Here is a 55,607-nt window from a genome sequence, read left to right as displayed (position 1 = left end):
GGGCCCACGGCAACGCGCCGAGGTGTTTCGCAAGGCGGCGGAGGTGGCACAGCGCTCGTTCGCCGAGCTGGCGCTGTATGTCGCCCGTGAAACCGGCGGCGCGCTGTACAAGGGCGAACACGAAGTGCGCGAGGCGATTGTGCTGTTGCATCAGGCGGCGGGCCTGTTGTCCCAGCCCCACGGGCTGGTGCTGCCCAGCGAGGCCGGGCGGTTGTCCTATGCGCGGCGCCAGCCCCATGGCGTGGTGGGGGTGATTTCACCGTTCAATTTCCCCCTGGTGCTGTCGATGCGTTCGGTGGCGCCGGCCCTGGCCGCCGGCAATGCGGTGGTGCTCAAGCCCGACCCGCAAACCCCGGTCAGTGGCGGTTTTCTTATCGCGCGGCTGTTCGAAGAGGCGGGCCTGCCCAAAGGGTTGCTGCACGTGCTGCCAGGGGCGGCGCCGGCGGGTGAAGCGCTGTGCCGCGACGCCAATGTGCGGATGATCGCCTTCACCGGTTCCACGGCGGCGGGGCGCAAGGTCGCCGAGGTGGCCGGACGGCACCTGAAAAAAGTCGCGGTGGAACTGGGCGGCAAGAACGCGCTGATCATTCTCGAAGACGCCGACCTGGACCTGGCCGCGAGCAACGCGGCCTGGGGCGCGTGGCTGCACCAGGGGCAGATCTGCATGGCGACCGGCTTGATTCTGGCTCACGAGTCCATTGCCGCCAGCCTCACGCGCAAACTGGTGGAAAAGGCCCGCGCGCTGAGCGTGGGCAATGCCGCGCGGGGCGAGGCGGCGCTGGGGCCGTTGATCAATGAGCGGCAATTGCAGCGCGTGCACGCCATCGTCAGCGACAGCCTGCAGGCCGGCGCGCGGCTGGAGGCGGGGGGTGAATACGACCGGTTGTTCTACCAACCCACCGTGCTCAGTGGCGTGCGCCCCGGCATGCGCGCCTTCGAGGAAGAGGTGTTCGGGCCGGTGGCCACGGTGGTCAGTTTTGCCACAGACGAGCAAGCCATCGACTTGGCCAACCGCAGCGAGTACGGCCTCAGCGCCGCCATCATCTCGCCGTCGGTCGGCCGCGCCATGGCCATCGGCGAGCGGCTTGACTGTGGCCTGCTGCACATCAACGACCAGACCGTGGCCGACGAATGCATCAACCCGTTCGGCGGGCGCGGCGCTTCCGGCAATGGTGGCAACGTCGGCGGGCCGGCCGACTGGGACGAGTACACCCAGTGGCAGTGGGTCACGGTAAAAAACACACCACCGACCTATCCCTTCTGAGCCCTGGCTCGGGGTTTGAAACACGCACGCCTATACAAAAACAAGAGGGCTGAACATGAACCTGCATAACAAAACCTTGATTGTCACCGGCGTCGCCTCCGGCATTGGCGCCGAAGTGGCGCGGCTGGCGCGGTTCCAGGGCGCGACGGTGATCGGTGTCGATCGTGCTGAACCGCACCTGACCCTGGATGGCTTCCTGCATGCCGACCTCGGCGATGCGGCGAGCATCGACGCGCTGGTGGCGCGCTTGCCGGCGCGGGTCGACGCGCTGTGCAACATTGCCGGCGTGCCCGGCACGGCGCCGGCGCACACGGTGGCGCAGGTCAACTATCTGGGGGTGCGTCACCTCACCCAGGCGCTGCTGCCGCGCATGCCGGCGGGCGCCAGTGTGGTCAATGTCGCCTCGATCCTCGGCGCGCAATGGCCGCAGCGCCTGGAGCAGCACAAGTGGCTGGCGGCCACCGACAGCTTCGCCGCCGGGCAGCAGTGGCTGGCGGCCAATCCGGTGGAACAGGGCACCTGTTATCAGTATTTCAAGGAAGCGCTGATTGTCTGGAGTTACCAGCAGGCCCAGGGCTGGTTTCGCGATCATGGGGTGCGCATCAACTGCGTGGCGCCGGGGCCGGTGTTTACGCCGATCCTTGGCGATTTCGTCAGCATGCTCGGCCCGGAGCGCGTGGCCCGCGACAGCCAGCGCATGACCCGTCCAGCCCTGGCCGATGAGGTGGCGGCGGTGATCGCCTTCCTCTGTTCGGATGCTTCGCGCTGGGTCAATGGGGTCAATCTGCCGGTGGATGGCGGGCTGGCAGCCACCTACGTGTAAGCGCAGCCAACCCCGGTGTGGAACCCTGCACCGGGGGTCTTGAACAACAACAAAAATACAGGACATACAAGATGCTCAAGCCTATCTTGCGGGCGGCTGCGGCCGTGACGTTCATTGCTGTGTCGTCGACGGCCCATGCCTATGACTTGCCCGGGCTCAACCTGGGCAGCACCAGTTTCTACGACGGCTCACCGGCCCCGGCGGGCCCGGGCTGGTACCTGGAGGAATACCTGACTTACAGCCGTGCCAGTCGCTTCAATGACGCCAACGGCAACAAACTGGCGCTGCCGCGACAGGACGTGGAGGTGGTGGCGCCGACCACGCAGATCATCTACGTCGGTAAGCCCCTGGCCAACGGCGCGATGCCCGGGTTCACCCTGATCAACACCTCCCTGGCCCACGCCGATGTTGACGATGGCTTGAACAACGCGGCGCTGAGTTCGCGCGCAGGCTTTGGCGACCTGACGCTCGGCGCGTTTGTGCAACTGCCGACCCTGAGCCGGGCCGACGGCAGCCCCTTGCTCACTCAGCGCGTGGAGGCCGATGTGTCGATACCGGTGGGCGCCTATGACCGCACGCGCTCGATCAACCCGGGCAGCAACTTCTGGTCATTCAACCCGTACTACGCGGCGACCTACTGGTTCAACCCCAAGTGGTCGGCCAGCGGGCGTTTCATGTACCTGTGGAACGGCAAAAACGACGAGCCGCAGGCAGGCTTCGGCGACGTCTCCAACACCCAGGCCGGCCAGGCGCTGCATGCCAACCTGACCCTGCAATATGCCGTGAGCGAGCAACTGAGCGTGGGCCTCAACGGCTACTGGCTCAAACAGATCACCGACACCGAGGTGGACGGTCATGCCGTCAGCGGGCGGCGGGAAAAGGTCTGGGCCATCGGGCCGGGGCTGGTCTATGGGTTCAACAAGGAGAATGTGCTGTCGGTGAACGCCTACTTCGAGCAGCAGGCCGAGAACCGCACCCAGGGCAACAAGCTGGTGCTCAACTGGCTGCACAAGTTCTAGGGGCACTCAGTCCTGATACACCTTCTTCAACAGGCGCAGCAGGGTGGCGCGTTCCTCGCTGTCCAGCGCGGCGGTGGCGTCCAGGTCGCTCTGGGCGGCGATGTCCTTGAGCGTCTTGAGCAGGGTTTCGCCGCTCTTGCTGAGGAAGATGCCGTAGGAGCGCTTGTCCGGCTTGCAGCGCAGGCGCACGGCGAGGGCGCGGCTTTCGAGCTTGTTCAGCAGCGGCACCACTTGCGGCGGTTCGATGGCCAGGGCGCGGGCGAGGTCAGTCTGCATCAGGCCGGGGTTCTGTTCGATGATCGCCAGGGCCGAAAACTGCGCGGGACGCAGGTCGTGTTCGGCCAGCCGGCCGATCAGGTTCTGGAACAGCTTGAGCTGGGCGCGGCGGATGGCGTAGCCGATCAGGTCGTCCAGCGCCGAATCCAGCGGCGGCGGCATGTCGGCGAGGGGGGAGGGCTTGGCCATTGCGATGCAATCCTCGGAAGGGGTGGTTATGAAGGCTATGCAGTTTGCCGGGGTTGACGCGCCGTGGCTATGCCTGCGTTATGCAAAGCCGGAAAATCAGGCAATATTCGGATTAATAGTTAATTGACATAACTATATTTGCGGTTTAGTTTCGAAGCATCTTCACTCCCAGAACAAGAGCGTACCGCCATGAGCAATTACGAAGGTCGTTGGAGCACTGTCAAGGTTGAGATCGAGCAAGGCATCGCCTGGGTCATCCTCAATCGTCCGGAAAAACGCAACGCGATGAGCCCCACCCTCAACCGTGAAATGATCGATGTGCTGGAAACCCTGGAACAGGATCCGGACGCCGGTGTGCTGGTGCTGACCGGTGCCGGCGAGGCATGGACCGCCGGCATGGACCTCAAGGAGTATTTTCGCGAAGTGGATGCCGGCCCGGAAATCCTCCAGGAAAAAATCCGCCGCGAAGCCTCGCAATGGCAGTGGAAACTGCTGCGCATGTACGCCAAGCCCACCATTGCCATGGTCAACGGCTGGTGCTTCGGCGGTGGCTTCAGCCCGCTGGTGGCTTGCGACCTGGCGATCTGCGCCGACGAAGCCACCTTCGGTCTCTCGGAAATCAACTGGGGCATCCCGCCGGGCAACCTGGTAAGCAAGGCCATGGCCGACACCGTGGGCCATCGCCAATCGCTGTACTACATCATGACCGGCAAGACCTTCGGCGGGCAGAAAGCCGCCGAAATGGGCCTGGTCAACGAGAGCGTGCCGCTGGCCCGGCTGCGCGAGGTGACCGTCGAACTGGCGCGCAACCTGCTGGAGAAAAACCCGGTGGTGCTGCGTGCGGCCAAGCATGGCTTCAAGCGGTGCCGCGAACTGACCTGGGAGCAGAACGAGGATTACCTCTATGCCAAGCTCGATCAGTCGCGTTTGCTCGACACCGAAGGCGGCCGCGAGCAGGGCATGAAACAGTTCCTCGACGACAAGAGCATCAAGCCTGGCCTGCAGACCTATAAACGCTGAGCGCAGCGGCCACAGGCCGCCCCTCGCAAACCTGCTTGAACGTATTCCCGATAAAGACAAAAAGAGGAATCACCATGCTGGATGTGCCCCTGTTGATCGGCGGCCAGTCGCGTCCCGCCAGCGACGGCCGAACCTTCGAACGCTGTAACCCGGTGACCGGCGACGTCGTGTCGCGGGTCGCCGCCGCCACCCTGGAAGATGCCGACGCTGCCGTTGCCGCCGCCCAGGCCGCGTTCCCCGTGTGGGCGGCGCTGGCGCCCAACGAGCGCCGCACCCGCCTGCTCAACGCCGCCGAACTCCTGCAGGCGCGCAGCGCCGAATTCATCGCCGCCGCTGGCGAAACCGGCGCCATGGCCAACTGGTACGCGTTCAACGTGCGCCTGGCCGCCAACATGCTGCGCGAAGCGGCGTCGATGACCACCCAGATCACCGGCGACGTAATCCCCTCCGATGTGCCCGGCAGTTTCGCCATGGCCTTGCGTCAGCCCTGCGGCGTGGTGCTGGGCATCGCACCGTGGAACGCGCCGGTGATCCTCGCCACGCGGGCCATCGCCATGCCGCTGGCCTGCGGCAATACCGTGGTGCTCAAGGCCTCCGAGTTGAGCCCGGCGGTGCACCGCCTGATCGGTCAGGTGCTGCAGGACGCCGGGCTGGGCGATGGCGTGGTCAATGTGATCAGCAACGCCCCGGCCGATGCCGCCGCGATTGTCGAGCGGTTGATCGCCAACCCCGCCGTGCGCCGGGTCAATTTCACCGGCTCCACCCATGTGGGGCGAATCGTCGGCGAGCTTTCGGCGCGGCACCTCAAGCCGGCGCTGCTGGAACTGGGCGGCAAGGCGCCGCTGCTGGTGCTTGATGACGCCGACCTCGACGCGGCCGTGGCGGCGGCGGCCTTTGGCGCGTATTTCAATCAGGGGCAGATCTGCATGTCGACCGAGCGCCTGATTGTCGACGCCCGCGTCGCCGACCGCTTCGTGACCCAGCTGGCCGCCAAGCTCGCGACCTTGCCGGCCGGCGACCCCGCCGCGGCGGATTCGGTGCTCGGCTCGCTGGTGGATGCCAGCGCCGGCACGCGCATCAAGGCGCTGATCGACGATGCCCTGGCCAAGGGCGCGCGGCTGGTGGCAGGTGGGCAACTGCAGGGCAGCATTTTGCAGCCGACCCTGATCGATGGGGTGACCGACGCGATGCGCCTGTACCGCGAAGAGTCGTTCGGCCCGGTGGCAGTGCTGCTGCGCGGTGACGGTGACGAGGCGCTGCTGCGCCTGGCCAACGACTCCGAGTTCGGGCTGTCGGCGGCGATCTTCAGCCGTGACACCGGGCGTGCGCTGGCGCTCGCGCAGCGGGTGGAATCGGGCATCTGCCATATCAACGGCCCCACCGTGCACGACGAGGCGCAGATGCCTTTCGGTGGCGTCAAGTCCAGTGGGTACGGCAGTTTTGGCGGCAAGGCCGCCATCGAGCACTTCACCCAGTTGCGCTGGGTGACGTTGCAGAACGGCCCACGGCATTACCCGATCTGAGCCGGCGCCGCCGCGTTGCGGTGGCCCTGTACATCCCCAAAAAAGGCAGAGGACATCCCCCGTGAGTTCCGAATTCAGATCGCAATCCCAGCCCGCACCACGCTACCGCGACGTGTCCATTGGCCAAGCGCCGGTGGCGATCACTGAAGAACACGGCGTGCTGCACATGCGCTCCCTGGAACCGCTGGCGCCGCTGCCGCCGCGCCTGCTTGACCGGCTGGTGCACTGGGCGCAGGTGCGCCCCGCGCAGACGTTTATCGCAGCGCGCCAGGCCGGCGGTGACTGGCGCCACGTCAGCTACAAGGACATGCTCGACAGCGTGCGCGCGATTGCCCAGAGCCTGCTCGGTTACGGGCTGTCGGCGCAGAAGCCGCTGGCGTTGCTTTCGGGCAACGACATCGAGCACCTGCAGATGGCGCTTGGCGCGATGTATGCCGGCATTCCCTACAGCCCGGTGTCGCCGGCGTACGCGTTGTTGTCCCAGGATTTCGCCAAGCTGCGGCACGTGTGCGACCTGCTGCAACCGGGGCTGGTGTTCGTCAGCGATGCCGCCGCCTACCGGCGCGCGATCGAGGCGGTATTGCCGGCCACGACGCCGCTGATCACGGTGCGCGGCGAGGTGCCGGGGCGTCCCTGCACGGCGTTCGCCAGCCTGCTGCAAACCCCGGGCGGGCAGGCGGCCGAGGCGGCGTTCGAGGCCACGGGGCCGGACAGCATCGCCAAGTTCCTGTTCACCTCCGGTTCCACCAAGCTGCCCAAGGCGGTGGTCACCACCCAGCGCATGCTCTGCGCCAACCAGCAAATGCTGTTGCAGACCTTTCCGGTGTTCGGCGAGGAGCCGCCGGTGCTGGTGGACTGGCTGCCGTGGAACCACACCTTTGGCGGCAGCCACAACGTCGGCATCGTGCTCTACAACGGCGGCACCTTTTACCTCGATGACGGCAAGCCCACGGCCCAGGGTTTCGCCCAGACCCTGCGCAACCTCAAGGAGGTGTCGCCCACGGCCTACCTCACCGTGCCCAAGGGCTGGGAAGAACTGGTCAATGCCCTGGAGCAGGACGGCGAATTGCGCGAGCGGTTTTTTGCGCGCATGAAACTGTTCTTCTTTGCCGCCGCCGGCCTGTCGCAAAGTATCTGGGATCGCCTCGACCGCGTGGCCGAACAACACTGCGGTGAGCGCATTCGCATGATGGCCGGCCTGGGCATGACCGAAGCCGCGCCGTCCTGCACCTTCACCACCGGGCCGTTGTCCATGGCCGGCTACATCGGTTTGCCCGCGCCGGGCTGCGAAGTGTGCCTGGTGCCGGTGGACTGCAAGCTGGAAGGGCGCTTTCGCGGGCCGCACATCATGCCGGGCTACTGGCGCGCGCCAGAGCAGACCGCCGAGGTGTTCGACGAGCGAGGTTTCTACTGTTCGGGGGACGCGATCAAGCTCGCCGATGCGCAGCAGCCGCAGTTGGGGTTGATGTTCGACGGGCGCATCGCCGAGGACTTCAAGCTGTCTTCCGGGGTGTTCGTCAGCGTCGGGCCGTTGCGCAATCGCGCGGTGCTCGAAGGCTCGCCCTATGTGCAGGACCTGGTGATCACCGCGCCGGACCGCGAGTGCCTGGGTGCGCTGGTCTTCCCCAGGCTCTACGAGTGCCGGCGGCTGGCAGGCTTGCACGCCGACGCCAGCGACGCCCAAGTGCTGGCCAGCGCGCCGGTGCGCCAGTGGTTTGGCGACTGGCTGCAGCGGCTCAATCGCGAGGCGACCGGCAACGCCAGCCGCGTGGAGTGGATCGCCTTGCTCGACGAGCCGGCGTCCATCGACCGAGGGGAGATCACCGACAAGGGCTCGATCAACCAGCGTGCGGTGTTGCAATGGCGCGCGGCGCGGGTCGAGGCGCTGTATCGCGGCGAAGACCCCACCGTCCTGCGCGCCTGACGCGCGCTGCGGTACTGCGCTGCGGTACTATGGCAGCCCGTGTTTTTCTGGAAGCTGCCTGGATGAGCAAGCCCGGTCAATTGGTGCTGGTTGCACTGCGCAAGATGATTGCCAGCGGAGAGCTGGCGGCGGGCGAACGGCTGCTGGAAGTGCCCACCGCGCAGCGCTTCGGCGTGTCGCGCATGCCGGTGCGCATGGCCTTTCGCACCCTCGAACAGGAAGGGCTGCTGGTGCCGTTTGGCGGGCGCGGGTATCAGGTGCGTTCGGTCAGCCCCAGCGATATCGCCGGCGCCGTCGAAGTGCGTGGCGTGCTTGAAGGGCTGGCGGCGCGTCAGGCCGCCGAGCATGGGTTGTCCGATGAGGCGCGGCGCGCGCTGGAGCGCTGCCTGGTGGAGGGCGATCAACTGTTCGAGAAGGGCTATGTCACCGAGGACGACCTGGAGGTCTATCACGACCTGAACATGCGTTTTCACCAGGTCATCGTCGCCGGCAGCCACAACCCGGCAATCACCGACGCGCTGGCACGCAACGATCACCTGCCGTTCGCTTCCGTCACCGCGCTGGCCATCGACCGCGAGGACATGGCGCGCGAGTACCGCCGTTTCAACTACGCCCACCTGCAGCATCACTCGGTGTTCGATGCGCTGGTCAATCGCCAGGGCGCGCGGGCCGAGGCGATCATGCGCGAGCATGCCAACGCGACCTTGCGCTATGCCGAGATCTTCAGCGCCGCCACCGCCCGCGAGCGGATCAAGGTCATTGTGCCGTCGGCCTGAGGCGGCTCAGATATCCAGCACCAGCAACGCGGTTTTCGCGCGCGAGCAGCACGGCGTGAACTGATCGTTCAACGCCTGCTCCTGCTCGGTGAGAAACAGGTCGCGGTGCTCGGGAATGCCGTCGAGCACACGGGTCAGGCAGGTGCCACAGATCCCTTGTTCGCAGGACACGGCAATCTCGATGCCGTGGCTTTGCAGGACCTGCACCACGCTCTTGTCGGCGGGTATGTCGAACACCTCACCACTGCTGGCGACCTGCACCGCAAACGCCCCGTCAAGACCCCCGTCCACAGCCGGCGCCGAGAAATACTCGCGGTGCAGGCAGTCCTCCTGCCAGCCCTGGGCGCGTGCGCTGTCGAGCACATGCTGCATGAAGCCGCCGGGCCCGCACACGTACAAATGCACATCATCGGCCGGGGTGGCGAGCACCTCGGCAGCGTTGAGGGCGGTGTGCGGTTGCGCGTCAAAGTGCAGGAACACCCGCTCGGCAAACGCCGACGCCTCGAGCCGCTGCACAAACGCTGCGCGCTCACTGGCGCGGGCGCAGTAATGCAGTTCGAAGTCGGCGCCGGCCTCGGCCAGGTGCTCGGCCATGCACAGAATCGGGGTGATGCCGATGCCGCCGGCAAACAGCAGGCTGCGTCGCGCCTGCGTGGCGAGGGGGAACAGGTTGCGCGGTTCGCTGATGGTCAGGTGCGTGCCGACCTGCACCTGCTCGTGCAGGCCGCGCGAGCCGCCGCGCGTGGCGGGGTCCTTGAGCACGCCGATCTGGTAGCGGTGGCGCTCCCGAGGGGGATTGCACAGCGAATACTGACGCACCAGGCCGCCTGGCACGTGCACGTCGATGTGTGAGCCGGCGCTGAACGCCGGCAGCGGCGTGCCGTCGACGCGGGTCAGCTCATAGCTGCAAATATCCAGCGCCTCGTCGTTGCGGGACGTCACCACGACCTCGATCATGTCGGTTCTCCGGCGCGTTCCCTGGCGATCAGGCGTTCGAGAATCTTGCGCGACTGCACGCCTCCGGCATCGATATTCAGCTTGAGCAGGTTACGCGTGGGGTGTGCCAGCAGGTTCTGTTGCTGGCGTTCGAGCATCTCCAGGTCTTCGCTGAAAATCTTGCCCTGGCCTTCGCGGATACTGGCGGTCAGCGCCTCGTCGTGGGGCTGGAAATTGCGCGCCATGCCCCAGAAATACCAGATCGAGGTGTCGGTCTGCGGGGTGATGAAATCCACCACGATGCTCGCCGCCTTGTGTTCCGGCGCGGCGTGGTAGCCACCCTTGCCGGCGTGGGCCACGCCGACTTCGATCATCACGTGGCTGGGCGGGCTGAAGCGGCAGATCTGCCAGCGGTCCACCGGCACATCGTCGGCCAGCTGGTTGCCGCGCAGCGCCATGCGCCAGAACGGCGGCGCCATAATGTTCTGCATGTGCCGGGCGGTCACCACCTCATCGCCTTCCACGGTGGTCACGGGCGGCGCTTCGTCGATCTCCTTCTGGCCGATGCTGGAGGCGTGCACGTAGGTTTCGTGGGTCAGGTCCATCAGGTTGTCGATCATCAGGCGGTAGTCGCACTGGATGTCGAACAGCCCGCCGCCGTAAGCCCATTGTTCGCTGTCGGCCCATTCCAGGCGCGGAATCAGCGCGGGGTCGGCCTGTTCCTGATCGCCGGGCCACACCCAGATAAAGCCGTGACGCTCGACGGCGGCGAACGCCTTGTTGCAGGGAAACCCGCGCACGCGCTGGCCGGGCATTTCCACGGTTTTGCCATCGCCGCCCATCACCAGGCCGTGATAGCCGCACACCAGGTTTCCGTTTTCGACATAACCCAGGGACAGCGGCGCACCGCGGTGGGGACAGAAGTCTTCAAGGGCTCTGACCTGATTCGTCTGGTCGCGATAAAACACCAGCTTCTCTCCGCAGATCTGCCGGCCGAGGGGTTTGTGTGCCAGTTCATCGGGGGTGCAGGCGACATACCACGTGTTTTTTGGGTACATGACGGTTCTCCAGGCTGGACGTTGTTTTTATTTAATGGATCCATTAGAGGCGCGAGAGGTTGTGTGGTCAATTCGTATATTTAAGGTTTCATGGAAAATAAGGGCGATTATCGGCCAATGTTTCATGCTTTATTGGATCCATAAAAAGCCAGCTTTTATGAAATATCTGTTAAATATTTTATTGACTAAAATAATTAATAAGCGTAATTATTTTCCTGCATCTGCTCTCACGCAGAGTCATTTCCAGGATCACAGAGATGAGCCAGAACGCCGTTCCCTTACTCGTCAGACTGTATGTCGAGGCCAATGAATCTTCACCGGTCGAGCCACCCGCACCGCGTTTGATGCAGGGGTTTCCCGCCGCGCCGGAGCAGCGCGTGACCTGGGATAACTGGATGCGCCCGCCGTTCAACCGCTGGGGGTTTCGTCACCTGGCGCGCTTGCGTCCGTCCATCGATGTGCAGGCCGGGCGTGGCCCGTGCGCGCCGCTGATCGAAGCGCCCCAGGCGCTGGACACGCTGCACTTTGACAGCGTCTGCGGCCTGAGCATCAGCGTGCTCGACCACCTCAAGGCCAGCCACACCGACGGTCTGTTGGTACTGCAGGGCGATCAGGTGCTGTTCGAGCGTTACTTCAACGGCCAGCGGCCGGACGATCGGCACATCATGTTTTCGGTGACCAAGTCGCTGATCGGCGTGCTCGGCGAACAACTGGTCAGCGAGACCGTGCTCGACCCGACGCGGCTGGTCGGCAGCTACGTGCCGGAGCTCGCGAGCAGCGCCTTCGGCGATGCGACGGTGCGCCAGCTGTTCGACATGGCGGTGGGTATCGACTACCGCGAGGTGTACGACGACCCGACCTCCGAGAGTTCGCAATACGGCTACGCCTGCGGCTTCAACCCGGCGCCGAGCCCGTTTCGCGAGTTTGAATCCCTCTACCAATACCTGCCGTCGCTGCGCAAACGCGGCGAGCACGGCGGGTTCTTCCACTACGTGACCGCCGCCACCGAGGCGCTGGCCTGGGTCATGGAACGTGCCTCGGGCGTGCCCTGCGCGCAGCTGTTGGAAAGGGTCTGGAGCCAGTTGGGTTGCGAGCGCGACGGCTACTTCATGGCCGATCCCTGGGGCCGCAGCGTGGCCGGCGCCGGCTTCAGCGCGACCCTGCGCGACATGGCGCGTTTCGGCCGATTGCTGGCCAATGACGGCCGCCACAACGGCGACCAGCTGCTGCCAAGCGAGGCCATCGCGCGCATCGCCCGGGGCGCGGACCCGGCAATCTACGCGGCCAACCCGGAGTTCGCCGAGTGGGCCCCCGGCGCGTCCTACCGCAGCCAGTGGTACGTGTTCAATGACCACAGTCAGGCGCTGATGGCGGGCGGCATCCATGGCCAATACCTGTTCATCGACAAACCGTCCCGTGTGGTGATCGTCAAACAGTCATCGCTGCCCGAGGCGGTCGGCCCGTTCGATGCCGACAGCGTGCGCATGCTGCGCGCCATCGCGGCGCACCTGACGCGCTGAGACCCTTTCAACCATAACGATCCAGCGTCTGGATTCCACCTGGCTTGCCCAGGTGTTGGCGGCGTACTGCGCCGCCTGCAACTGCCCTGTACAACAATAACGACACAGGAGCTTCACGATGTCTTTCACGACGCGTTTTACCCGCGCGCTGGTGGCGGTGAGTCTGCCTCTGAGCGCCCAGGTCGCCCTTGCGGGCTACACCTTCGAGGACGGCGACCTCAAGGGCGAGGTCAACCTCACCGCCGGCGGCGCCAGCATCACCACGCGCAACGTCAACTTCGGCAGCGGCCGGGTCGACCAGCGCAGCGGACGCAATGGCGGCCGCTCGATTGACTGGCAGGAGTTCTACGTCAAGCCCGGTATCACCTTCAGCTACGCGCTGAACCCCGACGTCAGCCTGCTCGGTGGCGCGTCGGTGGTGGCCGCCACCACCTTCGGCGATGGCGACGCCGGCGGCTTTAGCCGCAGCTCCGATGGCCGGGTGGCGACCGAAGAGCTGTTCGCCGGGGTACGGGTCGGCGAGTGGACATTCACCGCCGGGCGCCAGAACTACAAGGTCGGCACCGGTTTCATCGTGATGGATGGCAACCTCGACCAGTTCAAGGACGGCGCCTATTGGCTCAGCCCGCGCACCGCGTTCAAGGACTCGGCGATCCTCGCCTGGGACCATGGCGCGCTGAAGAGCCAGGTGTTCAGCCTGCGCACCGACGATGACCTGGGCGACTTTCGCATGACCGGGGTCAACCTCGACTACAACCTCGACGACCAGGTGACCCTCGGCGCGATGGCGCTCAAGGTCAACGCCCTCGGTCCACGGGGCAGCACCTTGCCACGGCGCCGCGACGGCATGCAGGTGTACAACCTGCGCGCACTCGATGCCAGGGTGCCGGGCATCGCGCCGCTGACCCTGAACGCCGAATACGCGGTGGAACGCGGCAGCGGCGAGGGCGTCGACTACGCAGCCAACGCCTGGTACGCCCAGGCCGACTACGCCTTTGGCGAGCTGCCGCTGACGCCGATCCTCGGCTACCGCTACGCAAGCTTTTCCGGTGACGACAACCTGGGCGACAACCGGCAGAAGGCCTGGGACCCTTTGAGCAAGGGCTTCATCGACTGGAGCACCTGGCTGGTGGGCGATGTGGTCGGCAACTACCTGTTGTTCAACAGCAATGAAAACGTCCAGCAGTTCTCGCTCAAGGCGCACCTGAGCCAGACCTTCACCCTGGGCGCGATCCACTATCAGTTCTGGCTCGACGAGAAAAACTACATGGGCGCGGCGGTCAACGACCGGCGCTTTGCGGACGAAAGCGTGGTGTTTCTCGACTGGACCCCCACGCCGTCCTTCTACACCTCGCTCTCCTACAACTGGGTCAAGCCCCTCGCGGCGGCCAGGCAAGTGTTCGGCGATGACCAGAAATTCAGTGCCCTGGAACTCTACTTCACCTACCGTTATTGAGCGCCGCGAGCCATTGCGGCCGCGCAGGAGTGTGTGCATGAACAAGTCTTTGCGTAATACCTTGGTGGGCGTCGCCATCGCCTGGCTGTGCAGCGGCTGGTGCCTGGCCGAGGAGCGCACGGTGCGCATCTATAACTGGATCGAGTACCTGCCGCCCGAAATCCTCAAGAACTTCGAACAGGAGACCGGCATTCACCCGATCTACGATGTGTTCGACAGTGTCGAGACGCTGCAAGCCAAATTGCTGACCGGCAACTCCGGCTATGACGTGGTATTTCCCGGCAGCTCCTACATCAGCAATCTGATCACCGCCGGCGCCATCCAGCCGCTGGACCGCAGCCAGTTGCCCAACTGGAAACACCTCGACCCGCAATTCATGACCTCTCTGGAGGCGGTGGGTGATCCCGGCAATCGTTACGCCGTGCCTTACCTGTGGGGCACCACGCTGATTGGTTACAACGTCGACAAGATTCAGAAAATCTTCGGCGCGGATGTGCAGATGAACACCTGGGACATGATCTTCAAGGAAGAGAACCTGAAAAAAATGACCGGCTGCGGCGTCGGCTTCCTCGACGCCGGCAATGAGATCCTGCCCATCGCCTTGCACTATCTGGGTCTGGATCCCAACAGCCAGAAGCGTGAGGACTACACCCAGGCGCAGCAGTTGATGCTCAAGATCCGCCCCTATGTCACCTACTTCAACTCCTCGCGATACGGCATGGACCTGGCCAACGATGATGTCTGTGTGGCGGTGGGCTGGTCCGGCGGTGTGGCCCTGGCCAAGCGACTGGCGGACGCGGCAGGCAAGGGCGTCAAGGTGGCGATGGCGTTGCCCGTGGAGGGCGCGCCGATGTGGTCGGACGTGATGACGGTGCCGAAAAATGCGCCGCATGCGGCAGAGGCCTACGCGTTTATCAACTATATCCTGCGTCCGGAAGTGATCGCTCTGATCAGCAACCGAATCGGTTACCCGAACCCCAACAAGGATTCGACGGAAATGGTCAACGCCGAGATTCGCAACGACCCGAGCATGTACATTCCCGACGCGGCGCGCAAAACCCTGTTCCCCCTGCAACCGATGCCGGCGGCGATTGAGCGTGTCCGTACCCGCGTATGGACCGCCATCAAGACCAACCGCTGAAGCGCGCAATGGTCGGCTGTTAACGGCTGGCGCGAGTTCAGTTACGCATGCCCTGGAACAGCAGGGCAGTGATGCGGCGCACCTGACTGGAGTGGGATTCGATGTCCGGCGGGGTCTGGCTGACCAGGCGCAACAGCTGCAGGTGCGCGTAGTCGTTGAGCAGGAACGCCGCGAGGTCGACGTCCAAATCATCGCGCAGCTTGCCGGCCTGTTGCAGCTCGCGCAGCAGGCCACTGATTTGCCCGCGCAGTGCGTCGTTCATCGCGCGGTAGCCGGCGGGCAGTTCGCTTTCGCCGCCGAACAGGATCAACGGCAGCAGCTCGCGCCACAGGTTGGGGTGCATGACCTCGAGCGCATAGTTGGTGAGCAGTTTTTCCAGGTAGCAGAGCGCGTCCACCGGGTCGTCCATGGCCGGCATCAGGCGGCGCGTGTCATGCAGGGCGCGGCGGTCGGCCTCGTGCAGGATTTCCAGGATGATTTCCTGCTTGTTGCCGAAGTACTTGAACACCGTGGGCGCCGAGACGCCCGCCTGGTTGGCGATCTGTTCGATGGTGGTGTTCTGGTAACCCTGGCGTTCGAACAGTTCGATCGCCGCTGTACTGATGGCCTGGCGGCGTTCGAGCCGTTGCCGTTCACGCAGTCCGCTCACGCAAGATCCTTGTCGGGAAAAGAGCAGGGCAGTCGGCCCCGGCAGTGCTGTGAAAATACTTTACGGGGTAAAAACTTTAAAGCGCTCATTTTTTTGCGGATGCACTAGCCGATTTCGGCACAGCTTGTTCAAGGGCGTGCCAGGGGGAATGGAAATTGCCTGCGCTTGACCAAGCTTGCAGGCTCAACAGGAAACAATCGATGAACAATAATAATTCACGGGTAGCGCCGACGTGCCCTGCACCGAGCGACCCTTGCGCGCTGCAGCGCTATCGCACCCACGACATCGACCAGCACGCGCGCAACATGCACGGCTGGCAGGTGCGTTATGACCAGTTGACCCCGGGGCGCTTTGACGGCGAGCTGATCACGTTGCGAGCCGGCTGGATGCAACTGGTGCGCGACCGCGCCAACCAGTCGATGCTCAAAAGCGGCCGCGCGTGGAAAGGCGCGATCACCTTCAGCGTGCCGCTCAGCCCGAGCGGGCCGCTGTTTTGTGCCGGGCATCCGTTCCAGGAGCAGCACCTTCTGGTGGCCCACGGCGAGCATTTGCCGGATTTGCGCGTGCCCGCACAGCTCGACCTGCTGAGTGTCGCCGTCGACGCCCAGGCCCTGGAGAGCGTGTTGCAACGCCAGGGCGTGGGTATTCGAATTACCGATCTTCCCACCTGTTACCGTTTGGCCGCGACGTCGATGCAGGCGCAACTGGCGAGGCTGTTCGATGACCTGACCACGGCCGATCAAGGGCAGGGTAACCTGTTGCGCCACGAGGCCGTTCGCCACGGGATCCGCGACGCGGTGATGGTGCAGTTGCTTGAGCTGATCGCGCCGGATCAGGCTGCAGCGCTAAGCCCGACCGCGCGCAAACGCATGGTGGACCGCGCCAGGGAATACGCCTTGGGGCATCTGGATGAGCCGCTGTCGATCCTTGACCTGTGCAATCACATCGGCGCCAGTCGCCGCAAGCTTCAGTACTGTTTTCAGGAAACCCTGGGCATCAACCCGGTGGCCTATCTGCGCGCGCTGCGCCTCAATGCGGTGCGTCGCGAGCTGTGCGCGCACGCTGCCATCCATGGCGTTCAGCAGGTGGCGGCGCGCTGGGGGTTCTGGCACTTGAGCCGGTTTGCCAGCGATTACCGCACCCTGTTCGGCGAGTCGCCCTCGCAGACTCTGCACCGCCGCCAACTGTGCTGAAAACGGCTAACCCGCTGCGGCGCACGGTGACTAGGATGCCCCCACACCATGGGTCGGGAGGGGCATTCGATGAACAACAACAAGATAAGCATGCGCCGCATCAGAGGTTTCACCCTGGGGCTGCTGGCGCTGTGCGCCGGCGCCCAGGCCACGGAAAACGGCGCGCCGACCACGGCGGTCGGGGTCTACGACTTTGGCGCCGGGATGATGCCGCCCGCCACGGCGAACGGCACCCTGGGCCTGCGCACGGGGTTCTATAGCGCCAACGTGCAAAGGAACAGTCAGGGCCGGGCGGTGGACAATCATTTATCGCTCGACGTGCTGTCCATCGGTCTGGCTTACCTGCGCATGACGGACTACCAGCTGCTGGGCGCACAATACGGCTTCGGTGCGGTTGTCCCCTTCTTCAGGATGGATGCCTCGCTGCAGGTGCCTACGCCCGGCGGTCCGTTGCGGCTGTCGGCCGACCCGTTCCGGCTGGCCGATGCGCAGATCATTCCGCTGATTTTGCAGTGGAGCCTGTCGCCCAACCTGTTCGTCAATACCCAGTTGCAGATCCAGGCGCCGACCGGTGACTACGAGCGCAGCCGCCTGGTGTCGCCGGGGCTGAACCACTGGACATTTTCCCCGGCCGTCAACGCCACCTACATCAGCGACACAGGCTTTGAAGTGTCCTCGAGCTTTCAACTGGACATCAACACACGCAACCCCGACACCCATTACCGCAACGGCGTGGAGTACCGCCATGAATTCGCCGTGGGTCAGCACTTCGGGCCCTGGACGGCGGGCATCGGCGGTTATTACTACCGCCAGCTCAGCGATGACGATGCGCCTGACCTGACCCGTGGCAACCGCGCGCGGGTGATGGCCCTCGGTCCGGCGCTCAGCTACATCGCGCCGGGACTGCCGCCGCTGTGGCTGCACCTCTACAAGGAATTCGATGCACGCAACCGCGCCGAGGGCTACACCGTCGCCCTGCGTGTTTCCCACCGTTTCTGAGGGTCGGATCATGAGCGCTGTCAGTCCCGTTTCAACCGTTTTATCTGGCGACGTGCGCCAGGCCACTGGCCGCCGCGAAGGGCGGGTGCTGATCCTCGGCAGCAGCCTGACCATCATGGGCGCCGTGATGATCGCGCCCGTGCTGCCCAAGCTCGGCGCCGAGTTCGGCCCGGTCACCGCCCACGCCGATCTGCTGGTGCCGCTGGCCGTGACCGGGCCTGCGCTGGCCATTGCGGTATGCGCGCCGCTGGCCGGCTGGCTGGCCGACCGGGTCGGGCGCAAGGCCTTGCTGGTGGTCGCCACCGTGCTCTATGCGTTGCTGGGCGTGATGCCGGCCCTGCTCGGCGACCTGCACGCCATCGTCATCGTGCGCCTGCTGTTCGGTGCGGCGGAAGCGGCGGTGATGACCTGCTGTTCGGCCCTGATCGCCGATTACTGGCATGGCAGCGAACGGCTGCGCTACATCAATCGGCAGATGGTCATCATCGGCCTGGTGGGCGCGCTGTTCTTCATGCTCGGCGGTGCGCTGGGCGAATACTCCTGGCGCTTGCCGTTCCTGTTGTACCTGCTGCCGTTGCTGCTGGTGCCGGCGATGCTGAGCGTGCTGTGGGAACCGACCCGCGAGCGGCCGGGAGCGCAGGCGCCAGGCCCTGAACGGGTGGCGCTGGTGCCGGTGGTGCTGGGTTACCTGCTGATTTTCGGCGGCATGGTGCTGACCTTTATCGCGCCGGTGCAGGTGCCGGTTCTGTTGGTGCAAGTGGGTGTCACGTCCAGCACGCTGATCGGGCTTTGCGCCGGCCTGAGCCTGCTCGCCACCCTGGGCGGTTCCCTGGCCTGGCCGTTGATGCGGCGCACCTTGAAGGGCGCCGGGACCAACGCGGTGTTGCTGCTGCTGTTCGCGGCCGGGCTGTGGTTGCTCAACCATGCGCAGAGCTACCGCGAGGTGGCACTGGCCATGCTGATTCACGGCTTGGGCGCGGGCTTGCTGGTGCCGAACGTGATGGCGCCGGTGATGCAAGCCCTTACGCCGCGAACCCGTGGGCGCGGCCTCGGCGGGCTGACCGCGTGCATGTACCTGGGGCAGTTTGTCAGCCCTCTGGTGGTGGCGGCACTGGTGGCCTGGGTGGGCGATTTGCGCCACGCGCTGCAGTGGCTGGCGGTTGCCAGTGTGGTCGCGGCGATGCTGTGGGGCATGGCCGCCGTGGCGCGTCGGCGTTCAACGGTTTGAACGGCGTGCGGTTTTTTTCACTGAAATGATCGGGAGAGTGGCTATGCGTGATATTCAGCAGTTGATCGACGACGAAGACGCCATCGGCCTGGCCGCTTGGGTGCGGCGCGGCGAAGTGCAGCCGGTGGAGTTGGTGGAGGCGGTGATCGCGCGTCTGGAGCAGGTCGAGCCACAGCTCAACGCCGTCGCCGAGCGCCTGTACGAGCAGGCGCGGGAGGCCGCCCTGGGCGCCCATGCCGGGCAAGGGGTGTTTGCCGGTGTGCCGACGTTGATCAAGGATCTGTTCGCCCCGCTGACGGGTGCGGCCATGACCAATGGTTCATTCGCCCTGGGCGATGCCCGCGCGGACATGGATGCCGAGGTGGTGGCGCGCCTGCGTCGCGCCGGCTGCGTGTTCGTCGGCACCAGCACGGCGCCGGAGTTCGGCACCTCGTACTCCACCGAGTCGAACCGCTTTGGCGCCACCCGCAACCCCTGGAGTACTGGGCACAGCGCCGGCGGCTCGAGCGGCGGGGCGGCGGCGCTGGTAGCCGCGCGGGTAGTGCCGTTTGCCCATGGCAATGATGGCGGCGGTTCCCTGCGCGTGCCGGCTTCCTGTTGCGGCGTGTTCGGACTCAAGCCCAGCCGTGGCTTGCTGCCCTCGGGACCGATGGTGGGGGAAGGGTGGGCGGGCATGTCGACCCACCATTGCATCACCCTGTCGGTGCGCGACAGCGCGGGATTGCTCGATGCCACCGCCGGCATCGAGCTGGGCGCACCCTACGCCGCGCCGATGGCGGCGCAACCCTATGCGCTGGCCCTGCAACAGGCGCCACGACCGCTGCGCATTGCGCTGATCGAGCAGGTGGGGCCGTGGTCGACGTCCGCGCAAAGCCTGGAAGCGGTGCGCCAGGCCGCGCGCTTGTGCGAATCCCTGGGGCATCGGGTAACGCCTGCGCAGTTGCCGGTGGTGCTGCCGGAATTTCTCGACCAGGTGTTCACCATCATCGGCGCCAGCACCCGCAACTACGTGGACCTGCTCGGCCAACTGCGCGGCACGCCGGTGCAGCCTGGGGAACTCGAGGCGCGCACCCGCATCATTCTGCGTGACAAGGGTGCCGTCAGCGGCGCGCAGTACGCTGCGGCCGTGGAGTGGATCCATGCCTTCGGCCGGCAAATGGCATGGTTCATGCGCGACCATGACGTGATCCTCAGCCCGACCCTGGCCCGCGAGCCGGCGCCCATCGGCGAGCTGCACCTGCAGGACGACAGCCTGCGCCTCGACGAGCTGATCGAGCGCTTCCACAGCTACTCGCCGTTTACCGCCTTGTTCAATGCCAGCGGCCAACCGGCGATGTCGGTGCCGTTGCACTGGAGCGCGAACGGCCTGCCCATGGGCGCGCACTTTGCCGCGCGGTTTGGCGAGGACGCGACCTTGCTGGCGCTGGCAGCGCAACTGGAGCAGGCGCAGCCCTGGCGCCACAGGATTGCCCCGGTCAATGCCTGCGTCAGTGGGGGCTTTGCACCGGCGCGCTGACCCTGGCAGGCGGCCTGAGCCAGTACATTGGCGGCGACACCACGCCGTTGCGCCTGGCGATCATCATCGCGATTATCGTGATCACCTTGTCGCCTCGACGGCCAGCGGCTTGCAGCGTGGGATTGTGATGCTGTCGTCGTTCAACACCTGGATCATGCTGGCCCTGGGGCTGTTCGTGCTGGTGTGCGGGCCGACCCTCTACCTGTTCAGCCTTGGCGTCGAATCGCTGGGCGTCTACCTCGACACGTACTTCAGTCGTAGCCTGTTCTCCGGGGCCGCCAGCGGTGACAGCTGGCCGCAGAGCTGGACGGTGTTCTACTGGTCGGTCTGGTTTGCCTGGGCGCCGGTGAGCGCGCTGTTTCTGGGCTAGATCGAGCGCGGCTACACCGTGCGCGAATTCATCCATATCAACATGCTTTACGCGGCGCTGTTCACGGCGCTGTGGATCTGTATTTTTTCCGGCACCAGCCTCTACTTCGATGTGCTGTGTGGGGATCGACGTATCGAATGGAGGGAGCCGCTGTTGAGTCCTCGTTATTCGTGCCAACCTACAACTTTGCCAACGCCCCACAGCAGAAACGCGAACCCTAAAAGCCCTATGACACTCCATTGCATGACTGCCAGTTTTCGCTTGAGTGGTGCCGGGAAGGTTCTCAAGTCTTCCGCGCTTAGCAGGCCTCTTTTAAGTAGACCGTTTGGGAAGGTCACGATTCCAGAAAGCCCACCCACCAGCAACAGCTTGCCCCAAGGGCCGCCATGTCGGAGCGGCGCCCTGGCCCTTACTGCAGGGCAGTTATGCAGGTGATCCAACATCAAATCTATTTGGGTATAGGCGGTGTGAAGTGCAAATCCAATCCAGGCAACTGTACCCAGCACGATGCCACCGGACAGATAACCAAAAAGTATTTCAGTAAAGGTCATTTGGTGTTCTCGTAGATAACTTCACCGAACTTCTCGCCTGCGGCGCCTATAGCGACCCCTCCAGCAACAGATCCCGCGCCAACCACAACAATGCCGCATGCCAACGTTGCACCCCCTAAAGTCGGCACGCCAAGCGCGAGACACAAGGCGCTGACCAGGGAGCCTGTTAGAAGCGCACCTGCCGCTGCGCCGCCGGCAACTGAGCCGATATAACTGCCGGCTTCGGTGTATTTGACCTTTTCACACGCTTCCTCATCGCCTGCTGAACAGACATTTTTGACCTTCATGGTGGATGCCCCTGCGCCTAACGCCATGCCGACCCAGCCGCCGTATTTGATCGCTTTGGCGGCTCTCGATATCCCTTTGATGTGGGTTGCATACCCGGGTATCTGCCCAGGCGCCCCTGCTTGTGTCCAACGGTGCACAAGGCTTCGGCTTGAAATCCCGAGTGCGGATTTCAGGGTGGGATGATCGTGCAGGCCGATCCCTTTGCGCACAAGGGAGGTCAGGTGGGTATCGAGTTGAGCAAGGAGGCGTTTGCGTTCACTGAAGAACTCGGGTGATCGTAAGTGTCCATCTTTGAGAAACGCTCTGTGGTGTAGCGCCTCAATTTCTCGGAGAGTATTTTTAAGGTCATCTAGATTCCTGGCAAAAATGGCCTCGCCCACACCAATGGCAGTTGAACCCAAGGCCAAGAAGCTTTGGATTTCCTCGCGATGGCGTTGCATGGAGTCTGCTTCATCGGCAGTGAGAGGCTCCAGAGCGTCATTGGTCTGAGCTGCCGCTTGCATCAAAATGCTTTCTTCACGAGAGCATGAAAGTTGTGCGGATCGCTGAGCACGACTATTGAACCGGCCTTCACTTCGCCTCGATCAGGATTGAGCGCCTTAAACTTGCTCATCACCGCCGGGTCACGCACAGGACTTCGGCTTTCGTAGGTGGCCTGATAAATCGAAGGAATCAACTGAGCCCGACAGGGGCAACCGCTGATACTGTCCAGTGTTCCAGCAACGAGTCTGCCATGGCTGTTGATATACGGAATGCCGCCAATAATGTTGTAGATGTTTCCGTCTTTTCCGCAACTTACTCGATCACCTTCACGCGCATGAAGGACGCCAAATATATTGACTCTGTTATCACCCTCCAGTACCTCCCCGCCGCAGGTAGTCTTATCACCCTGGCCAATGAAATGTCTTTCCCTCATTGTTTGTTCTCTCTTCTATGTTGGTCGAGATAAATAGCACCTCAACCTTCAAATGATCGGATACTAACGCGCGTTCGTTGCGGGTCTGGCTGCCTTGCGTTGCTAAGCGGTAAATGGCGACAGAAGGGTGGGCGTCTATGTAATCCTGCTGTTGCTTAACTGTTGCAAGTGCCTGTTCGTTGAACGTGGAAAGTTGCTGCTCTGTAAAGGATGAGTTGTCGTGAATGCGGAGATATTCCGGGAAACGTCGTTGGTATACAACGGGGATGCTGCTGTATTCATGTTTAATATCCTGATCCATGGTTTTTGTGTGTGGTTTTCCTCTTATTTGCTTGATCGAAAAGATATGTCTTGTGCCTATCAACCAGCGACAACAAATAAGCGAGTGGTTACCACCTCGCTACCCTGAATATGTGGATATTGAAAGTAAAGTCGGACGTTTCCGATAAGCTCGGTGTAAACGTCTGAGGAGCTAGTAGTGTCAGTAGATGAAAAGCAAGAGTTATCTCGTACTACGATTCGGCATGCGCGATGCCCCCCACGCACAGTGAACTTATCGGGGATTAAGCGCTGCGGCTGCAGTGCTCGGTTGCCCCAGGCATAGATAGACAATCACCGCCGTCAGCAACGTGAACAGCGCCAACACCTGCAACAACGTATTGAACCCTGCGCTGTAGGCCGAACGCAGCACCGCCAGCGCACTCAACACGGCGCCGAGAAAGCGCGGGTAGCGAAACAGCCGCAGCCCCAGCTGGGCTGTTGCGTGAGCTCGACCGCGAGTCCGCCGAGCTACGCCGTCGCGGCGCTGGCTCCCTCTGGCTGGCGGGTTTGCTGCCGGCCGCCTGCAAATGGCCTTGCCCCACGCCTTGCCCTGCCAGGGGCGCTTGCACCTGATGCAACCCCTGCATCGCAACCCCCCGGCGGCGCGCAGTTTTTAGCAGTGGCTGCGCACGGCGCGACAGGCGCCAGTGTCAGGTTTGCGATAACAGCCAGATTGATGCTGCTGAGCGCCGGTCTCTGTGATGTGTATGTAAGGTTATTCTCGCTTTCATATATAAAAGTTTGTTTTTGGTGTGTGAATATAAGTTGTGTTTTCGTATGAAATATTTGCTTAACGTGCGCCTCTTTTATGTGGATTTAAATCAAGTGTAGTCTGTGCTCGCATTAAGGTTTTTAGCGTTATTAACTGCAAAGGTGATTGCCATGAGTATCAGCTCTTCTACATCGGGGTCTATTTCTTCCTCGACGGTTTTCAGTTCGCAAGTTTCGCAAACTGGAAGCAACACGGCCTCTCAAACTACCACAGCAGCTCCTGTAAAGGCACAGGACCGGGATGGCAATGGTTATATAGATATAGAGGTGGATTACGACGGAGGCCCTGGAAGGCATTTTTCCAGTCTTGGCAATCAGGGTTATAAGCCGCTGAACAATGCGCAGCGGGGAGAGTTAGAGGCCCAGATGAGCGACATGAGCGCCGACTTTAAAGTCAGATTTCATAAGAAAGGCACTTATGCAACGCCTGATGCGGAGGTGAAATATGGAACATTCAAGAAAAATGACAAGCGAAACAATCTGATCGTAGGCTACCCGTCAATCCTGCCGAATACAGCGACCGAAGTCTACATTCGAAGCAATCCCGGTAATCCCAAGGATGAACCCCTTTTAGCGCCTAACGGGGTTAACAGGGGAGGGAATTTGTTGGCTCGCGCATTGCTGTATTCTCTTGGCGTCCCCGCGCGTACACCTGAGGCCGGTGAGCCTCACTCCAAAGGGTACAGTGTTCACAGTAATCGTTCAGAAACGCTTACAGGTCAGGATTATAAAAATCACTCTATATCTCGCCCGCAGATTGATGATTTCGACAGGCTGTCTGCTAAATACACCTCCAATACAGAAGGGGATCAAATTTATCGTCTCGCAAGCCTGGGACGAGGATTAAATCCGGCCACTATGACAATAGGTGACACGGGCGGGCATGATACGCTTGATGCCGCAGGGGACACCCATGATCAAATGATCGACCTGCATCCTGGCGCGCGCTCCAGCGTAGGCGGATTCAAGGGGAATGTGACACTTTCGTCACAGACGCTCATTGAGGATGTCAATACGGGCTTGGGAACCAATACGGTAATGCCCAACGCCTCTATTAATACGGTTACGTTAGGGCCAGGCAGTAATACGGTGGCCTATAATCATGATTGGGATTCCACGCCGCATGCGCTCGATACAATCGTCGGATTTAAGTCGGGGATAGATAAGTTGGACCTCTCTGATCTTCCTAGACCGACAGGGATGGACATGTACCTCGAAGGCCGTTTCCCCCTTGCGGATATTATTACGGTGGATGGCGCGAGCTACGTTAGACGATGGAACACTCGTGGATCAGCGACGCATCGAGGCAATCCAGACTTCATGGTGCGTGTTGACGGGATTCAGGACCGTGATGTGTTAGTTACGAAAAGTCACACCCTTGGTTAATCCATTATGTTGCTGGATTAATGGGCTTTAAGTAGCGGGATGCCCCTTTTGTCCACAAAGGGGGCTATCTGTTACGGGCTCAAGCATCAATTAAGATGCAGCATTCGAACTCGCGTCACTTCACAGGTTGCGGCTATGTCGGTAATCGCTGACCGCTTCGTACACGGCTTTGCGCAGCCGATTGATGCCGCCGATGGGGCGGTGTGCTTCCACGCCGAACCACGGGTTGAACGACTGGTTGTCGCACGCCAGATTCAACGCCGGGGTGTCGAAATCCTGCGCGGGAATCCGCACGTTGGCCACGGTCTCGTAGGGCGCGTCGCTTTCCTTCCACTCGATGCTGGTGTCCTCGATCGGCATGAATTTTTGCGGGTTCTGCCGCTGGATTTGCAGCACGAAGCAGGCCGCCACGCGGTCGGTGGACAACTGCTGGTTGAGGGCGCTGCGCAGGAAGTTCGGCAGGTCCTCGTTCTGCTTGGGCAGCGTGTATTGCGGGCAACTGTGCGGGTCGGGCGCCACACGGAATTTGGCATTGGCCGCGCCGAATTTATACGGTGAAACGGAGAAGTAAGTGGTCTGCGTGGGGCTGGCCGGCGCGGGAGCCAGGGTCGCCAAGGCGATGAACAGGTGGCGCACCTGCCAACTGCGCGGGTCGAGGCTGGGGAAGAACGCCTGGACTTTTTTACCGTCGGCCTGGGCGCCGATGTTCTGCGCGTATTCGGCCACGTCACTGACGAAGAAGTTCGGATGGCTGAACATCACGAAGTCCTGCTCCGTGCGCGCCTGCTGATCGGCCATCAACTGCTTGCCCGGAACGTCCAACAACTTGAGTGCCATGCCCCGGGCATCGCGGATGCTGTCGAACTGCGGGTAGGCGTTGCCGTTGGACAGGCGCATCGTCGCTTGCCAGGTTTTGCCGGGTTCGGCAAATACGCCCTGGCGCAAGGCCGGGTCAAGGTCGGCCAGCACGCTGACTTCGGCCTTCACGCAGCCGTGGGCCTTGGCATGGGCGTCGCGCAGGTAGCGCGTGCCTTCGCGGTGCTGGTCGACGATGCGCACGGCGGTCTGGATGATGCCCTGGGTCATCGCCGCCTCGCCGGGCGGGATCTGCTCGTTCGGTGACACCGGGCCGCTGTGCTGCCAGGCGTACCAGGCGGTCGCCGCCAGCCAGCCCAGCAGTCCCAGTCCCACCAGGCACAGCAGGCTTTTGCCGAGCAAGGCGCCCAGGCGCAGCCAGAGGCGGGCGAGCAGTGAACGTTCATTGTGTTGCGATCGGATAATCATGGCAGTTGTTGCTCCAGCGGGCCGCCCAGCACTTTCAGGTATTCCAGCAGCGCCCAGCGTTCCTGCGGCAGCAGGCCACGGCCGATAACGCCGTCGCCACGCTTGCCGTCACGAAATTCGTGGCCGCTGTTGTGGTTGCCGGTGATGTTGGTATCGAACAGGAAGGCATTTTTGAATGCGCCGGTTTCAAACCCGAGATGGCGCGGGTCGTAGGCGAAGGTGCCTTTATAGAAGGTGACGCTGCGCTCGTCCTGGGGCGAGAGCAGTTGGTAGAGCGTGGGCACCGAGCCGTTGTGCAGGAACGGCGGGGTGGCCCACACACCGGCCAGTGGCCGCGCCTTGTAGGCACGCAGTTCGCGCACGCCGATGGGTTGATCGAAACCGTCCAGGTTCGGGCGCTCGGCCGGGGTGACGCCGGCGGCACGGTAGGCGTGATCCTCGACGTAGGCGGTGACGTAGGCCAGGCCCTTGGCCACCGACAGGCTTTTCAGGTCCAGCGGTTCGCTTTGCTTGGGGTGCAGTTGCACATTGAGTGCGGCCAGTTCTGCGGTGTCCCATTTCAGCGCGCTGAGGTCGTAGCGCTGATCGGCGATGTTAGTGGCGGCGGTGGGGTCGGTGCCGATGTAATCGACGGTGAGCATTGGCAGGTGCTGCACCGCCCGGCCCGGTTCCTGGGTGACGGTGGGCACGTGGCAGGCGGCGCAGTTTTCGGCAAAGAGCGCGCGGCCGTGGGCGGCGAGCGGCTTGTCGATGGCGCCGAACAGGTCCTGCGGCCAGGTGGGCGGCTTGAGGCGTTGCAGGGTTTCTTCGATCAGGTGCAGGTCGCGCACGCGTACGCTGGACGGGTAGCGGGCCTGGCCCTGCAGTGGTTGGCCGGCGCTGTCGAAAAAGTCCAGGGTCGCACCCACGCCCAGCGCTTCGCCGATATTGCGTGCCATGGGTTGTTGGGCCGAGCCGTTCCATTGCACCCAGTCGAAGGTCCAGATGTCCCACAGTTGCGGGTAGTCCACAGGTGCGTTGGCAATGCGATAATTGTCCGGGGAAATCGCATCGCCAAAGCTGGCGTTGGCGATGCGGCCGAACGCATCGGTACGGCCGGGACCTTCCTGGGTGGGGTAGAGGCCGCGATGGGTGTCGTTCCAGGCGACCGTGATGAAGCGGTTGAGAGACTGTTTGAAGGCCTCGCGCAGTTGGCGGTGCTCGGCTTCATAACGATCCCCCAGCACCTGGCGGGCGAAGCGTTCGAATTTCCACGGGTTGTAATAGGTGGCCGCCAGGCTTGCCACCAGGGCCTGGCCGAAACTGCCGCCGCGCAGGGTCGGCACGCTGGAGGGCAATACGTGCTGGGCCGAGCCGCCGTCGATGCGCAGGGCCTGGCCTTTGAAATGCAGCTCGCCGGTGTGGCAGGCGGCGCAGGTGATGTCCAGGTATTCAATGTTGCTGTCGGCGTTTTTATGGCGGGCGAAACCGACCGGCAGGTTGCCGGGATTCTGCGCGGTGGGCCCTTGTTTGGGATCCACCAGAAAGCCGAAGCGCGCCAGGTACTCGGGGGCGGCAAAGCGCTGTTCGGAGAACGGCAGTTCGAGGGCGGTGAACCAGTCGTAATGCAGGCCCTTGACCTGGGTGCCCTGGGGCGTGAAGTAGTAGGTCTGGCGGTCGGCGGCGCTCCATTGGTCCTGATAGCGCACCTGCTCCACGGGCACGTAATCGGGCAGCCTGGGGTTGACGATGTAGTAGAGCACCACGGCCAGGAGCAGGCCCAGGGCGATAAGAAGCAGAAGTAATGCACGGGAGAAAATGCGCAAGAGGGCTATCCTTGTCTCGGTCTTGTCGAACGGTAGCGCTGTTATGCCACTACGCCACAAGTGCGGCAAGTGGCCATGAATGCGCGTCAGGGCGCTTCGCGATCCGTCGCGGGCCTGCATCATGAATGAAAATGCTTTTAAACACGTGAACTTATCAGGCGATTCCCGCTCACATGCCGGTAGCCATTGGTCGTGGCCGGCTGATAAGCTCGCGACTTTATTCAAATGCCCTATTGGCGCATGAACAAGGAAATAGCATGAAACAGCATCGGTTGGCGGCGGCGGTGGCCCTGGTTGGCCTGGTACTTGCGGGTTGTGATTCGCAGACCAGCGTAGAGCTGAAAACCCCGGCGCAGAAAGCTTCCTACGGCATCGGCCTGAACATGGGCAAGAGTCTCGCCCAGGAAGGCATGGATGACCTGGATTCCAAAGCCGTAGCCCAGGGCATCGAAGATGCCGTCGGCAAGAAAGAACAGAAGCTGAAGGACGACGAACTGGTTGAAGCGTTTGCCGCTTTGCAAAAGCGTGCTGAAGAACGCATGACCAAAATGAGCGAAGAGTCGGCAACCGCCGGCAAGAAATTCCTCGAAGAGAACGCCAAGAAAGACGGCGTGGTTACCACCGCTTCCGGCCTGCAGTACAAGATCGTGAAGAAGGCCGACGGCCCTCAGCCCAAGCCGACCGACGTGGTGACTGTGCACTACACCGGCAAGCTCACCAACGGCACCACCTTTGACAGCTCCGTGGATCGCGGCAGCCCGATTGACCTGCCGGTCAGCGGCGTGATCCCGGGTTGGGTCGAAGGCCTGCAACTGATGCACGTTGGCGAGAAGGTTGAGCTGTACATCCCGTCCGATCTGGCCTACGGCGCCCAGAGCCCGAGCCCGGCCATTCCGGCCAACTCGGTGCTGGTATTCGACCTTGAGCTGCTGGGTATCAAGGACCCGGCCAAGGCTGAAGCGCCTGCCGCACCTGCTGCACCTGCCGCCAAGAAGTAATCGGCGTCTGAATACACAACGCCCCGTTTCGACGGGGCGTTGTTGTTTCTGCCGGTTGGAAAATGGCGCCGCCGTAAATCCGATCGAACCCGGGCCTTGACGCACAGTCACACGTAAGACCGGAGCATGGCTAACGGCACATCACCACCAAGTCAATGAAATATTGGGTTTTTTTATGTGCGCAAAAAACGCCCGATCTAACTGCAAGCCTTGCAGGACGTGGCTTTGAGCTGCGAAAAGAGGCTCTGTTCACAAGGTTATCCACAATTTGTGTGGATAACCTTTCATGCGCATGGAACTGGAGTGACACATGAGACCACCGTTCAACTTCACCCGTTTCCTGCCTATCGCCGCGCGGCTGCTCGGCCGGGGCCGTTTACCAACGCTGTTGTTCGCCGTCGCCGCCAAGGGCTCAAGCCAGGGCAATCGCCTGGGCAAGCTCAAGGATGACCTGAAGCTGCTGCAGGGCCTGTGCCTGGCGTACTGGCGCGGCGAATACCGCGCAATCAGCCCCAAGGCCTTGATCTCGGTAGTGGCGGGGCTGATGTATTTCCTCAGCCCGATTGATGCGATACCGGACTTTATCCCGATGTTCGGCATGCTTGATGACATTGCCGTGCTGGCGTGGGTCATGAAGACCCTGGACGGCGAACTGAGCGCCTTTCGCGCGTGGCGTGACGCCCAGCGTCCGGAAAAGCTCGCGGTGGTTGAGCGGCTTCCGGCGAGCGCTGCGCTGCTGGCCCGGGAGCAGCCGCAAAAAAACGCTTGAGGCGGTGATCCCCCGGCGACCTTTACGGCTGTTAGGATTACACTCCCGGGGAAGGCACTTAAGGAAAGTGCTTACCTGGTAAGTGTTGTTATCCTACGGGGCAGTCATGGATATTCAGATAATTTCACGCAATGGCGAGCCCGAATACGCGGTCTTGCCTTGGGATCAGTACCAGGCGCTGGTAAAAGCCGCCGGTTTGCAGCAACCCACGCCAGCGCCCACTTCGTCCACTCTCCAGGCCGCCCCCGCACAGGACCTGCGTCCGCTTGCCGACCTGCGCGGCCTGCGTGAAGCCAAGGGGCTGGCCATTGAAGCCCTGGCGCGCACCGTGGGCATCAGCCCGTCATACCTCGGTTTGATCGAAAGCGGCGAGCGCCAGCCCGATGCCGCTATCCGCCGCAGCCTTGCCTGGGAATTGGGCGTTGCCGGCTGGAGGGATGAGTCGTGAGCCTGCGTATCAGCCGTCAACACTGGGACGGGTTGCTCAACGAACTCGACCAGGCACGCCGCCAGCGCCACCTGCTCACGTACCGCGCGCTGCTTGAACGTCTGCAATTTCCCTCGCCGGCCATGCAGACCCTGGCCGCCGCTCTGGAGCATTTGGCTGCTCTGGACGCCAAGGCCGATCAACCATTGCGCAGTTCCCTGGTGATCAGTCAAGGCGCCAGCCGTCTGCCGCGTACCGGTTTTTTTGAATGTGCCGAGCGCCTTGGGCGTTTCAGCGGGCCCTCCGATGGCGTGGCCGCTGCCTCCTGGCATGCGTCGGAAGTGGTGCGGGTGTTCGAATATCAGTACCCGCAATCCGCCGAGGCCTGAGGCGGCTGCGCCAGCGCATCCAGGCTGTTGATGACATGGATGCTGTAACCGGCCATGTCCTTGGCGTGATGTTTGGCCTGGGACGCAAGTTCCGCCAACCGGCTTGCATCCAGTTGCGCACAGGCCTGCGGGTGTAAGTGCACCACCCCGATGGACAGCGACAACAGCGCAAATTCCTGACGCACGCCCTGGCGGTTGAGGGCCACGAAGCAGCCCGCATCAAGGTGTTCGGCGCGATAAAAGCGCCGACACTGGGTGTGGAAGTCATCCAGCAGTTGATTGAGCCGCTTGCGCCAGTCCTGCGGGCCCAGCACCAGCAAGAAGTCATCGCCGCCGATATGCCCGACGAAATCACGGCTGGGGTCGACCCGGTCGTTGAGGCATTGCGCAAGGCACAGCAACACTTCATCCCCGCGTCCATAACCGTAGATATCGTTGAATGGCTTGAAGCTGTCGATATCCACGTAGCAGATCACCGATTCACGCTGCTGATGCAGCAACCGCGTCAGGCATTGCTGGATCGGCACGTTGCCGGGCAGCAAGGTCAGCGGGTTGGCATGACGCGCCTGCTGGATTTTCAACTCGGTGATCAGCTTGAGCACATCGATCACCCGACCCAGGCCCAGGTAGTCGCCGTTCAGGGTGATGATGAAGTCTTCTTCGATGCGTTGCCGCGCGCGGCTGGTAAGCAAGCGGCTGACCTGCTGCAAGGACTGGCTTAGTTCCACCGCCAGAAAATCCGCGCTCATCAGCCGGCTGATCGGCTTGCGTGCGAACAGGTCGGTGGCAAATGGCTTGAGCAGCGCATCCGACAACGAATGGCGGTGCACGATGCCAATCGGTTGGCCCAGGCCATTGAGCACGGCCAGGGAATTCAGGTTGGCCTGGCGGCGAAAGGCCTCCAGCACCTTCGCGGTCGCGGTGTCCTGATGCACGGCCGGCTGCTCGTTGAGCAGTGCGCTGAGGTCGCCGGCCTCTTCACTGAGGGCGACGTTGGCAGTGTCCGGCTTGGGCAGCATCAGACGGGCTTCCTGCGGCGGATATTCCTGCGGCCTGCAGAGCAAGTAGCCCTGCACCAGGTCGACGCCCATTTCCGTCAGCACCGCCAACTCCTCCGGCAGTTCAATGCCCTCGGCAATCACCTGGGCACGGGACGCCCTCGCGATTTGCAATATCGAGCCGACAAACTCCCGCTTGAGCGCATCCTGATGAATGCCGTCGATAAAGTGCCGGTCGATCTTCACGTAGTCCGGGCGCAGTTCCGACCACAGACGCAGGCTGGAATAGCCGGCGCCGAGGTCGTCGAGCGCAATGGCAAAACCCATGTCGCGATAATGATGCAGGGCCTTCTGCAGCAGGTCGAAATCGTCGGTGGGCGTCTGCTCGGTGAGTTCGATCACCACCTGGCTTGGCGGGATACCGAATTCGCGCAGCAGTTGCAGGGTGCGCCCTGGCTGATGGGCCGTCTCCATCAGCGAGTGCGGGGAGATATTCAGGAACAGCTTGCCCGGCAGCTTCTGCTCGCTGAAGCGCCGACAGGCACTTGAGCGGCAGGCCATTTCCAGTTCACTGAGGCGTCCGGCCTGGCCGGCCACGGCGAAGAGGGCGACGGGGGAGTGCAGGGTGCTGTTGGACGGGCCACGGCTCAAGGCTTCATAGCCGATGATCCGTCGTTCGGAGAGGCAGACAATCGGTTGGAACAAGCTGTGCAAACTGCCTTGAGCCAGGATGGCGCCCAGTGCATTCAGCTGTTCGGTCATGGTCATGGCGATCTCGGTCGAAAAAAAAGGACCGCATGCGGTGAGCATGCAGTCCTTCATTTCACGACAGAATGATGTCTATATGATGACAATCCGAGGAGCGATCACCTTAAATCACCATCCTTTACTGCTTGGCCACCTGTTTGCTGATCTTCAGGTAATCCAGCAGGATCCGGCCTGTTTCGGCCAGGTAAGCGTCGTCTTCCGGCTTGGTTTTTTCCGCCTCGGTCGGCAGCGCGTCTTCGTCCTCTTTCTTCAGTTCCTTGAGCGGGTCTTCGCCCTTGGCCTTGCGGCGCACGTTCTCCAGGGCCAGTTGCTGGTTCTCGATGTCGGCGTGCTGCTTGCGTCGGTCCACTTCATTGAGGCTGACGGTTTTCTCTTCCATCAGCTTCTTGGCCAGGGCCAGCTTGTCGCGGATGAACACGAACTCGGCATCCTTGGCGGAGCGGGTGTCGTGGTCAGCCTTCAACTGCGCCAGGAACGGTTTGAACGGGTCCGACGCCGGCTTGATCGCAGGACGGATGGTGTCCCACGGCATGGCTTCGGGCAGGGCGCTTTCGCCGATTTCCTTGGTGTCGATGATCGACGGGAAATCAATGTCCGGCAGTACGCCCTGATGCTGGGTGCTCTGCCCGGAAACCCGGTAGAACTTGGCCAGGGTCAGCTTCAGCTCGCCATGGTTGAGCGGCTGGATGGTCTGTACGGTGCCTTTGCCGAAGGTTTGGCCGCCGACGATCAACGCACGGTGATAGTCCTGCATGGCGCCGGCGAAAATCTCCGAGGCCGAGGCCGAGAGGCGGTTGACCAGCAGCGCCATCGGGCCTTTGTAGAAGGCGCCCGGGTTTTCGTCTTCCAGTACATCGACGCGGCCGTCGGCATTGCGCACCAGCACGGTTGGACCCTTGTCGATGAACAGACTGGTCAGCTCGGTGGCTTCCTGCAGCGAACCGCCGCCGTTGTTGCGCAGGTCGATGACCACGCCGTCGACTTTTTCTTTCTGCAGTTCGGTGAGGATTTTCTTCACGTCACGGGTGGTGGACTTATAGTCCGGGTCACCGGCACGGAACGCCTTGAAGTCGAGGTAGAAGGCCGGGATTTCAATCACGCCCAGCTTGTAGTCCTTGCCATCCTGCTTGAGGTTGAGGACTTTCTTCTGCACGGCCTGATCTTCGAGCTTCACCGCTTCACGGGTGATGGACACGATCTTGCTGGTCTGGTCGTTCGGTGCGTTGGTGTGCGGAATCACTTCCAGGCGCACGACGCTGCCTTTGGGACCGCGGATCAGTTTGACCACTTCGTCAAGACGCCAGCCGACCACGTCGACCATCTCCTTGTCAGCCTGGGCCACGCCGATGATCTTGTCCGCCGGAGCGACCTGCTTGGTCTTGTCCGCCGGACCTGCCGGCACCAGACGCACGATCTTGACCTGGTCATTGTCGCTTTGCAGGACGGCACCGATGCCTTCCAGCGACAGACTCATGTTGATATCGAAATTTTCCGCGTTATCCGGCGACAGATAATTGGTGTGCGGGTCGTAGGACATCGCGAAGGTGTTGATGTAAGCCTGGAAGATATCTTCGGCACGGGTCTGGTCCAGACGTGCCAACTGATTCTTGTAGCGCTTGGTCAGCAGCTCTTGAATGGCCTTGGGCTCTTTGCCGGCGATCTTCAGGCGCAGCACTTCGTCCTTGACGCGTTTGCGCCAGAGGTCGTCCAGAGCAGCGGTGCTGGTCAGCCAAGGGGCGTCCTTGCGGTCCACCAGAAGGGTTTCCTTCTGGGTGAAGTCGAGTTTGTCGACGCCCTTGTTCAGCTCACCGAGGGCGAAATCCAGACGCGCTTTGACGCGGTCCAGGTAGCGCTTGTAGATGGTGAAACCGGGCTGCAGGTCGCCGCTCTTGAGGAAGTCGTCGAACTGCGTCTTCCACTTGTCGAACTCAGCGATATCGCTGGCCAGGAAGTAGCTGCGCGACGGATCCAGCAGCTTGAGGTAGCTGTCGTAGATGATCACCGAGCGAGCGTCGTCCAGCGGCGGCTTGCTGTAGTGATGACGCTTGAGCAACTCGACGACGTTAAGGCTGGCAATCACCTCATCGCGATCAGGCTGAAGGTTGTCCCAGCGGTTGGCTGCGAACGTATTGGTCGACATCGACGCGAGGCCGAGACCAATGAAAAGAGCGAGGGCGGTGCTGGGGAACAGATGCTTCATGCTGATTCGACGCGGGGGCAATTGATAACGCATATTAGGCCGTCTTTGAGGGAGCCGGTTCCATATGGTCCGGTCGCATAATGCAAAAAGCCCGGCGCTACTGCTACGGGCTCAGTCCGGACTCACTATGGAGGCACTGTGAGAGCATTGCAAGGCGTTGACGGTGATGTGGGGGCCTGGAACAACCCGGTCCTACACCCTGTGTAGGCCCGATCGACTAACGCCCGCCCTGTTACCGGATTGAAATGCCGTCACTGTGGGAGGGGGCTTGCTCCCGATTGCGGTATGTCAGTGAAGATTTTTTCATCTGGTACAGCGCAATCGGGAGCAAGCCCCCTCCCACCGTTGATCAATGTCAGACCCAGTGATGGATCGGCCAGCCGGCCTGTTCGGCGTGAGCACGCAACACTGGGTCGGGGTTCACCACCTGTGGGTGATCGACCTTCAGTAGCAGCGGCAGGTCATTGCGCGAGTCCGAATAGAAGTACGCGCCCTCCAGCGTCTCACCGGTGTGTTCGAGCCATTGCATCAAACGCGTGATCTTGCCTTCGCGATAGGTCAACACCCCCACGGTCTGGCCGCTGTACACGCCATGGCTCACGTCCAGGTCAATCCCCAGCACTTCATCAATGCCAATACGCGCCGCAATCGGCGTGACCAGGTGCGTGCCCGATGCGGAAATTACCAGGATGCGGTCGCCGTTCGCACGGTGGCGGGCGATGGTTTTGGTCGCGTCGCTGTAGATCAACGGCTCGATCACGTCCTCGACCCAGGGTTCGACCAGGTGTTCGATTTCTGCCGGCGTCCGCCCGATCATCGGCTCCAGGCTGAAGTCCATGAAGTCTTCCATGCGTAACTCGCCACGGCTGTAGGCGTCCATCAGCTCGGTGTTCCTGTGCATGAACGACTCGGGGTCGACCCAGCCCAGGCGGCCCATCTGCTCGCTCCACAAGGTGGCGCAGTCACCGTGGATCAGGGTGTCGTCCAGATCAAAAATTACCAATGCCATCCGTAATGCTCTCTCTTTCGTCAGTCAGTGCCGGTCAGGCTACTTCACACAGTGCGGCAGGGTCGATGGAAAGTGCCAGGCGCTGACCGTCCGGGTAGAGGTCTTGCGCAGAGCGGTTGAGCACGTCCACCACCAGCTCCACGCCGCGGGCTTCGATGCGGTAGCGGATCACGTTGCCCAGCAGGCTGTGGCTGCGCACCAGCGCGTCGAGTTCGCCGCTGCGGCTCAGTTCGATGGCTTCGGGGCGTATCGCGATGCGCCCGTGGATCGGCCGCTGCAACAGCTGGCTGGCTTTGCCGGCGTCGAGCAGGTTGTAGTTGCCGATGAAGCCGGCGGCAAAGGCATCCACCGGGGCGGTGTAGAGGGTCTCGGCGTCGCCGCTCTGCACAATTTTGCCCTGGTTCATCAGGAAGATGCGGTCGGACATGGTCAGCGCTTCCTCCTGGTCGTGGGTCACGAAAATCGTGGTCAGCCCGAGTTCGCGCTGGATCTGGCGGATCTGTTCGCGCAGGTGCTTGCGAATCCGCGCATCCAGCGCTGACAGCGGTTCGTCCAGCAGCAACAGGCGCGGGCGGGTGACCAGAGAGCGGGCCAGCGCGACGCGCTGACACTGGCCGCCGGACAGCTGGTGCGGGTAGCGCCCGGCGAAATCGCGCAGTTCCACCAGTTGCAGCACGTCCTGCACGCGCCGGTGACTGTCGTCGGCGTTGACCTTCTGCATGCGCAGGCCAAAGGCGACGTTCTGTTCCACGGTCATGTTGGGGAACAGCGCATAGCTCTGGAACACCATGCCGATGTGGCGTTTCTGCGGGCTCAACGGGACGATGTCCTGGCCGTCCAGCAGGATTTTTCCACTGTCCACCGAGGTCAGGCCGGCGATACAGCGCAGTAGCGTGGACTTGCCGCAGCCCGACGGGCCGAGCAGGGTGACAAATTCACCCTTGGCGATATCGCAGTTGATATCGCTGAACACCGACGTACCGGAATAGCCCTTTTGCAGATGTTGGACGCTGACGAAGCTCATTGGCTTTTGTCCTTGTTCAAGATATTGGCGGCCCAGGTCAGCACCAGCACAAAGAAAAAGTAGGAAATGACGATGGCGCTGGTGAAGTGGCCGCTGCTGTTGCGCATGTTGTTCAGGTACACCTGCAGGGTCTCGTATTGAGTGCCCACGAGGATATTGGCGAACACGAACTCGCCAAACAGAAACGAGAACGACAGCAGCAGCGCCACCATCAGGCCTTTGCGCAGGTTGGGCAGCACCACCAGGATCGCGGCCTGCCAGGTGCTGGCGCCGAGCAGTTGCGAGGCGTCCATCAGGTCGCGCAGGTTGATGGCCTGCAGGTTGTTGGTGATCGCGCGGTACATGAACGGCAGCGCCACGGTGAAGTAGCAACCGATCAGAATCCACGGCGTGCCCACCATCGCCAGCGGCCCGGAGCCATAGAGTTGCAACAGCCCCACCGACGACACCACTGGCGGCACCGCGAAGGGCAGCAGGATGAGAATGTTCATCAGCGCATCGAGCCGTGGGAAGTGGTAGTGCACCACAAACAGCAGCGGCAGAATCAGCACCACCGACAGCACCAGCGCGCCCACGCATACCAGCAGCGACTGCCCGAAGGCCATCAGAAAGCGCGGGTCACTCCACAGTTGCACATACCATTTCACGGTAAAACCGGCGGGCAGAATGGTCGCCGACCAACTGCTGGCAATGGAGTAAACAAAGGTACCGATCAGCGGCAGCACCAGGATCGCAAACAGCAGGTACACCACTGCGCGGTGGTAGAGGGAGGCCGGGCCAGCTTCAGCGCGAGACATGGTAGCTCCTCTTGAGCAGCAGTTGATGAACCGCCGTGACCACGGTCATCAGCGCCACCAGCACCACGGCCAGGGCACTGGCCATGTTCGGGTCGAGCGAAACATCACCGGACACCAGGCCCGCGATGCGGATGGGCAGCACGTTGAAGTTGCCGGTGGTCAGCGCGTAGACCGTGGCGTACGCACCGAGGGCGTTGGCCAGCAGGATCACGAACGTGCCCAGTAGCGCAGGCGTGAGCACTGGCAGGCCGATATGCCGCCAGAACTGCCAGCCGTTGGCCCCCAGCAGCGCGGCCGATTCACGCCAGTCTTCGCGCAATGCATCGAAGGCCGGGTACAGCAGCAGCACGCCCAGCGGAATCTGGAAATAGGTGTAGAGGATGATCAGGCCGGTTTTGGAATAGAGGTTGAAGTCCTGAATGATCCCGGCCTGCTTGAGCATGATGGTGATGCTGCCGTTGAAACCGAGCAGGATGATGAACGCGAAGGCCAGGGGCACGCCGGCGAAGTTGCTGGTCATGTTGGTGAAGGCGGTGACGAAGTTGCGCAGCGGCGAGTCCACCCGGCGCAACGAGTAGCTGCCCAGGGTGGCGATGAGGATGCCGAACACGCTGGAGTAGAAGCTGATTTCCAGGCTGAGCTGGATCGCTTGCAGGTAAAACTTCGAGCTGAAGATACGGGTGAAATTTTCCAGGCTCCAGCCGGTGTCTTCGGTTTGCACGCTATTGATGAGTACCCACACCAGCGGGGCGATTTCGAACACCATGAAGAACAGGGCGAAGGGCACCAGGCAGAGCAGGGCCAGCCATTTGCCGCGGGTCATTGAGTTCACGCGAGCAACTCCCGGCAGACCGGTTTGTCATGGGCCACGCCGAGCAGTTCGCAGATCGTGCCGCACAGCTCGGTCTGCTTTGGCGCCGCGTCAGGGTTGAGGCTGAAGGCGTTGCCGAGGACAAACAGCGGCACTTCGCGCTCTTCCGGCAGCAGACCGTTGTGGGAGCGGTCGTTGTTCATGCCGTGATCGGCGGTGACCAGCACCTGGTGGCCCGCGTCGAGCCAGCCTTGCAGGTAGTCGGCCAGGATAATGTCGGCCGAGCGTGCGCTGTTGCGGTATTGCGCGGTATCGAGGCCGTGCTTGTGGCCGGCGTCGTCGATGTTCATCGGGTGTATCAGCAGAAAGTCCGGTGCATGCTTGAGCCGCAGGCTCTCGGCGTCGGCAAACAGGTGGGAATCGGGGTAGTGGTCATTCCAGTAGAAATGCCCGTGCTGGATCGTCAGCGTCTCGTCGTCCGTGTGGCGGTCGCGGGCGGCGAGGAAGGGCGTGCGGTTATACAGCTCGCTGATCCAGTGATAAGCCGCCGCTGCCGTGGTCAGGCCGGCATCGGTGGCGTAGTGGAAAATGCTGCGCTGGTTGGACAGGCGTGCAACCTGATTGTGCACGATGCCGCTCTGGATCGGCGGCACACCGGTGAGGATGCATTCATACAGCGGGCGGGACAGGGCGGGCAGTTCACATTCCACTGTGTAGAGGGCTGCGCGTCCTGCGCCGACATAGGCCTGCAAGTGTCCCATGGCATGTCTCGCAACCTCGAAGTTCAGGCCGTCGAGCACGACAAGGATGACAGTGTGCTTCATGGGGGCTGGCGCTCCGCGACAGAGGGTTGACTCGATACTGGCTGTAGAACCGGACTCAGTGTGGGAGGGAGCAGGCCCCCTCCCACAGACACCGGTTTCGGGCTTACTTCATCTCGACGATGACCTGCTCGTTCCACAGCTGCGGCAGCTTCTTGGAAGTCGCTTCCCAGGCATCCGCGTCCTTGATCGGCTGCGGGTTGGCCTTGGTGTACTGCTCGGCGGGGATCAGGTTTTTGGCGATATCGGCCGGCAGTTTCAGGTCGGTTTCGGCACGGATCGGACGCGCATTGCCCTTGGCCAGGGCGAGCTGGCCGGCATCGCTGAACACGTATTCGCGGGTCAGCTTGGCGGCGTTGGGGTGCTTGGCGTATTTGTTGATGATGGTGGTGTAGCCGGATTTCACCGAGCCGTCCGACGGGATCAGCACCACGTAGTCATCCGGGTTGGCCATCTTGGCTTTGTAGCTCAAACCGTTGAAGTCCCAGACGATGCCCACTTCGACTTCGCCCTTTTCCATGGTGGCGATGGTCGGGTTGGACAGCGACAGGCGACCTTGCTGGGCAATCCTGGTGAAGAACTGCAGGCCGGGCGCAATGTTTTTTTCATCGCCCTTGTTGGCGATGGCAGCGGCGAGTACGGCGTTGGACGCCTGGGCCGCAGTGCTTACGTCACCCACCGACACCTTGTACTTGCCGGTTTGCAGGTCTGACCAACTGGTCGGCACTTCGGAGCCGTGCAGCAGTTTCTTGTTGACCACAAATGCGATGGTGCCGGTGTAGGCCAGGGCCCAGTGACCGTCCTTGTCTTTGGCCCAATCCGGTATCGACGCCCAGTTGGACGGTTTGTACGGCTGCGTCACGCCCTGCTTGACCGCGAGCGGACCGAAGGCTGCGCCGACGTCGCCGATATCCCCGCTGGCGTTGTCTTTTTCGGCTTTGAACTTGGCAATTTCCTGGGCCGAGCTCATGTCGGTGTCGATGTGCTTTAGGCCGTAGAGCCGGGTCATGTCGGCCCAGATGCCTCCCCAGTTGGCCCAGTCGTCGGGCATGCCGAGGCTGTTGACGGCGCCTTCACTCCTGGCGGCCGCTTCAAGGGTTTTCAAATCGGTATCAGCGGCCATGGCGGTGGTGCACAGGGCAATGGTCGAGCCTAACAGTGATGCCAGGAAAAGCTGTTTCATCCGAAGCTCCTTTGGGCGTTTTCAACGCGGCGTTTTAGCAGGCGGTGTTGTTGGTCTAGGTCAGAGCAATACCTGAGCCAATCTAGACGCGGTGGATGACAGTTTCGTGTCGACGTCGTTTTTGAAAGGCCAATGTCGTCTGCCGCTGACTGAGCGTAGACCATGCTCAAGTGCCCGCAGGCCAGGGACTTGGCCGATGTATTGCAAGGTTTGCTGGCGGGCCGCGCGGCGGCTGTCATCTGTCGGTCATCTGCACTGCCTAGGCTGACAGGGCAAGGAACAGGAGCGGTTATGCAGGGCTTTGTGCCCTCCAATGGTGCTGGTCTAGTCCAGATAGGTAACGTTGATGCGGGATGAGGCAATCAAGGCGGTAACTTCCATTGGCCTGGCGCTGCAGGAGCAGATCAACCACGGCCTGCTGGCGCCGGCGAGCAAACTGCCGGCCGAGCGCAAGCTCAGTGAGTTGTTCGGCACCACGCGCATTACGGTGCGCGAAGCCTTGTTGCAACTGGAGGCTCAAGGGCAGATTTACCGCGAGGAGCGCCGTGGCTGGTTTGTCTCGCCGCCACGCCTGGCCTACAACCTGATACAGCGCAGCCACTTTCACGCCATGGTGGCCGACCAGGGGCGGGTAGCCTCCACCGAAGTGATTTCTGCCCGCCTGCAACCGGCGTCGGCGGCGGTGTGCGCGTGGTTGCAACTGCCGGCGTTGTCCAGCGTGATCCAGATCTGCCGCAGCCGGCGGATCGATGGCCGGCTGGTGCTGTACGTGGAGCACTACCTGAACCCGCAGTACTTTCCGGGGATTCTGGAGTGCGACCTGAATCAGTCGATGACCGAGTTGTATGCGCGCATTTACGACCTGCATTACGGACGCGTGCGTTTTGAGATTGTGCCGACGTCACTGCCGGTGGAGGCCGCCGCCGCGTTGCGCGTGTCGGCGGGCAGCCCGGGCTTGCGCATTGCCCGGGTCAATTATGACCAGCACCAGCGGTTGATCGACTGCGACCTGGAGTTCTGGCGGCATGATGCGATTCATGTGGGGGTTGATGTGGTGTGAGCGTCCTCCTCCCAAATCACAGCTAAGTGTCAGTCGGTAGAGAGCGTCCTGATCACCTGATCCACATTGGTTTCGAGCTCTGCCACCGGATCGGCACCGTCGACGTTCAGCACCAGCAACTTCGCGTCGCCTTCGGCGATGGCAGCCTTCACCGCCTCACTCGGCTGGCGATGATGCAGCACCACCGCCACGTCGTTTTCCTTCAGTTCAGCACTGAGTTTTTGCAAATCCTCGGCCGTCCACTGGGCGTCGGGGCGGGCGTCTGTGCGCAATGCTTCCAGGTTCAGGCTGCTGACCAGATAAGCGAAGTGATCGCTCAGACTGACCACGCTCAGGTTGTCCACCGTGGCCAGCCGTGCCTCGCTGTCGGCGCTGAGCTGGAGCAGGCGGTGTTTGAGTGCGGCCAGGTTGGCGTCGATCTTCGCCTTGGCGCCGGGCGCCAGGCGGCTGAGGTCGGCGGCCATCACATCGGCCATGCGGCCCATGTTATTGCTGGACTGCCAGGGCTGGCTGTTCAGCCCATCTGCGGCACCCGGCTGCAGGGCGATGCCCGGCAAGCCACCGTCCACTGGTCGTCCGGCATCGACCTCGACAATCCGGATGTTGCTGCGGCGCGCCACCGGGTAAAGCGGATCGTCCGGCCACAGTGAGCGCAGCCCGATGGCCGCGTCGGCAGCCTGGGCCAGGGAACCCAGCGCCTGGGCGCCGCGCCCGGTGAAGTAGGACACCTGCCGCGAGCCGGGCAGGTTGGCCGGCGCGGCGCGCTCCAGTTGCACATCGGTGCCGTTGAGCAGCACCTCGGCCAGGCCGTAGGTGATGGGCAGCGAAGCCAGCACCTTGACCGGCTTGACGGATTTGGCCTTGATCAGTGCGGCATGGCCGAGCCCGTGATTGGCGACGAAATCCTTGGTGTGGAAGCCATCCACCACGGCCAGCGCCGGTGTACCGAGCAAGCAAGCGATGGCCAGAGCCAATGGGCGACATACAGGGCGCATTATCCAAGATTCCCTTTGAGGCTGGGCACGGTGCCGCGCGCGATGGCGGCCACGGCGAAAGCGATACCGGCCACCAGAATGATCGCGGCGCCGGACGGAACAGGCAGGTCGAAGATGATCGGCAGCAGGATGCCGCACAGGGTGCTGACCGTGGCGATCAGCACCGAGATCCAGAAGAAACCCTTGAGCGACTGGCTCAACAGGCGCGCCGCCGCCGCCGGAATCACCAGCAGCGCACCCACCAGAATGGCGCCGATCACCTTGACCGCCGCCACGGTGATCAGCGTCACCAGGATGACGAACAGGTAGTCCAGGGTCTTCACCGCCACCCCGCGCACTGCCGCCAGCTGCGGGTTGAAGCTGGCGAGCATGATGCGGTTGTACAGCGGCAACGCCAGGGCCATCACCAGCGCACCGACAATCGCCAGCACCAGCAGGTCATTGCCGTTGACCGTGAGCACCGAGCCGAAGAGCACGTTCTCGAGGATGTGCACATTGATCTTGCCGGCCAGGATCAGCAGCAGGCTCGCCCCCAGTGCCAGGGACACCGAGAGGAACACGCCGATCAAGGTATCCGGCGCCAGGCCGGTGCGGTTGCGCAGGTAGTTGAGCAGGATGCCGAACAACAGGCAGTAACCGAACAGGCTGCCATAGGGGCCGGTGTAGGGCTCGCCGAGCAGGATGCCGACGGCCACGCCGGTCAGCGCGGCGTGACCGACCGCCTCGGAGAAAAACGCAAAGCGCTTGACCACCACGAGTGTGCCCAGGCCGCCCAGCACCGGGCCGATCAGCAGGCCGGCGAGCAGGGCGTTGACCACAAAACCGTAGGCCAGTGCTTCCGGCAGGTAGCCGGACGAGGCCCAGCCCTGGACCATCAGGCGAAACGCTTCATAACTCATTGCGCCGGGCTCCGAGGGTGGGTGGAGAACAGGGTCAGCAGGCGATCCGGGGTGAGCGCCTCTTTCGGGGTGGCGTCGAACAGCACGCGGCGATTCAGGCCGGTGACGCGATCCGCCAGGCGGCCAACGGCTTCCAGGTCGTGCTCGATCCACAGGACGGTGATGCCGGCCAGGCGCCAGTCGTGCAGCAGGCGCTCGAACACCTGGATGCCTGCCTCATCGAGGGCCGACATCGGTTCGTCCAGCACCAGCAAGTCAGGAGCCGGGATCAGACCCTGGGCCAGCAGCACGCGTTGGCGTTCACCGCCAGACAGCGCGCCCATGCGCCGCTTGCGCTTGTCCTGCATGCCAACACGCTCCAGCGCTTCGCCAATCGCCGCCGCGTAATGCCGGGACAGGCCGAGAAACGCCGGGCGGCGCTGGCACATGGCGGCCATGAAATCGTCCACCGTCATCGGCAGACCACGGTCGAACTCCAGGGCCTGGGGCACGTAGCCGATAGTGCCAGGGCTGTGCGGCCACGCCAGGCTCAAACGGCCCTGGTGCGGCGTCTGCCCCAGCAGGGTCTTGATCAGCGAGCTTTTGCCGCCGCCGTTGGGCCCCACCAGTGCATGGATGCTGCCTGGCTGCACCTGGAAACTCACGCTGTCCAGAATCAGCGTGCGGCCCAGGGTAAGGGACACCTTGTCGAAATCGAGGGTCGGGTCGACGCTGGCGATGTTGAGGTGTTCAGCCGCCGTCATGCCCCCGACTCCTGAATCGCGCGCACCACCGTGTTGAGGTTGCCAGTCATTTCCACTTCATACTTTTCGGCGCTGTAGTCGCCGTAGGAAATATGCGACAGCGGGTACAGCTTGACGCCCGACTCACGCTGGATGGTGTCGACGTAAGTGGAAGGAAAATCCATCTCCGAGAAGATCACTTTCACGTCCAGCGCACGCAGCTCATCGATGGTCTTCTTCAACTGGCTGGGGCTCGGCTCGATGCCATGGGCCGGTTCGACCACGGCGGTGACTTCCAGGCCGAATTCGCGCAGCAGGTAGTCGTAGGCTGCGTGCACCGTGGCTACGCGCAGGTCCGGGTTGGGCGCGCGGGTGAGCTTGGCCAGGGCGTCGGCGCGCATGTGGCGCAGACGCTTGCCGTAAGCGCGGGCGTTTTGTGTGTAGGTTTTGGCGTTGTCCGGGTCAAGCTTGCCCAATTCGCGGGCAATGTTGTTGACCTGGGCAATCGACGCGCTGATCGACAGGAAGGTGTGCGGGTTGACCACCTTGCCCGCACCGCGCGCGGCATTACCGGTGGCGGCCAGCAGCGGCACGTTGGCGTTGGCCTCGATCACGGGGATGTCCGGGCGCTCGCTGGTGGCGATCATGCGGTCGGCGAAGTCGTCATGGCCGACGCCATTGAGCACGATCACGTCGAGGGTGCCGATGCGTTTGATGTCTTCGGCGCGCGGTTCGTAGGCGTGGGGGTTGAAGCCGGCCGGGATCAGCGGCACCACGTCGGCCTTGTCCCCGACAATGTTCGCCACGTAGCTGTAATAAGGGTGCAGGGTGATGCCGATGCGCAGGCGTTTGGCCGCCTCGGCGTTGGCGAGGGGGGCCAACAGCAGGCTGAGCAGGCCAACCAGTAACAGGCGCAACAGGGGAGATGAAATGGACATAAGCAATCGGTCTTCTCGTTCAGTGACGGTGCTGGCGGGTGACGCCGGCATCGAATTGCGCGACCACCTGCCGCCAGCCGGCGGCGATCAGCGCCTGGTCAGTAAGGTCGGAGGGTGCGGTGAGGTGGGCGTTGCGGTTGAGCCAGATATCCGGCTCGCTGCCCTGCACGCGCATCAGCAGTGAACCGCTGGTGGCCGGTGCCTGGCTCAGGCCCAGGTAGGCCGACGGCGCCCGCAATTGCCAACGGTGATCACCGCGGCTGACCGAGCTGGCGTCCTGGGCAAATGGCGCGAAACCTTCTTCGGCCAGATGCTCGGGCGTTGGCAGCGCGCCTTGCTCCTGTTGCAGCAGATGGATTTCATCCAGGGTCACCCGCAGGTCGGCGTAGATGCCTTGCTCGGCGGCGCTGAGGTCGCGGCGGGCGTCCAGCTGATGGCTGGGCACGGCGGTCACTTCGCGGGATTCACCGTGCAACGCCACCACGCTGCCCGCCACTGCCAGAATGATCAGGCACAGCAGTAGCACGTAGAGGGTTTCGTGGCCGGCCCCTGCTGGGCGTACAATCTGTGTGGTACTCATTGCGGCTGGATATCCGCTTGGTCGATTTCCACCACATGGCCGGGACCCGCATCGAACAGTACATAGAACTCGGCCGAAGGCTTCTTGAAGGTCAGGGTCGAATCCTCGCCGAGCTTGCCCGGCACCAGGATGGTCTCGTCGTAGCCGATCACGTCCAGGGTCACGCCGGGTGCGCCGCTGCCGTCGGAAAATCCGCCTTTGCACTGGATCTGCTCGCCGGGGATTTCCTTGCATTCGCACATCGGGTTGTGAGCCAGCGCCGGGCTACTGAAGCCGGCGCACAGCAGCGCTGCGGCGACGCGGGCCGGATGCATCATGTTCATGGTTTGACTCCTTGCTTGTTCAGCCAGGCAATGGTGGCAGGCGAGGCCTGGCTCAGCGGGATGGAACCCTGGTGCATCGTGCCGTCCCAGCCTTCCATGGTGACCCACAGTTCGGCGTCGGCCGGCGTGCGTTCCGGCACGGGCAGGGCGGCGCCCATGCGGTACGGCGTACCGAAGAAGATCACCCCGGCGGCGCGCAGGCTGCGGGGTTTGCCGATGCGCAGGTAAGTGGCCTTGACCTGTTCGGCGCAGTTGTCGCACAGGGCGGCGTTGAAGAACTTCATCGGGCCGGCCGGGTCCGGGCTTGGGCCCTCGTTGCGAAATTCGGCGAGTGTCAGGCTCCAGGGCCCGACCTGCACCTGGCCGGCCACCCGTTCGCCCAGGCCGGTGTCGCCGCGAAACAGCGCGGCGTCGGCAAAGTACTTGGGCATGAAGCCCAGGGGGATCAACAGCAGCAGGACATTGATGTGGAAGCGCCATTTGAGCCAGAAGGCGCGCAGTGGCGAGGGTGGTACGGCGACGACCCTGCTCATGAGTGGACCTCCGAGGACTCGGCGCGTTTCGCAATCGGCGCCCGCTGGCCCTTGGCTTCGCGCTTGAGAGCATTGAGCGTGGCCAGCGCCGTGCGCTTGGTCCAGATCAACAGGCCGCTCAACACCATCATGCTCAGTACGAGGCCGAAGAAGGCCCAGATCAATTTGATCCACAGCCCGCCAAAATCACCGGTGTGCAGCGGACGCATGGATTCGGTGACGAACTCCAGCGGGCTGCGGTCGGACAGCAGGTGCGACACGGCGATTTCGCCGTTATAGGGGTTCAGTTGCGCGGTCTGGAACATCAGCGGGTACCAGCCCCGGCCGCCGATCTGCAGATGGCTGTAGGCATTGAGCGGCAGGAAGGCGAAGGTGGCATCCAGCCCGGGAATGCGCTGAGTGGCGATTTTGATCGCCTCGTCCAGCGCAATCATGGGCGCCGGCACGCCGGGGGCCGACAACGGCACCTTGTCGCGGGCTATCACCGGCACGATGGGCTCGCTGGAGATGGAGATCTGGTTGTCGCCCAGAATCGCCTGGATCAGGAACCAGGTGCCGGTGATGGAAATTACGGCGATGAACCAGATCGACCAGATCCCGCACAGGCGGTGAAAGTCGCCCCAGAAAATGCGCGCGCCATGGCGGATGCGTAGCGTGGGGCGCAAAAAACCTTTCCAGAAGCGCTTGTACACCACCAGCCCCGTGACCAGGGACGCCAGCAGTGGCAGACCGAGCAGCGACACGAGGTACCAGCCCCAGCTGTAGCCATGGGTGAACGGCACCAGCCACCACCCATGGAGGGCGCGGGTGAATTGCTGGAAGTTGAACGACGGGCTGATGCCCTGGATTGCGCCGGTGTATGGGTTGGCGTAGGCCTCCACTGTGCGGCCGTCGGGGTAGCTGAGGCCGACGGTCAGGGCAAAGTGTGATTCATCGGGGCGGATGATCGATCGCACGATTGCCTTGGGCTCGTCGCGCCCGATGGCGGCGATCACCTGGTCGAAGCTCAGCGGTTCGGCGTCATCCGACGGTTTGCTCGCGCGGATGTCCGGGTTGGCCAGCCACACGATTTCCTGGCTGACCACCGCCAGGGTGCCGGTGACGCAGACGATCAGCACGAAGAACCAGATGGGCAATGCCAGCCAGCTGTGTACGAGAAACCAGAGTTTTGAGCGTGACTTCTTCGACATGTCAATGCGGGTCTTGATAGAGGAGGGCGATGCAGGCCCGGGAAAGGCCGGTCGTAGCTTTTGCTGACGCGACGGGCTGTATCTAAGTTAAGACGGATGAGGATGAGAAATCCCCAAGGCGCAAATGAAAGAAAATGTTTCAGGCGGTCATGCGGATGCATTTATCGGGGTGAGAAGGGCGGCGCATTGCACCGCCGTCTAAACGGACAGGTGCAGCACCCGTTCGCCTTGCGTGTTTTCGCCGGGCCGCCGTTTGTTCACCGCCAATTCGCCGATCTTGATCAGGCGCGTGCGCGTGACATTACGGCTCAGGCCCAGCAGATTGGCCGTGTGCACCTGGTTGTAATGGCTGAAGCGGTAGGCGGCGCGCAGCAGCGTGTCTTCGACTTTTTCATGCAGGGCGCCGGCCTGTTCTTCGAACAACTTTTGAAAGGCGCGGGCCAGCAGGGCTTCGGCACTGTTGTCGATGTGTTGGCTGTCGTCCTGGCGCTCGATGCGCAGGTTCGACAGGCGCAGGTCGTCGCGTTCGATCACGCGGTTACGGCAGATGAGCAGGGTGTGGTGGATGACGTTTTCCAGTTCGCGGATATTGCCCGGCCAACTGTAGCTCTGGAGTTTCTGTTCGGCCTCACGGCTGATGCTGATCGAGCCGTAGCCCAGGCGCCGGCTGTAGGCTTCGATAAAGTGCCGCACCAGCGGCATGATATCGCCGGGGCGCTCGCGCAACGGGCTGAGCTCCAGGCTGACCACGTCCAGTCGGTAATAAAGGTCCTCGCGAAAGTGCCCGGCGTTGATGGCTTTTTCCAGTTGCACGTTGGTGGCTGCGAGCACGCGCACATCGATCGGGATGCTCTTGCGCGACCCCAGGCGCACCACTTCGCGCTCCTGCAACACACGCAATAACTTGACCTGAATCGCCATCGGCAAATCACCGATCTCATCCAGGAACAGCGTGCCGCCATCCGCCTCTTCGAACCAGCCGGCCTTGGCGCCAAGGGCGCCGGTAAACGCGCCTTTTTCATGGCCGAACAGTTCGGCCTCCACCAGCGACTCGGAAAAGGCGCCGCAGTTGACCGCCACGAATGGCCGGTTGCGCCGCGCGCTGAGGTTGTGGATATGGCGCGCCACCAGTTCTTTACCGGTGCCGGTCTCGCCGATGATCAGCACGCTGGCTTCACTGGGCGCCACTTGCTGAATATGGTCGAGCAGCGCTTGGGATTTGGGGTCTTCGAACACCTGGGCCGTGGCGCGGATCGAGGTGGCGAGGGCGGGCGAGGGCGGTAGGGTCAGAAGCTGCATGGTTTGCTCACTCTTTTTATTTGGCGAAAATCTCAGGCCTTGGCGGGTAGCACATCGTTGGCAATCATTTCGCCAAACGGGCCCGTAAGGTTGGTAACACCACGGCCGGCAAGGCTGGCGTACGGTTCCGGCAGCAGGGGAAAGATCAGCTCGGCGAACCGATACGCCTCTTCCAGGTGCGGGTAGCCGGAAAAAATGAAGCTCTCAATCCCGAGGTCGGCGTATTCCCTGATGCGTTCGGCCACCTGCCAGGGGTTGCCCACCAGCGCGGTGCCGGCGCCGCCTCGTACCAGGCCGACGCCGGCCCACAGGTTGGGCGCGATTTCCAGGTTGTCGCGACGCCCATCGTGCAAGGCGGCCATGCGGCGCTGGCCTTCGGAGTCGAAGCGCGAGAAGGATGTTTGCGCGGCGGCAATGGTCTTGTCGCTGATGTGTTCGATCAGTTTGTCGGCGGCCTTCCAGGCCTCTTCTTCGGTTTCGCGCACGATCACATGCAAGCGAATGCCGAACTTCACCGTACGGCCATGGCGCGCGGCGCGCTCGCGTACATCGGCGAGTTTTTCCGCGACAGCGGCTGGCGGTTCGCCCCAGGTGAGGTACACGTCCACCTGCTCGGCGGCCAGGTCGTGGGCGGCATCGGAAGAGCCGCCGAAGTACAGCGGTGGATAGGGCTTCTGCACGGGTGGATAAAGCGCCTTGGCGTTTTGCACGCGCAGGTGTTTGCCGTCGAAATTTACCGATTCGCCCTGCAAGACGCGGCGCCAGATTCTGAGGAATTCGTCGGAGACTTCGTAGCGCTCGGCGTGGTCGAGAAAGCTGCCGTCACCACGGTTTTCATCCGGATCGCCGCCGGTGACCACGTTGATCAGCAAGCGACCGTTGGACAGGCGATCCAGAGTGGCAGCCATGCGTGCCGAGACAGTGGGCGAGATGATGCCAGGGCGAATCGCTACCAGATAACGCAGGCGTTCCGTCAGCGGTACCAGCGCCGAGGCGATGACCCAGGAGTCTTCGCACGAGCGACCGGTAGGAATCAACACACCGTGGTAACCCAGGCTGTCAGCCGCCTGGGCGACCTGCTTCAGGTAATTGAGCGTGACCGGGCGAGCACCCTGGGTAGTGCCCAGGTAATGACCGTCGCCATGTGTTGGCAGAAACCAGAAAACATCCATGACAGATCCTTGAGCGATATTCAGCAGGAGATGGCGCGTGTGGTTCTAAAGGCGGCGTTAGTTATAGAAGGTTACGGTTATTCCGTAAATGAACGTATTTCTCTATTTATAGACTTTAATTGAATATAAAGCCTCTGCTGCCGAAGTGGCCGAAACGGTTGATAGCGATTATCACGGGCGGTGATTTTTCACTTGGCGGGGCCGGGAGTAGCCTGTGTTCATTGACTTGCAACCGACTTCCCAAGGCCATTGCCATGAATCGTTCATTCGCTGTTTTGCTACTGCTCGTTACCTCTGTGCTGGTCGGATGTGCGGCGCACCCGGCGCCGCAATTGCGTCCCTATACCGCAGAAGAAACCCGTCAGTTGGCCCTGGAAGCGTTGAGCCGTCGCGGGTTATCGTTTGATGAATATCAACAGCAGCGCGCCGCATTGACCGGACAGTCGCCCAAACCGAGCGGTTTTGATCGCCACGGCGAAATGAATGCAGAACGCGGCGTCAAGTTGTTGGGGCGTGCCAGTTGAGCGTGCAGCCAGCGGCACAAGGCCCGAGGTTCCCCATGAGGCGTCTCGGGCTTTTTGTTTTCCATGGGATCACTTCAGCCTGTTAAGCTGAATTTCAGGAGCGTTCCTACGCCCATTTACATACAGTGGCCCTTCTTCAATGGCGTTTGATCGGTTAAATCTGATGATCTCTGTTCTGGTCAATGCCCCGGGATGTTGCTTTCGGTAATACGCTCTGCGAGTTTTTAACGTCTATGAATAAACGTCCGTTGTATTTCGACTACGCCGCCACCACGCCGGTGGATGAGCGCGTGATCCAGGTGATGGTCGAGTGCCTGGGCTTCAATGCCAACTTCGGTAATCCTGCCTCCAGTTCCCATGCGTTTGGCCGGGCGGCCCGGCACACGGTTGAACTGGCACGTGGGCAGGTGGCCGAGTTGGTGGGGGCGCAGCCCGAGCAGATCGTCTGGACCTCCGGCGCCACCGAGTCCAGCAATCTTGCTATCAAGGGTGTGGCCCAGGCGCGCGGTGTGGCGGGTGGGCATTTCATCACCAGCCAGATTGAACACAAAGCCACGCTGGATACCGCGCGGCAGTTGCAGGATTCCGGAGTGGCGGTGACCTATCTGGTGCCGGATGCCGATGGCCTGATCAGTGCCGATGCGGTCAGCGAGGCGTTGCGCGAAGATACTTTTCTGGTGTCGCTGATGCTGGTGAACAACGAACTCGGCACCTTCAACGATATTCCGGCCATCGGCGCGCGCGTGCGAGCCCATGGCGCGTTGTTCCATGTGGATGCGGCGCAGGGTGCGGGCAAGGTGGCTATCGACCTGGCCCAGTGGCCAGTGGATCTGATGTCGTTTTCCGCTCACAAGCTTTACGGTCCCAAGGGGATCGGTGCGTTGTTTGTCGGGCCCCGTGCGCAGCAGAAGGTAATGGCGCAGATTCACGGCGGTGGTCACGAGGGGGGCCTGCGTTCCGGTACATTGCCGACGCACCAGATTGCCGGCATGGGCACGGCATTCGCCTTGGCGGCGCAGTCTTTTGCTGAGGAGACGGCACAGATTGCGGCCTTGCGTCAGCGCTTGCTGGATCAACTGCAGTCAATTGCCGGCGTGCGCCTCAATGGCAGCCCCACGCAGCGTATTCCCCACACGGTGAGCCTCACGTTCAGCGAGGGCGAATTCAACGCCGCCGCACTGAGTGCGGGCATTGCGTTTTCAGCGACGTCGGCGTGCAATTCGGCAAGCAACGCGCCGTCTCACGTCCTTCTGGCGCTGGGGCATGACGCACGTGCTGCCGGTCGTACCATTCGCTTGAGCCTTGGTCGATTTACCACCGAGCAGGATATCGATGAGGCCGTGCAACTGATCAAGGCCGCAGTCACCAGTGCACCGGCCTTCTGGGCCGTCTGAGTTTTGATTCGCACACCATAATAATGATGAGTGGTTAGCAGGAGACACAATGAGTACGCAGCCTTTGATCCATGGCGCGGTGCCCCGGCGCCTGGCAGTTACCCGTGAACGGATGAGCCGCGAGGGTATTCATGCCCTGCTGGTGCCGTCGGCCGACCCGCATTTGTCCGAATATCTGCCGGGTTACTGGCAGGGCCGTCAGTGGTTGTCGGGGTTCCATGGCTCGGTGGGGACGCTGATTGTTACCGCCGATTTTGCCGGCGTGTGGGCAGACAGCCGCTACTGGGAGCAGGCGACCAAGGAACTCAAGGGCAGCGGCATCGAGCTGGTCAAGCTGCAGCCGGGTCAACCCGGCCCGCTGGAATGGCTGGCCGAACAAACGCCCGAAGGCGGTGTGGTGGCAGTGGATGGCGCGGTAATGGCCGTAGCCTCAGCGCGTACTCTGGGCAGCAAGCTGGCGGAGCGGGGCGCGCGTTTGCGTACCGATATCGATCTACTGAATGAAGTCTGGCAGGACCGACCGGCGCTGCCAGACCAGCCGATTTACCAGCATCTGCCGCCGCAGGCGACCGTCAGCCGTGGCGAGAAGCTCGCGGCACTGCGCGCCAGCCTGGCAGAAAAGGGTGCCGATTGGCATTTCATCGCGACGCTGGATGACATTGCCTGGCTGTTCAACCTGCGCGGCGGCGATGTGTCGTTCAACCCGGTGTTCGTGTCCTTTGCCTTGATCAGCCAGCAGCAGGCCACCCTGTTTGTGGCCCTGAGCAAAGTCGACGCCACGCTGCGTGCCGTGCTTGAGCAGGATGGCGTGACCTTGCGCGACTACAGCGAAGTGGCCGAGGCGCTGCGTGCTGTGCCGTCGGGTGCCAGCTTGCAGATTGATCCGGCGCGGGTAACGGCGGGCTTGCTGGAAAATCTCGATGCTGGCGTCAAGCTCGTGGAAGGCCTTAACCCGACCACGCTTGCCAAATCCCGCAAGAGCCTGGCCGATGCGGAACATATCCGTCAGGCGATGGAGCAGGATGGTGCAGCCTTGTGCGAATTTTTTGCCTGGCTGGACAGCGCTCTGGGGCGCGAGCGTATTACCGAACTGACGATTGATGAACATCTGACCGCCGCACGTATACGTCGACCGGGTTATGTGTCGCTGAGTTTCAACACCATTGCCGCGTTCAACGCCAATGGCGCGATGCCGCACTACCACGCCACTGAAGAAGAGCACGCGTTGATCGAGGGTGATGGCCTGCTGCTGATCGACTCGGGCGGCCAATACCTGGGGGGGACTACGGACATCACGCGGATGGTGCCCATTGGTACGCCGAGTGAAGAGCAGAAGCGCGACTGCACGCGGGTGCTCAAGGGCGTGATCGCCTTGTCACAGGCGCATTTCCCCAAGGGTATTCTGTCGCCGCTGCTGGATGCCATCGCACGCGCGCCGATCTGGGCTGAAGGCGTGGATTACGGGCATGGCACCGGTCACGGTGTAGGCTATTTCCTCAATGTGCACGAGGGGCCTCAGGTGATTGCCTATCAGGCGGCGGCTGCGCCACAGACGGCGATGCAGCCGGGTATGATTACGTCCATTGAGCCGGGCACGTATCGTCCGGGTCGTTGGGGGGTACGTATCGAGAACCTGGTATTGAATCGTGAGGCGGGTCAAACCGAGTTCGGTGAGTTCCTCAGGTTTGAAACCCTGACCCTTTGCCCGATCGACACGCGTTGCCTGGAACCTTCGTTGCTGACGGTTGATGAGCGCGTGTGGCTTAACGCTTACCATGCCGAGGTGCGTAAACGTTTGAGTCCGCTGCTCAGTGGTGCCGCGCTGGAGTGGTTGCAGGTGCGTACTGTAGCTATTTGACAGGTCGCAGTTGTGGCGTCCGGGTGAGGGCGCCGTTGCCGCGATGGTCGAGCAGACAGGAATATGCAAGAGCAGTCATGGACGGACTGCTCGGGCAGTTACTTGCAGATGACGATCATGCTGCGGCTGGTGTAGCCGGCGGGGTTGAGGCCGAACGGATAGTCCCCGGGCTCTTCGGAGTTTTCACCGGACTTGGCGATGACCCGGTAGCCCTTGGCGCCGCAGGCGTTGGCCGCACTGGTGTAGCACTGGTCCCAGGAGGAGGACAGGCCGGAACAGTTGATATGCAGCCCTTTTTTGCCCCGCTTAACTTCTGTCTTGGTGGTCGCGGCACAGCCTGAAACGGCCACGATCATTAACAGTATCAAAATTCGCTTCATTCCTATCCTTAATAGCCGCTTGGCAAAAATGCTTGAAGCAGGCTCTGCTCGCTCTCGATTGTGCGTCTGCGCTGTCCTTGTCGAAACCCTCCATGAATGCCATTCGTTTACGGCCTAAACATGGCCTAAAAGAGCAGTAAATACCATACCTGGTTTTGAAAGATGATCAGTCGACAGGCACCAGCGGTTTGGCTTGGTTGCGCATTGTCAGGGTTGCGCCTGTGGACGCCAGGATGATGCAGGTGATGGCCATCCATTGCGCGAAGGAGAGGTGTTCATGCAGAAAGAGCAGACCCGACAGCGCACCGAATGCAGGTTCGATGCTCATCAGCGTGCCGAATGTGCGGGCTGGAAGGCGGGTGAGCGCGACCATCTCAAGGGTGTAGGGCAGGGCGGTTGAGAGAATAGCTACGGCGATGGCGACAGGTATCAAGGCTGGCGTCAGCAGTGCGCTGCCTGCGTGCACGATACCGATCGGTGCGACGAACAGGGCAGCGATCATTACACCCAGCGCTGCAGTCTGGACGCCATTGTCGTTACCGGCTTTTTGCCCGAACAGTATGTAGAGCGCCCAGCATGCGCCTGCGCTCAGTGCGTAGGCAGCACCTGTCAGGTCAATGCTACTGCTGGCTTCGCCGGTTGGTATGAGCAGGAGCAGGCCGATAATCGCGAGCGCGATCCATAGAAAATCTATTGCCCTGCGCGATGCGTAGATCGCCACAGCGAGAGGGCCGGTGAACTCGAGGGCGACCGCAATACCCAGGGGGGCGGTGCGCAGCGACATATAGAAGAGGAAGTTCATGCCGCCCAGCGCTATTCCGTAGATGAATACGGTGCGCAGCGATCTCGCCGTAAACGTGGCGCGCCACGGACGTAATATGAGCAGCATGATAATGCTGGCGAAAATCAGGCGCAAAGTGGTGGTGCCCTGTGCGCCAACGATCGGGAACATGCTTTTGGCCAGCGAGGCTCCGGTTTGGATCGAGGCCATGGCTATTAACAAGAGGCCTACCGGAAACAGCGTCGATGCCAGGCTGCGGGGTGCGGTGATCATTAAGGATGTTTGTCCAGAGTTATAAAGGCAGAGGGCGCTATGATGCTTAAGTGTGGCTTGATGGGCAATATATTGCTCAACGCTAAGTTTTTATAGAGTGTTCTGCTCAATTTGATATGGATTGGTAGAAAATCAGAATTAAGGGTTGACGGCAGATTCTGGATGTCTATAATTCGCCCCACTTCCGGCGCAGTCGAAACGGAAAACTCCTTGGTAAACAAGTAGTTATGCAAGATTCGACAGCGAGTTGCTTCAGTTCATCGAAGCCTGGAAGAAGTTGATAGTGCGGT

At 62.3% G+C, this 55,607-nt stretch carries 55 protein-coding genes (1 of these 55 running past the window's edge); 24 read left to right on the top strand and 31 right to left on the bottom strand.

Going from position 1 to position 55,607, the window contains the following annotated elements:
* The 3 genes from TU79_RS12425 to TU79_RS12415 form a co-directional block, all read left to right on the top strand.
* Positions 1-1,264, top strand: partial view of a benzaldehyde dehydrogenase gene (locus TU79_RS12425; RefSeq protein WP_057008254.1) — the 3' portion only. Its footprint begins 212 nt before the window's first position; the window shows 1,264 of its 1,476 coding nt (coding positions 213-1,476); the start codon falls outside the window, past its left edge; the stop codon is at positions 1,262-1,264.
* 55 nt (positions 1,265-1,319) lie between these two features.
* On the top strand, positions 1,320-2,087 hold the full coding sequence (locus TU79_RS12420; protein ID WP_057008253.1) for a coniferyl-alcohol dehydrogenase: 768 nt from the start codon (positions 1,320-1,322) through the stop codon (positions 2,085-2,087).
* Between the two features lie 71 nt (positions 2,088-2,158).
* On the top strand, positions 2,159-3,106 hold the full coding sequence (locus tag TU79_RS12415) for a SphA family protein (RefSeq protein ID WP_057008252.1): 948 nt from the start codon (positions 2,159-2,161) through the stop codon (positions 3,104-3,106).
* 6 nt (positions 3,107-3,112) lie between these two features.
* On the opposite strand, the gene TU79_RS12410 is transcribed toward TU79_RS12415, so the two are convergent.
* On the bottom strand, positions 3,113-3,571 hold the full coding sequence (locus TU79_RS12410; protein WP_057008251.1) for a MarR family winged helix-turn-helix transcriptional regulator: 459 nt from the start codon (positions 3,569-3,571) through the stop codon (positions 3,113-3,115).
* 189 nt (positions 3,572-3,760) lie between these two features.
* Here TU79_RS12410 and TU79_RS12405 point away from each other — a divergent pair, with 189 nt between their 5' ends.
* The 4 genes from TU79_RS12405 to TU79_RS12390 all read left to right on the top strand — a co-directional run bounded on the left by TU79_RS12405 (position 3,761) and on the right by TU79_RS12390 (position 8,814).
* Positions 3,761-4,591 carry a p-hydroxycinnamoyl CoA hydratase/lyase gene (locus TU79_RS12405; protein ID WP_057008250.1) on the top strand — a complete coding sequence of 277 codons (831 nt, stop codon included), beginning with the start codon at positions 3,761-3,763 and terminating at the stop codon, positions 4,589-4,591.
* Positions 4,592-4,665: 74 nt separating this feature from the next.
* Positions 4,666-6,114: an aldehyde dehydrogenase gene (locus TU79_RS12400; RefSeq protein ID WP_057008249.1), complete on the top strand. Its 1,449-nt coding sequence runs from the start codon at positions 4,666-4,668 to the stop codon at positions 6,112-6,114.
* Between the two features lie 61 nt (positions 6,115-6,175).
* Positions 6,176-8,038 carry a feruloyl-CoA synthase gene (locus tag TU79_RS12395; RefSeq protein ID WP_057008248.1) on the top strand — a complete coding sequence of 621 codons (1,863 nt, stop codon included), beginning with the start codon at positions 6,176-6,178 and terminating at the stop codon, positions 8,036-8,038.
* Between the two features lie 62 nt (positions 8,039-8,100).
* Positions 8,101-8,814 carry a GntR family transcriptional regulator gene (locus tag TU79_RS12390; protein ID WP_057008247.1) on the top strand — a complete coding sequence of 238 codons (714 nt, stop codon included), beginning with the start codon at positions 8,101-8,103 and terminating at the stop codon, positions 8,812-8,814.
* Positions 8,815-8,820: 6 nt separating this feature from the next.
* On the opposite strand, the gene TU79_RS12385 is transcribed toward TU79_RS12390, so the two are convergent.
* Positions 8,821-9,771, bottom strand: coding sequence for a PDR/VanB family oxidoreductase (locus tag TU79_RS12385; protein ID WP_057008246.1), 951 nt, complete (start codon positions 9,769-9,771; stop codon positions 8,821-8,823).
* Positions 9,768-10,808, bottom strand: coding sequence for an aromatic ring-hydroxylating dioxygenase subunit alpha (locus TU79_RS12380; RefSeq protein WP_057008245.1), 1,041 nt, complete (start codon positions 10,806-10,808; stop codon positions 9,768-9,770). The genes TU79_RS12385 and TU79_RS12380 overlap by 4 nt, the downstream gene beginning before the upstream one ends.
* Before the next feature lie 257 nt (positions 10,809-11,065).
* Between TU79_RS12380 and TU79_RS12375 the strand changes: the two genes are divergently transcribed.
* The 3 genes from TU79_RS12375 (at position 11,066) to TU79_RS12365 (ending at position 14,925) form a co-directional block, all read left to right on the top strand.
* Positions 11,066-12,328 carry a serine hydrolase domain-containing protein gene (locus TU79_RS12375; RefSeq protein ID WP_057008244.1) on the top strand — a complete coding sequence of 421 codons (1,263 nt, stop codon included), beginning with the start codon at positions 11,066-11,068 and terminating at the stop codon, positions 12,326-12,328.
* Positions 12,329-12,446: 118 nt separating this feature from the next.
* Complete coding sequence (locus tag TU79_RS12370) at positions 12,447-13,784, top strand: alginate export family protein (RefSeq protein ID WP_057008243.1); 1,338 nt, start codon at positions 12,447-12,449, stop codon at positions 13,782-13,784.
* A 37-nt stretch (positions 13,785-13,821) separates the two neighbouring features.
* On the top strand, positions 13,822-14,925 hold the full coding sequence (locus TU79_RS12365) for a polyamine ABC transporter substrate-binding protein (RefSeq protein ID WP_057008242.1): 1,104 nt from the start codon (positions 13,822-13,824) through the stop codon (positions 14,923-14,925).
* A gap of 37 nt (positions 14,926-14,962) precedes the next feature.
* Here TU79_RS12365 and TU79_RS12360 read toward each other — a convergent pair whose 3' ends face one another.
* Positions 14,963-15,574 (bottom strand): TetR/AcrR family transcriptional regulator, encoded by a 612-nt coding sequence (locus TU79_RS12360; protein WP_057008241.1) that lies wholly within the window; start codon positions 15,572-15,574, stop codon positions 14,963-14,965.
* A gap of 200 nt (positions 15,575-15,774) precedes the next feature.
* Here TU79_RS12360 and TU79_RS12355 point away from each other — a divergent pair, with 200 nt between their 5' ends.
* The 5 genes from TU79_RS12355 (at position 15,775) to TU79_RS26585 (ending at position 20,880) form a co-directional block, all read left to right on the top strand.
* Entirely contained in the window at positions 15,775-16,767 is a 993-nt protein-coding gene (locus TU79_RS12355; protein ID WP_057008240.1) for a helix-turn-helix domain-containing protein, read from the top strand.
* A gap of 69 nt (positions 16,768-16,836) precedes the next feature.
* Positions 16,837-17,766: a SphA family protein gene (locus TU79_RS12350; RefSeq protein ID WP_057008239.1), complete on the top strand. Its 930-nt coding sequence runs from the start codon at positions 16,837-16,839 to the stop codon at positions 17,764-17,766.
* Positions 17,767-17,776: 10 nt separating this feature from the next.
* Positions 17,777-18,994, top strand: a complete 1,218-nt coding sequence (locus TU79_RS12345; protein WP_057008238.1) for an MFS transporter — start codon at positions 17,777-17,779, stop codon at positions 18,992-18,994.
* Between the two features lie 43 nt (positions 18,995-19,037).
* Complete coding sequence (locus tag TU79_RS12340; RefSeq protein ID WP_057008237.1) at positions 19,038-20,510, top strand: amidase; 1,473 nt, start codon at positions 19,038-19,040, stop codon at positions 20,508-20,510.
* Positions 20,511-20,619: 109 nt separating this feature from the next.
* Positions 20,620-20,880, top strand: a complete 261-nt coding sequence (locus tag TU79_RS26585; RefSeq protein WP_331716167.1) for a BCCT family transporter — start codon at positions 20,620-20,622, stop codon at positions 20,878-20,880.
* Between the two features lie 164 nt (positions 20,881-21,044).
* On the opposite strand, the gene TU79_RS12330 is transcribed toward TU79_RS26585, so the two are convergent.
* The 5 genes from TU79_RS12330 to TU79_RS26045 all read right to left on the bottom strand — a co-directional run bounded on the left by TU79_RS12330 (position 21,045) and on the right by TU79_RS26045 (position 23,341).
* Positions 21,045-21,431 (bottom strand): hypothetical protein, encoded by a 387-nt coding sequence (locus TU79_RS12330; protein WP_057008235.1) that lies wholly within the window; start codon positions 21,429-21,431, stop codon positions 21,045-21,047.
* On the bottom strand, positions 21,428-22,222 hold the full coding sequence (locus TU79_RS12325) for a hypothetical protein (RefSeq protein WP_331716168.1): 795 nt from the start codon (positions 22,220-22,222) through the stop codon (positions 21,428-21,430). The genes TU79_RS12330 and TU79_RS12325 overlap by 4 nt, the downstream gene beginning before the upstream one ends.
* Positions 22,222-22,635, bottom strand: a complete 414-nt coding sequence (locus tag TU79_RS26800; protein ID WP_331716169.1) for a PAAR domain-containing protein — start codon at positions 22,633-22,635, stop codon at positions 22,222-22,224. The genes TU79_RS12325 and TU79_RS26800 overlap by 1 nt, the downstream gene beginning before the upstream one ends.
* Positions 22,604-22,936: a hypothetical protein gene (locus TU79_RS26050; protein ID WP_139136774.1), complete on the bottom strand. Its 333-nt coding sequence runs from the start codon at positions 22,934-22,936 to the stop codon at positions 22,604-22,606. The genes TU79_RS26800 and TU79_RS26050 overlap by 32 nt, the downstream gene beginning before the upstream one ends.
* Before the next feature lie 252 nt (positions 22,937-23,188).
* On the bottom strand, positions 23,189-23,341 hold the full coding sequence (locus TU79_RS26045; RefSeq protein ID WP_156418194.1) for a hypothetical protein: 153 nt from the start codon (positions 23,339-23,341) through the stop codon (positions 23,189-23,191).
* Positions 23,342-23,838: 497 nt separating this feature from the next.
* On the opposite strand from TU79_RS26045, the gene TU79_RS25275 reads away from it, so the two are divergent.
* Entirely contained in the window at positions 23,839-25,113 is a 1,275-nt protein-coding gene (locus TU79_RS25275; RefSeq protein ID WP_082638479.1) for a M10 family metallopeptidase C-terminal domain-containing protein, read from the top strand.
* 120 nt (positions 25,114-25,233) lie between these two features.
* On the opposite strand, the gene TU79_RS12315 is transcribed toward TU79_RS25275, so the two are convergent.
* A complete protein-coding gene (locus TU79_RS12315) occupies positions 25,234-26,397 on the bottom strand; it encodes a catalase family protein (RefSeq protein WP_057008233.1) in 1,164 nt (387 codons plus the stop codon).
* Positions 26,394-28,202 carry a di-heme-cytochrome C peroxidase gene (locus TU79_RS12310; protein WP_057008232.1) on the bottom strand — a complete coding sequence of 603 codons (1,809 nt, stop codon included), beginning with the start codon at positions 28,200-28,202 and terminating at the stop codon, positions 26,394-26,396. Before TU79_RS12310 ends, TU79_RS12315 begins: the two co-directional genes overlap by 4 nt.
* Before the next feature lie 257 nt (positions 28,203-28,459).
* Between TU79_RS12310 and bamJ the strand changes: the two genes are divergently transcribed.
* The 4 genes from bamJ (at position 28,460) to TU79_RS12290 (ending at position 30,785) form a co-directional block, all read left to right on the top strand.
* The gene (gene bamJ, locus TU79_RS12305) at positions 28,460-29,200 is read left to right on the top strand and encodes a BamJ family beta-barrel-assembly machinery protein (RefSeq protein WP_057008231.1); all 741 of its coding nucleotides are present in this window, start codon (positions 28,460-28,462) and stop codon (positions 29,198-29,200) included.
* A 310-nt stretch (positions 29,201-29,510) separates the two neighbouring features.
* The gene (locus TU79_RS12300; protein ID WP_057008230.1) at positions 29,511-29,969 is read left to right on the top strand and encodes a YkvA family protein; all 459 of its coding nucleotides are present in this window, start codon (positions 29,511-29,513) and stop codon (positions 29,967-29,969) included.
* A gap of 106 nt (positions 29,970-30,075) precedes the next feature.
* Positions 30,076-30,417, top strand: a complete 342-nt coding sequence (locus TU79_RS12295) for a helix-turn-helix domain-containing protein (protein ID WP_057008229.1) — start codon at positions 30,076-30,078, stop codon at positions 30,415-30,417.
* On the top strand, positions 30,414-30,785 hold the full coding sequence (locus TU79_RS12290; protein ID WP_003231891.1) for a hypothetical protein: 372 nt from the start codon (positions 30,414-30,416) through the stop codon (positions 30,783-30,785). The genes TU79_RS12295 and TU79_RS12290 overlap by 4 nt, the downstream gene beginning before the upstream one ends.
* Here the strand turns inward: TU79_RS12290 and TU79_RS12285 are convergent.
* The 8 genes from TU79_RS12285 to TU79_RS12250 form a co-directional block, all read right to left on the bottom strand.
* Positions 30,758-32,551, bottom strand: coding sequence for a bifunctional diguanylate cyclase/phosphodiesterase (locus TU79_RS12285; RefSeq protein ID WP_057008438.1), 1,794 nt, complete (start codon positions 32,549-32,551; stop codon positions 30,758-30,760). The two genes, TU79_RS12290 and TU79_RS12285, sit on opposite strands and share 28 nt — an antisense overlap.
* A gap of 118 nt (positions 32,552-32,669) precedes the next feature.
* A complete protein-coding gene (locus tag TU79_RS12280) occupies positions 32,670-34,751 on the bottom strand; it encodes a carboxy terminal-processing peptidase (RefSeq protein ID WP_173670271.1) in 2,082 nt (693 codons plus the stop codon).
* 355 nt (positions 34,752-35,106) lie between these two features.
* The gene (locus TU79_RS12275) at positions 35,107-35,760 is read right to left on the bottom strand and encodes an HAD family hydrolase (protein WP_057008227.1); all 654 of its coding nucleotides are present in this window, start codon (positions 35,758-35,760) and stop codon (positions 35,107-35,109) included.
* A gap of 34 nt (positions 35,761-35,794) precedes the next feature.
* A complete protein-coding gene (locus tag TU79_RS12270) occupies positions 35,795-36,784 on the bottom strand; it encodes an ABC transporter ATP-binding protein (protein WP_057008226.1) in 990 nt (329 codons plus the stop codon).
* The gene (locus TU79_RS12265) at positions 36,781-37,581 is read right to left on the bottom strand and encodes an ABC transporter permease (protein WP_057008225.1); all 801 of its coding nucleotides are present in this window, start codon (positions 37,579-37,581) and stop codon (positions 36,781-36,783) included. Before TU79_RS12265 ends, TU79_RS12270 begins: the two co-directional genes overlap by 4 nt.
* Positions 37,568-38,404, bottom strand: coding sequence for an ABC transporter permease (locus TU79_RS12260; protein WP_162276092.1), 837 nt, complete (start codon positions 38,402-38,404; stop codon positions 37,568-37,570). Before TU79_RS12260 ends, TU79_RS12265 begins: the two co-directional genes overlap by 14 nt.
* Before the next feature lie 5 nt (positions 38,405-38,409).
* The gene (locus TU79_RS12255; RefSeq protein ID WP_057008223.1) at positions 38,410-39,216 is read right to left on the bottom strand and encodes an alkaline phosphatase family protein; all 807 of its coding nucleotides are present in this window, start codon (positions 39,214-39,216) and stop codon (positions 38,410-38,412) included.
* Positions 39,217-39,319: 103 nt separating this feature from the next.
* Complete coding sequence (locus TU79_RS12250) at positions 39,320-40,396, bottom strand: ABC transporter substrate-binding protein (RefSeq protein ID WP_057008222.1); 1,077 nt, start codon at positions 40,394-40,396, stop codon at positions 39,320-39,322.
* Positions 40,397-40,742: 346 nt separating this feature from the next.
* Between TU79_RS12250 and TU79_RS12245 the strand changes: the two genes are divergently transcribed.
* The gene (locus tag TU79_RS12245) at positions 40,743-41,456 is read left to right on the top strand and encodes a UTRA domain-containing protein (RefSeq protein ID WP_057008221.1); all 714 of its coding nucleotides are present in this window, start codon (positions 40,743-40,745) and stop codon (positions 41,454-41,456) included.
* A 29-nt stretch (positions 41,457-41,485) separates the two neighbouring features.
* Here TU79_RS12245 and TU79_RS12240 read toward each other — a convergent pair whose 3' ends face one another.
* From TU79_RS12240 to ssuD, 10 genes are all read right to left on the bottom strand, one after another.
* Entirely contained in the window at positions 41,486-42,451 is a 966-nt protein-coding gene (locus TU79_RS12240) for a metal ABC transporter solute-binding protein, Zn/Mn family (RefSeq protein ID WP_057008220.1), read from the bottom strand.
* A complete protein-coding gene (locus TU79_RS12235; protein ID WP_003231872.1) occupies positions 42,451-43,350 on the bottom strand; it encodes a metal ABC transporter permease in 900 nt (299 codons plus the stop codon). Before TU79_RS12235 ends, TU79_RS12240 begins: the two co-directional genes overlap by 1 nt.
* Positions 43,347-44,093, bottom strand: coding sequence for a metal ABC transporter ATP-binding protein (locus TU79_RS12230; RefSeq protein WP_057008219.1), 747 nt, complete (start codon positions 44,091-44,093; stop codon positions 43,347-43,349). Before TU79_RS12230 ends, TU79_RS12235 begins: the two co-directional genes overlap by 4 nt.
* Entirely contained in the window at positions 44,090-45,010 is a 921-nt protein-coding gene (locus TU79_RS12225) for a metal ABC transporter substrate-binding protein (RefSeq protein ID WP_057008218.1), read from the bottom strand. The genes TU79_RS12230 and TU79_RS12225 overlap by 4 nt, the downstream gene beginning before the upstream one ends.
* A gap of 19 nt (positions 45,011-45,029) precedes the next feature.
* On the bottom strand, positions 45,030-45,590 hold the full coding sequence (locus TU79_RS12220; protein ID WP_057008217.1) for a DUF6162 family protein: 561 nt from the start codon (positions 45,588-45,590) through the stop codon (positions 45,030-45,032).
* Positions 45,587-45,913, bottom strand: coding sequence for a hypothetical protein (locus TU79_RS12215; RefSeq protein ID WP_057008216.1), 327 nt, complete (start codon positions 45,911-45,913; stop codon positions 45,587-45,589). Before TU79_RS12215 ends, TU79_RS12220 begins: the two co-directional genes overlap by 4 nt.
* Positions 45,910-46,446 (bottom strand): hypothetical protein, encoded by a 537-nt coding sequence (locus TU79_RS12210; RefSeq protein WP_057008215.1) that lies wholly within the window; start codon positions 46,444-46,446, stop codon positions 45,910-45,912. Before TU79_RS12210 ends, TU79_RS12215 begins: the two co-directional genes overlap by 4 nt.
* Complete coding sequence (locus TU79_RS12205) at positions 46,443-47,636, bottom strand: PepSY-associated TM helix domain-containing protein (RefSeq protein ID WP_057008214.1); 1,194 nt, start codon at positions 47,634-47,636, stop codon at positions 46,443-46,445. The genes TU79_RS12210 and TU79_RS12205 overlap by 4 nt, the downstream gene beginning before the upstream one ends.
* Before the next feature lie 198 nt (positions 47,637-47,834).
* Complete coding sequence (locus tag TU79_RS12200) at positions 47,835-48,935, bottom strand: sigma-54 interaction domain-containing protein (protein WP_057008213.1); 1,101 nt, start codon at positions 48,933-48,935, stop codon at positions 47,835-47,837.
* A gap of 32 nt (positions 48,936-48,967) precedes the next feature.
* Positions 48,968-50,107 (bottom strand): FMNH2-dependent alkanesulfonate monooxygenase, encoded by a 1,140-nt coding sequence (gene ssuD, locus TU79_RS12195; protein WP_057008212.1) that lies wholly within the window; start codon positions 50,105-50,107, stop codon positions 48,968-48,970.
* 254 nt (positions 50,108-50,361) lie between these two features.
* Between ssuD and TU79_RS12190 the strand changes: the two genes are divergently transcribed.
* From TU79_RS12190 to TU79_RS12180, 3 genes are all read left to right on the top strand, one after another.
* Positions 50,362-50,631, top strand: a complete 270-nt coding sequence (locus TU79_RS12190) for a hypothetical protein (RefSeq protein WP_057008211.1) — start codon at positions 50,362-50,364, stop codon at positions 50,629-50,631.
* A gap of 233 nt (positions 50,632-50,864) precedes the next feature.
* Positions 50,865-52,025 (top strand): cysteine desulfurase family protein, encoded by a 1,161-nt coding sequence (locus TU79_RS12185; RefSeq protein ID WP_057008210.1) that lies wholly within the window; start codon positions 50,865-50,867, stop codon positions 52,023-52,025.
* A gap of 49 nt (positions 52,026-52,074) precedes the next feature.
* Positions 52,075-53,883 carry an aminopeptidase P family protein gene (locus TU79_RS12180; RefSeq protein ID WP_057008209.1) on the top strand — a complete coding sequence of 603 codons (1,809 nt, stop codon included), beginning with the start codon at positions 52,075-52,077 and terminating at the stop codon, positions 53,881-53,883.
* A 98-nt stretch (positions 53,884-53,981) separates the two neighbouring features.
* Here the strand turns inward: TU79_RS12180 and TU79_RS12175 are convergent, their stop codons facing one another.
* Together TU79_RS12175 and rhtA are read right to left on the bottom strand one after the other, a co-directional pair.
* On the bottom strand, positions 53,982-54,263 hold the full coding sequence (locus TU79_RS12175; RefSeq protein WP_057008208.1) for a hypothetical protein: 282 nt from the start codon (positions 54,261-54,263) through the stop codon (positions 53,982-53,984).
* 166 nt (positions 54,264-54,429) lie between these two features.
* The gene (rhtA, locus tag TU79_RS12170) at positions 54,430-55,317 is read right to left on the bottom strand and encodes a threonine/homoserine exporter RhtA (protein ID WP_057008207.1); all 888 of its coding nucleotides are present in this window, start codon (positions 55,315-55,317) and stop codon (positions 54,430-54,432) included.
* Between the last annotated feature and the right edge of the window lie 290 nt (positions 55,318-55,607).

Source organism: Pseudomonas trivialis, assembly GCF_001439805.1.
Taxonomy (GTDB): domain Bacteria; phylum Pseudomonadota; class Gammaproteobacteria; order Pseudomonadales; family Pseudomonadaceae; genus Aquipseudomonas; species Aquipseudomonas trivialis.
The sequence above is the reverse complement of the archived record's forward strand: the minus strand, read 5'-3'. Positions and strand labels throughout refer to the sequence as shown.

What these genes read in the sequence shown, in the direction of transcription:
- TU79_RS12420 (WP_057008253.1), top strand. Translation starts at nt 1,320, where the DNA reads ATGAACCTGCATAACAAAACCTTGATTGTCACCGGCGTCGCCTCCGGC.
- TU79_RS12415 (WP_057008252.1), top strand. Translation starts at nt 2,159, where the DNA reads ATGCTCAAGCCTATCTTGCGGGCGGCTGCGGCCGTGACGTTCATTGCT.
- TU79_RS12410 (WP_057008251.1), bottom strand. Translation starts at nt 3,571, where the DNA reads ATGGCCAAGCCCTCCCCCCTCGCCGACATGCCGCCGCCGCTGGATTCG.
- TU79_RS12405 (WP_057008250.1), top strand. Translation starts at nt 3,761, where the DNA reads ATGAGCAATTACGAAGGTCGTTGGAGCACTGTCAAGGTTGAGATCGAG.
- TU79_RS12400 (WP_057008249.1), top strand. Translation starts at nt 4,666, where the DNA reads ATGCTGGATGTGCCCCTGTTGATCGGCGGCCAGTCGCGTCCCGCCAGC.
- TU79_RS12390 (WP_057008247.1), top strand. Translation starts at nt 8,101, where the DNA reads ATGAGCAAGCCCGGTCAATTGGTGCTGGTTGCACTGCGCAAGATGATT.
- TU79_RS12385 (WP_057008246.1), bottom strand. Translation starts at nt 9,771, where the DNA reads ATGATCGAGGTCGTGGTGACGTCCCGCAACGACGAGGCGCTGGATATT.
- TU79_RS12380 (WP_057008245.1), bottom strand. Translation starts at nt 10,808, where the DNA reads ATGTACCCAAAAAACACGTGGTATGTCGCCTGCACCCCCGATGAACTG.
- TU79_RS12375 (WP_057008244.1), top strand. Translation starts at nt 11,066, where the DNA reads ATGAGCCAGAACGCCGTTCCCTTACTCGTCAGACTGTATGTCGAGGCC.
- TU79_RS12370 (WP_057008243.1), top strand. Translation starts at nt 12,447, where the DNA reads ATGTCTTTCACGACGCGTTTTACCCGCGCGCTGGTGGCGGTGAGTCTG.
- TU79_RS12365 (WP_057008242.1), top strand. Translation starts at nt 13,822, where the DNA reads ATGAACAAGTCTTTGCGTAATACCTTGGTGGGCGTCGCCATCGCCTGG.
- TU79_RS12355 (WP_057008240.1), top strand. Translation starts at nt 15,775, where the DNA reads ATGAACAATAATAATTCACGGGTAGCGCCGACGTGCCCTGCACCGAGC.
- TU79_RS12350 (WP_057008239.1), top strand. Translation starts at nt 16,837, where the DNA reads ATGAACAACAACAAGATAAGCATGCGCCGCATCAGAGGTTTCACCCTG.
- TU79_RS12345 (WP_057008238.1), top strand. Translation starts at nt 17,777, where the DNA reads ATGAGCGCTGTCAGTCCCGTTTCAACCGTTTTATCTGGCGACGTGCGC.
- TU79_RS12340 (WP_057008237.1), top strand. Translation starts at nt 19,038, where the DNA reads ATGCGTGATATTCAGCAGTTGATCGACGACGAAGACGCCATCGGCCTG.
- TU79_RS12330 (WP_057008235.1), bottom strand. Translation starts at nt 21,431, where the DNA reads ATGACCTTTACTGAAATACTTTTTGGTTATCTGTCCGGTGGCATCGTG.
- TU79_RS12325 (WP_331716168.1), bottom strand. Translation starts at nt 22,222, where the DNA reads ATGCAAGCGGCAGCTCAGACCAATGACGCTCTGGAGCCTCTCACTGCC.
- TU79_RS26800 (WP_331716169.1), bottom strand. Translation starts at nt 22,635, where the DNA reads ATGAGGGAAAGACATTTCATTGGCCAGGGTGATAAGACTACCTGCGGC.
- TU79_RS26050 (WP_139136774.1), bottom strand. Translation starts at nt 22,936, where the DNA reads ATGGATCAGGATATTAAACATGAATACAGCAGCATCCCCGTTGTATAC.
- TU79_RS25275 (WP_082638479.1), top strand. Translation starts at nt 23,839, where the DNA reads ATGAGTATCAGCTCTTCTACATCGGGGTCTATTTCTTCCTCGACGGTT.
- TU79_RS12315 (WP_057008233.1), bottom strand. Translation starts at nt 26,397, where the DNA reads ATGATTATCCGATCGCAACACAATGAACGTTCACTGCTCGCCCGCCTC.
- bamJ (WP_057008231.1), top strand. Translation starts at nt 28,460, where the DNA reads ATGAAACAGCATCGGTTGGCGGCGGCGGTGGCCCTGGTTGGCCTGGTA.
- TU79_RS12300 (WP_057008230.1), top strand. Translation starts at nt 29,511, where the DNA reads ATGAGACCACCGTTCAACTTCACCCGTTTCCTGCCTATCGCCGCGCGG.
- TU79_RS12295 (WP_057008229.1), top strand. Translation starts at nt 30,076, where the DNA reads ATGGATATTCAGATAATTTCACGCAATGGCGAGCCCGAATACGCGGTC.
- TU79_RS12285 (WP_057008438.1), bottom strand. Translation starts at nt 32,551, where the DNA reads ATGACCATGACCGAACAGCTGAATGCACTGGGCGCCATCCTGGCTCAA.
- TU79_RS12280 (WP_173670271.1), bottom strand. Translation starts at nt 34,751, where the DNA reads ATGAAGCATCTGTTCCCCAGCACCGCCCTCGCTCTTTTCATTGGTCTC.
- TU79_RS12275 (WP_057008227.1), bottom strand. Translation starts at nt 35,760, where the DNA reads ATGGCATTGGTAATTTTTGATCTGGACGACACCCTGATCCACGGTGAC.
- TU79_RS12270 (WP_057008226.1), bottom strand. Translation starts at nt 36,784, where the DNA reads ATGAGCTTCGTCAGCGTCCAACATCTGCAAAAGGGCTATTCCGGTACG.
- TU79_RS12265 (WP_057008225.1), bottom strand. Translation starts at nt 37,581, where the DNA reads ATGTCTCGCGCTGAAGCTGGCCCGGCCTCCCTCTACCACCGCGCAGTG.
- TU79_RS12260 (WP_162276092.1), bottom strand. Translation starts at nt 38,404, where the DNA reads ATGACCCGCGGCAAATGGCTGGCCCTGCTCTGCCTGGTGCCCTTCGCC.
- TU79_RS12255 (WP_057008223.1), bottom strand. Translation starts at nt 39,216, where the DNA reads ATGAAGCACACTGTCATCCTTGTCGTGCTCGACGGCCTGAACTTCGAG.
- TU79_RS12250 (WP_057008222.1), bottom strand. Translation starts at nt 40,396, where the DNA reads ATGAAACAGCTTTTCCTGGCATCACTGTTAGGCTCGACCATTGCCCTG.
- TU79_RS12245 (WP_057008221.1), top strand. Translation starts at nt 40,743, where the DNA reads ATGCGGGATGAGGCAATCAAGGCGGTAACTTCCATTGGCCTGGCGCTG.
- TU79_RS12240 (WP_057008220.1), bottom strand. Translation starts at nt 42,451, where the DNA reads ATGCGCCCTGTATGTCGCCCATTGGCTCTGGCCATCGCTTGCTTGCTC.
- TU79_RS12235 (WP_003231872.1), bottom strand. Translation starts at nt 43,350, where the DNA reads ATGAGTTATGAAGCGTTTCGCCTGATGGTCCAGGGCTGGGCCTCGTCC.
- TU79_RS12230 (WP_057008219.1), bottom strand. Translation starts at nt 44,093, where the DNA reads ATGACGGCGGCTGAACACCTCAACATCGCCAGCGTCGACCCGACCCTC.
- TU79_RS12225 (WP_057008218.1), bottom strand. Translation starts at nt 45,010, where the DNA reads ATGTCCATTTCATCTCCCCTGTTGCGCCTGTTACTGGTTGGCCTGCTC.
- TU79_RS12220 (WP_057008217.1), bottom strand. Translation starts at nt 45,590, where the DNA reads ATGAGTACCACACAGATTGTACGCCCAGCAGGGGCCGGCCACGAAACC.
- TU79_RS12215 (WP_057008216.1), bottom strand. Translation starts at nt 45,913, where the DNA reads ATGAACATGATGCATCCGGCCCGCGTCGCCGCAGCGCTGCTGTGCGCC.
- TU79_RS12210 (WP_057008215.1), bottom strand. Translation starts at nt 46,446, where the DNA reads ATGAGCAGGGTCGTCGCCGTACCACCCTCGCCACTGCGCGCCTTCTGG.
- TU79_RS12205 (WP_057008214.1), bottom strand. Translation starts at nt 47,636, where the DNA reads ATGTCGAAGAAGTCACGCTCAAAACTCTGGTTTCTCGTACACAGCTGG.
- TU79_RS12200 (WP_057008213.1), bottom strand. Translation starts at nt 48,935, where the DNA reads ATGCAGCTTCTGACCCTACCGCCCTCGCCCGCCCTCGCCACCTCGATC.
- ssuD (WP_057008212.1), bottom strand. Translation starts at nt 50,107, where the DNA reads ATGGATGTTTTCTGGTTTCTGCCAACACATGGCGACGGTCATTACCTG.
- TU79_RS12190 (WP_057008211.1), top strand. Translation starts at nt 50,362, where the DNA reads ATGAATCGTTCATTCGCTGTTTTGCTACTGCTCGTTACCTCTGTGCTG.
- TU79_RS12185 (WP_057008210.1), top strand. Translation starts at nt 50,865, where the DNA reads ATGAATAAACGTCCGTTGTATTTCGACTACGCCGCCACCACGCCGGTG.
- TU79_RS12180 (WP_057008209.1), top strand. Translation starts at nt 52,075, where the DNA reads ATGAGTACGCAGCCTTTGATCCATGGCGCGGTGCCCCGGCGCCTGGCA.
- TU79_RS12175 (WP_057008208.1), bottom strand. Translation starts at nt 54,263, where the DNA reads ATGAAGCGAATTTTGATACTGTTAATGATCGTGGCCGTTTCAGGCTGT.
- rhtA (WP_057008207.1), bottom strand. Translation starts at nt 55,317, where the DNA reads ATGATCACCGCACCCCGCAGCCTGGCATCGACGCTGTTTCCGGTAGGC.